53 protein-coding genes and 1 pseudogene (1 of these 54 running past the window's edge) are annotated in these 54,935 nt (G+C 70.8%); 26 read left to right on the forward strand and 28 right to left on the reverse strand.

The genetic code is table 11. The annotated features are described in order from the left end of the window. Positions 1-154, forward strand: a 154-nt coding sequence (locus ACZ7GJ_RS28085) for a hypothetical protein (RefSeq protein ID WP_470755779.1), incomplete at its 5' end; no start/stop codon positions are given. 19 nt (positions 155-173) lie between these two features. On the opposite strand, the gene ACZ7GJ_RS28090 is transcribed toward ACZ7GJ_RS28085, so the two are convergent. Together ACZ7GJ_RS28090 and ACZ7GJ_RS28095 are read right to left on the reverse strand one after the other, a co-directional pair. Then, positions 174-935 carry a hypothetical protein gene (locus ACZ7GJ_RS28090; RefSeq protein ID WP_470755689.1) on the reverse strand — a complete coding sequence of 254 codons (762 nt, stop codon included), beginning with the start codon at positions 933-935 and terminating at the stop codon, positions 174-176. A 583-nt stretch (positions 936-1,518) separates the two neighbouring features. After that, entirely contained in the window at positions 1,519-3,039 is a 1,521-nt protein-coding gene (locus ACZ7GJ_RS28095; protein WP_470755690.1) for a glycosyltransferase family 4 protein, read from the reverse strand. 389 nt (positions 3,040-3,428) lie between these two features. Here ACZ7GJ_RS28095 and ACZ7GJ_RS28100 point away from each other — a divergent pair, with 389 nt between their 5' ends. Further along, positions 3,429-4,781 carry a GNAT family N-acetyltransferase gene (locus tag ACZ7GJ_RS28100; protein ID WP_470755691.1) on the forward strand — a complete coding sequence of 451 codons (1,353 nt, stop codon included), beginning with the start codon at positions 3,429-3,431 and terminating at the stop codon, positions 4,779-4,781. A gap of 61 nt (positions 4,782-4,842) precedes the next feature. Here ACZ7GJ_RS28100 and ACZ7GJ_RS28105 read toward each other — a convergent pair whose 3' ends face one another. The 5 genes and pseudogenes from ACZ7GJ_RS28105 to ACZ7GJ_RS28125 form a co-directional block, all read right to left on the reverse strand. Continuing rightward, the gene (locus ACZ7GJ_RS28105) at positions 4,843-5,967 is read right to left on the reverse strand and encodes an alpha/beta hydrolase (protein ID WP_470755692.1); all 1,125 of its coding nucleotides are present in this window, start codon (positions 5,965-5,967) and stop codon (positions 4,843-4,845) included. A gap of 122 nt (positions 5,968-6,089) precedes the next feature. Next, a pseudogene (gene folK / locus ACZ7GJ_RS28110) lies at positions 6,090-6,530 on the reverse strand (2-amino-4-hydroxy-6-hydroxymethyldihydropteridine diphosphokinase); the annotation flags it as partial. A gap of 738 nt (positions 6,531-7,268) precedes the next feature. Then, positions 7,269-7,412, reverse strand: coding sequence for a hypothetical protein (locus tag ACZ7GJ_RS28115; protein ID WP_470755693.1), 144 nt, complete (start codon positions 7,410-7,412; stop codon positions 7,269-7,271). Positions 7,413-7,577: 165 nt separating this feature from the next. Further along, positions 7,578-8,279, reverse strand: a complete 702-nt coding sequence (locus tag ACZ7GJ_RS28120) for a lytic polysaccharide monooxygenase (protein ID WP_470755694.1) — start codon at positions 8,277-8,279, stop codon at positions 7,578-7,580. Positions 8,280-8,369: 90 nt separating this feature from the next. After that, the gene (locus ACZ7GJ_RS28125; RefSeq protein ID WP_470755695.1) at positions 8,370-9,722 is read right to left on the reverse strand and encodes a fibronectin type III domain-containing protein; all 1,353 of its coding nucleotides are present in this window, start codon (positions 9,720-9,722) and stop codon (positions 8,370-8,372) included. 294 nt (positions 9,723-10,016) lie between these two features. Here ACZ7GJ_RS28125 and ACZ7GJ_RS28130 point away from each other — a divergent pair, with 294 nt between their 5' ends. Then, positions 10,017-11,033: a hypothetical protein gene (locus tag ACZ7GJ_RS28130; RefSeq protein ID WP_470755696.1), complete on the forward strand. Its 1,017-nt coding sequence runs from the start codon at positions 10,017-10,019 to the stop codon at positions 11,031-11,033. A gap of 137 nt (positions 11,034-11,170) precedes the next feature. Next, positions 11,171-12,721 (forward strand): hypothetical protein, encoded by a 1,551-nt coding sequence (locus ACZ7GJ_RS28135; protein ID WP_470755697.1) that lies wholly within the window; start codon positions 11,171-11,173, stop codon positions 12,719-12,721. Here ACZ7GJ_RS28135 and ACZ7GJ_RS28140 read toward each other — a convergent pair. Beyond that, positions 12,718-13,455: a VOC family protein gene (locus tag ACZ7GJ_RS28140; protein ID WP_470755698.1), complete on the reverse strand. Its 738-nt coding sequence runs from the start codon at positions 13,453-13,455 to the stop codon at positions 12,718-12,720. The genes ACZ7GJ_RS28135 and ACZ7GJ_RS28140 overlap by 4 nt on opposite strands. Positions 13,456-13,590: 135 nt before the next feature. Here ACZ7GJ_RS28140 and ACZ7GJ_RS28145 point away from each other — a divergent pair, with 135 nt between their 5' ends. Beyond that, complete coding sequence (locus ACZ7GJ_RS28145; protein ID WP_470755699.1) at positions 13,591-14,202, forward strand: type 1 glutamine amidotransferase family protein; 612 nt, start codon at positions 13,591-13,593, stop codon at positions 14,200-14,202. Positions 14,203-14,338: 136 nt separating this feature from the next. Continuing rightward, entirely contained in the window at positions 14,339-14,872 is a 534-nt protein-coding gene (locus ACZ7GJ_RS28150) for a hypothetical protein (protein WP_470755700.1), read from the forward strand. A 72-nt stretch (positions 14,873-14,944) separates the two neighbouring features. Here ACZ7GJ_RS28150 and ACZ7GJ_RS28155 read toward each other — a convergent pair whose 3' ends face one another. From ACZ7GJ_RS28155 to ACZ7GJ_RS28175, 5 genes are all read right to left on the reverse strand, one after another. Next, positions 14,945-17,461 carry an aldehyde dehydrogenase family protein gene (locus ACZ7GJ_RS28155; protein ID WP_470755701.1) on the reverse strand — a complete coding sequence of 839 codons (2,517 nt, stop codon included), beginning with the start codon at positions 17,459-17,461 and terminating at the stop codon, positions 14,945-14,947. Continuing rightward, positions 17,458-18,609, reverse strand: a complete 1,152-nt coding sequence (locus ACZ7GJ_RS28160) for a LuxE/PaaK family acyltransferase (protein WP_470755780.1) — start codon at positions 18,607-18,609, stop codon at positions 17,458-17,460. The genes ACZ7GJ_RS28155 and ACZ7GJ_RS28160 overlap by 4 nt, the downstream gene beginning before the upstream one ends. A gap of 23 nt (positions 18,610-18,632) precedes the next feature. Next, on the reverse strand, positions 18,633-19,781 hold the full coding sequence (locus ACZ7GJ_RS28165) for a GNAT family N-acetyltransferase (protein ID WP_470755702.1): 1,149 nt from the start codon (positions 19,779-19,781) through the stop codon (positions 18,633-18,635). Continuing rightward, positions 19,778-21,049 (reverse strand): phenylacetate--CoA ligase family protein, encoded by a 1,272-nt coding sequence (locus tag ACZ7GJ_RS28170; protein WP_470755781.1) that lies wholly within the window; start codon positions 21,047-21,049, stop codon positions 19,778-19,780. Before ACZ7GJ_RS28170 ends, ACZ7GJ_RS28165 begins: the two co-directional genes overlap by 4 nt. A gap of 389 nt (positions 21,050-21,438) precedes the next feature. Further along, positions 21,439-22,005, reverse strand: coding sequence for a DUF4291 domain-containing protein (locus tag ACZ7GJ_RS28175; RefSeq protein WP_470755703.1), 567 nt, complete (start codon positions 22,003-22,005; stop codon positions 21,439-21,441). A 190-nt stretch (positions 22,006-22,195) separates the two neighbouring features. Here ACZ7GJ_RS28175 and ACZ7GJ_RS28180 point away from each other — a divergent pair, with 190 nt between their 5' ends. Further along, entirely contained in the window at positions 22,196-22,663 is a 468-nt protein-coding gene (locus tag ACZ7GJ_RS28180) for a contact-dependent growth inhibition system immunity protein (RefSeq protein ID WP_470755704.1), read from the forward strand. Here ACZ7GJ_RS28180 and ACZ7GJ_RS28185 read toward each other — a convergent pair. The 3 genes from ACZ7GJ_RS28185 to ACZ7GJ_RS28195 all read right to left on the reverse strand — a co-directional run bounded on the left by ACZ7GJ_RS28185 (position 22,660) and on the right by ACZ7GJ_RS28195 (position 25,453). After that, positions 22,660-23,313, reverse strand: coding sequence for a hypothetical protein (locus ACZ7GJ_RS28185; RefSeq protein ID WP_470755705.1), 654 nt, complete (start codon positions 23,311-23,313; stop codon positions 22,660-22,662). The two genes, ACZ7GJ_RS28180 and ACZ7GJ_RS28185, sit on opposite strands and share 4 nt — an antisense overlap. After that, entirely contained in the window at positions 23,310-23,936 is a 627-nt protein-coding gene (locus ACZ7GJ_RS28190; protein ID WP_470755706.1) for a hypothetical protein, read from the reverse strand. Before ACZ7GJ_RS28190 ends, ACZ7GJ_RS28185 begins: the two co-directional genes overlap by 4 nt. A 413-nt stretch (positions 23,937-24,349) precedes the next feature. Next, positions 24,350-25,453, reverse strand: a complete 1,104-nt coding sequence (locus ACZ7GJ_RS28195; RefSeq protein ID WP_470755707.1) for a right-handed parallel beta-helix repeat-containing protein — start codon at positions 25,451-25,453, stop codon at positions 24,350-24,352. A 493-nt stretch (positions 25,454-25,946) separates the two neighbouring features. Between ACZ7GJ_RS28195 and ACZ7GJ_RS28200 the strand changes: the two genes are divergently transcribed. From ACZ7GJ_RS28200 to ACZ7GJ_RS28225, 6 genes are read left to right on the forward strand one after another with little or no spacing between them, the layout of a single operon-like run. Then, on the forward strand, positions 25,947-27,008 hold the full coding sequence (locus ACZ7GJ_RS28200) for a 3-oxoacyl-ACP synthase III family protein (protein ID WP_470755708.1): 1,062 nt from the start codon (positions 25,947-25,949) through the stop codon (positions 27,006-27,008). A 3-nt stretch (positions 27,009-27,011) separates the two neighbouring features. Continuing rightward, complete coding sequence (locus ACZ7GJ_RS28205) at positions 27,012-27,869, forward strand: hypothetical protein (protein ID WP_470755709.1); 858 nt, start codon at positions 27,012-27,014, stop codon at positions 27,867-27,869. A gap of 4 nt (positions 27,870-27,873) precedes the next feature. Then, the gene (locus tag ACZ7GJ_RS28210) at positions 27,874-29,838 is read left to right on the forward strand and encodes a fatty acid CoA ligase family protein (RefSeq protein WP_470755710.1); all 1,965 of its coding nucleotides are present in this window, start codon (positions 27,874-27,876) and stop codon (positions 29,836-29,838) included. After that, entirely contained in the window at positions 29,835-30,926 is a 1,092-nt protein-coding gene (locus ACZ7GJ_RS28215) for an NAD-dependent epimerase/dehydratase family protein (protein ID WP_470755711.1), read from the forward strand. Before ACZ7GJ_RS28210 ends, ACZ7GJ_RS28215 begins: the two co-directional genes overlap by 4 nt. Further along, a complete protein-coding gene (locus ACZ7GJ_RS28220; protein WP_470755712.1) occupies positions 30,923-33,988 on the forward strand; it encodes a non-ribosomal peptide synthetase in 3,066 nt (1,021 codons plus the stop codon). Before ACZ7GJ_RS28215 ends, ACZ7GJ_RS28220 begins: the two co-directional genes overlap by 4 nt. Next, complete coding sequence (locus ACZ7GJ_RS28225) at positions 33,985-34,680, forward strand: formyltransferase family protein (protein ID WP_470755713.1); 696 nt, start codon at positions 33,985-33,987, stop codon at positions 34,678-34,680. Before ACZ7GJ_RS28220 ends, ACZ7GJ_RS28225 begins: the two co-directional genes overlap by 4 nt. Before the next feature lie 36 nt (positions 34,681-34,716). Here ACZ7GJ_RS28225 and ACZ7GJ_RS28230 read toward each other — a convergent pair whose 3' ends face one another. Next, on the reverse strand, positions 34,717-35,583 hold the full coding sequence (locus ACZ7GJ_RS28230; RefSeq protein ID WP_470755782.1) for an AraC family transcriptional regulator: 867 nt from the start codon (positions 35,581-35,583) through the stop codon (positions 34,717-34,719). Positions 35,584-35,702: 119 nt separating this feature from the next. On the opposite strand from ACZ7GJ_RS28230, the gene ACZ7GJ_RS28235 reads away from it, so the two are divergent. Beyond that, positions 35,703-36,515: a phytanoyl-CoA dioxygenase family protein gene (locus ACZ7GJ_RS28235; RefSeq protein ID WP_470755714.1), complete on the forward strand. Its 813-nt coding sequence runs from the start codon at positions 35,703-35,705 to the stop codon at positions 36,513-36,515. Positions 36,516-36,606: 91 nt separating this feature from the next. Next, entirely contained in the window at positions 36,607-36,774 is a 168-nt protein-coding gene (locus tag ACZ7GJ_RS28240; RefSeq protein WP_470755715.1) for a hypothetical protein, read from the forward strand. 138 nt (positions 36,775-36,912) lie between these two features. On the opposite strand, the gene ACZ7GJ_RS28245 is transcribed toward ACZ7GJ_RS28240, so the two are convergent. Further along, positions 36,913-37,071 (reverse strand): DUF6126 family protein, encoded by a 159-nt coding sequence (locus tag ACZ7GJ_RS28245; RefSeq protein WP_470755716.1) that lies wholly within the window; start codon positions 37,069-37,071, stop codon positions 36,913-36,915. Positions 37,072-37,295: 224 nt separating this feature from the next. Between ACZ7GJ_RS28245 and ACZ7GJ_RS28250 the strand changes: the two genes are divergently transcribed. The 6 genes from ACZ7GJ_RS28250 (at position 37,296) to ACZ7GJ_RS28275 (ending at position 42,295) form a co-directional block, all read left to right on the forward strand. Continuing rightward, on the forward strand, positions 37,296-38,405 hold the full coding sequence (locus ACZ7GJ_RS28250) for a PP2C family protein-serine/threonine phosphatase (protein ID WP_470755717.1): 1,110 nt from the start codon (positions 37,296-37,298) through the stop codon (positions 38,403-38,405). Between the two features lie 225 nt (positions 38,406-38,630). Beyond that, positions 38,631-38,804 carry a hypothetical protein gene (locus ACZ7GJ_RS28255; protein ID WP_470755718.1) on the forward strand — a complete coding sequence of 58 codons (174 nt, stop codon included), beginning with the start codon at positions 38,631-38,633 and terminating at the stop codon, positions 38,802-38,804. A 75-nt stretch (positions 38,805-38,879) separates the two neighbouring features. Next, positions 38,880-39,416 carry a MauE/DoxX family redox-associated membrane protein gene (locus ACZ7GJ_RS28260; protein WP_470755719.1) on the forward strand — a complete coding sequence of 179 codons (537 nt, stop codon included), beginning with the start codon at positions 38,880-38,882 and terminating at the stop codon, positions 39,414-39,416. 23 nt (positions 39,417-39,439) lie between these two features. Continuing rightward, positions 39,440-39,964 carry a hypothetical protein gene (locus ACZ7GJ_RS28265; protein WP_470755720.1) on the forward strand — a complete coding sequence of 175 codons (525 nt, stop codon included), beginning with the start codon at positions 39,440-39,442 and terminating at the stop codon, positions 39,962-39,964. Between the two features lie 169 nt (positions 39,965-40,133). Beyond that, positions 40,134-41,840, forward strand: a complete 1,707-nt coding sequence (locus ACZ7GJ_RS28270; protein ID WP_470755721.1) for an ABC transporter ATP-binding protein — start codon at positions 40,134-40,136, stop codon at positions 41,838-41,840. Then, positions 41,840-42,295: a S26 family signal peptidase gene (locus tag ACZ7GJ_RS28275; RefSeq protein ID WP_470755722.1), complete on the forward strand. Its 456-nt coding sequence runs from the start codon at positions 41,840-41,842 to the stop codon at positions 42,293-42,295. The genes ACZ7GJ_RS28270 and ACZ7GJ_RS28275 overlap by 1 nt, the downstream gene beginning before the upstream one ends. 22 nt (positions 42,296-42,317) lie before the next feature. Here ACZ7GJ_RS28275 and ACZ7GJ_RS28280 read toward each other — a convergent pair whose 3' ends face one another. Continuing rightward, positions 42,318-42,479, reverse strand: coding sequence for a hypothetical protein (locus ACZ7GJ_RS28280; protein ID WP_470755723.1), 162 nt, complete (start codon positions 42,477-42,479; stop codon positions 42,318-42,320). 540 nt (positions 42,480-43,019) lie between these two features. On the opposite strand from ACZ7GJ_RS28280, the gene ACZ7GJ_RS28285 reads away from it, so the two are divergent. After that, positions 43,020-46,979 (forward strand): polymorphic toxin-type HINT domain-containing protein, encoded by a 3,960-nt coding sequence (locus tag ACZ7GJ_RS28285; protein ID WP_470755724.1) that lies wholly within the window; start codon positions 43,020-43,022, stop codon positions 46,977-46,979. A gap of 15 nt (positions 46,980-46,994) precedes the next feature. Continuing rightward, a complete protein-coding gene (locus tag ACZ7GJ_RS28290) occupies positions 46,995-47,222 on the forward strand; it encodes a hypothetical protein (RefSeq protein ID WP_470755725.1) in 228 nt (75 codons plus the stop codon). A gap of 202 nt (positions 47,223-47,424) precedes the next feature. Here the strand turns inward: ACZ7GJ_RS28290 and ACZ7GJ_RS28295 are convergent, their stop codons facing one another. The 4 genes from ACZ7GJ_RS28295 to ACZ7GJ_RS28310 all read right to left on the reverse strand — a co-directional run bounded on the left by ACZ7GJ_RS28295 (position 47,425) and on the right by ACZ7GJ_RS28310 (position 50,728). Next, positions 47,425-48,021: a hypothetical protein gene (locus tag ACZ7GJ_RS28295; protein WP_470755726.1), complete on the reverse strand. Its 597-nt coding sequence runs from the start codon at positions 48,019-48,021 to the stop codon at positions 47,425-47,427. A gap of 86 nt (positions 48,022-48,107) precedes the next feature. Next, positions 48,108-48,827 carry a peptidoglycan recognition protein family protein gene (locus ACZ7GJ_RS28300; RefSeq protein ID WP_470755727.1) on the reverse strand — a complete coding sequence of 240 codons (720 nt, stop codon included), beginning with the start codon at positions 48,825-48,827 and terminating at the stop codon, positions 48,108-48,110. 377 nt (positions 48,828-49,204) lie between these two features. Continuing rightward, a complete protein-coding gene (locus ACZ7GJ_RS28305) occupies positions 49,205-50,116 on the reverse strand; it encodes a cyclase family protein (RefSeq protein WP_470755728.1) in 912 nt (303 codons plus the stop codon). Positions 50,117-50,179: 63 nt separating this feature from the next. Then, positions 50,180-50,728 (reverse strand): putative immunity protein, encoded by a 549-nt coding sequence (locus tag ACZ7GJ_RS28310; RefSeq protein ID WP_470755729.1) that lies wholly within the window; start codon positions 50,726-50,728, stop codon positions 50,180-50,182. On the opposite strand from ACZ7GJ_RS28310, the gene ACZ7GJ_RS28315 reads away from it, so the two are divergent. Continuing rightward, a complete protein-coding gene (locus ACZ7GJ_RS28315; protein ID WP_470755730.1) occupies positions 50,727-51,278 on the forward strand; it encodes a hypothetical protein in 552 nt (183 codons plus the stop codon). The genes ACZ7GJ_RS28310 and ACZ7GJ_RS28315 overlap by 2 nt on opposite strands. Continuing rightward, complete coding sequence (locus ACZ7GJ_RS28320) at positions 51,269-51,727, forward strand: hypothetical protein (protein WP_470755731.1); 459 nt, start codon at positions 51,269-51,271, stop codon at positions 51,725-51,727. The genes ACZ7GJ_RS28315 and ACZ7GJ_RS28320 overlap by 10 nt, the downstream gene beginning before the upstream one ends. A 74-nt stretch (positions 51,728-51,801) precedes the next feature. Here ACZ7GJ_RS28320 and ACZ7GJ_RS28325 read toward each other — a convergent pair whose 3' ends face one another. The 5 genes from ACZ7GJ_RS28325 to ACZ7GJ_RS28345 all read right to left on the reverse strand — a co-directional run bounded on the left by ACZ7GJ_RS28325 (position 51,802) and on the right by ACZ7GJ_RS28345 (position 54,634). Further along, entirely contained in the window at positions 51,802-52,140 is a 339-nt protein-coding gene (locus tag ACZ7GJ_RS28325) for a winged helix-turn-helix domain-containing protein (protein WP_470755732.1), read from the reverse strand. Further along, positions 52,137-52,553, reverse strand: coding sequence for a hypothetical protein (locus tag ACZ7GJ_RS28330; RefSeq protein ID WP_470755733.1), 417 nt, complete (start codon positions 52,551-52,553; stop codon positions 52,137-52,139). The genes ACZ7GJ_RS28325 and ACZ7GJ_RS28330 overlap by 4 nt, the downstream gene beginning before the upstream one ends. Before the next feature lie 184 nt (positions 52,554-52,737). Next, positions 52,738-53,055, reverse strand: a complete 318-nt coding sequence (locus tag ACZ7GJ_RS28335) for a peptidase inhibitor family I36 protein (RefSeq protein ID WP_470755783.1) — start codon at positions 53,053-53,055, stop codon at positions 52,738-52,740. Continuing rightward, positions 53,052-54,035, reverse strand: a complete 984-nt coding sequence (locus ACZ7GJ_RS28340; RefSeq protein WP_470755734.1) for an NADPH:quinone reductase — start codon at positions 54,033-54,035, stop codon at positions 53,052-53,054. Before ACZ7GJ_RS28340 ends, ACZ7GJ_RS28335 begins: the two co-directional genes overlap by 4 nt. 20 nt (positions 54,036-54,055) lie before the next feature. After that, positions 54,056-54,634 carry a PadR family transcriptional regulator gene (locus ACZ7GJ_RS28345; protein WP_470755735.1) on the reverse strand — a complete coding sequence of 193 codons (579 nt, stop codon included), beginning with the start codon at positions 54,632-54,634 and terminating at the stop codon, positions 54,056-54,058. Positions 54,635-54,758: 124 nt separating this feature from the next. Here ACZ7GJ_RS28345 and ACZ7GJ_RS28350 point away from each other — a divergent pair, with 124 nt between their 5' ends. After that, a protein-coding gene (locus ACZ7GJ_RS28350) for an ester cyclase (RefSeq protein ID WP_470755736.1) crosses the window boundary here: on the forward strand, positions 54,759-54,935 show its 5' end (the start). 216 nt of this gene lie beyond the right edge of the window; only the first 177 of its 393 coding nucleotides appear in the window; the start codon lies at positions 54,759-54,761; its stop codon lies beyond the right edge, outside the window.

The raw sequence follows: 54,935 nt of genomic DNA on the forward strand, positions 1-54,935 counted from the left end.
CCTGCGCCGCCTGATCCAGACGGCCATCGGCGACCGCCTCGCCAAGGAGATCCTCTCCGGCGAGGTCAAGGACGGAGACACCGTACGGGTCGACGCCGCCGACGACCACCTGCTGATGGGAGCGAGGAGGCAAGCGGAGACGCCGCAGGCCTGAGGACCGCGGCGGGCCGGGATCAGACCTCGTACACAGGGGTGTTCCTTGCCCAGCGGGCCGTCGTCGTGCCGACGCCGGTACTCGTACCGGCGTCGGTGGTCGTCGGGGGTACCAGCGCGCTGGGGATGACGTACTCCAGCTCCGCCGAGGCGCCGCCCCCGGCGCCGGCCTGCGGGCTGATGGTGTGCTCCTTGTGCGGCTTGCCGCGGGCCCACAACGCAAGGGCGTTGGGCTTCTTGTCCCATTCGACGCGGATGCGGACCGTCGCGCGGTTCCCGTACTGGAGCGCCCCCTCGCCGTAGGACAGGGTGTCCGTCCGCTCCTGCCCCAGACTACTGGTGCAGGCCCGGGCCCTCTCCCGCTTGTACGCGGCCGTCGCCGTCACGTTGCCGCCCAACTGCTGGAGGCCCATCAGGGTGCCCGCGGTGCCGGTCGCGGAGAAGGTCGGCCCGGTGGTGAGCGTGTTGCTGTCGGCGAGGGAGCCCGTTGCCTTGTGGGCCGTCCCGATGCTGGCGTTCGGCAGGGGGACGGGCCCCGACGGGCGGCCCTCGGGCAGCAGCGAGATCCATACCCGGCAGTCGTAGTTCCAGGTGTGGTTGCTGCCCGTCAGGTGCGCCAGCAGCTTCGCGCTGCGCCCGATGAAACTCGTCCCGAGGGCGATGAGGTGCTGCCCCGAGAGCACCTGCTCCAGCAGGTCGAAGTTCTGCGGGGTCCGCAGGGCCTCGGGAAGCTGGGCGTGGACCTGCGCGAAGAGCTCGGTGTCGACGTGCAGGGTGCGCACCTGGCTGCTGAGGGGGAGGGGTTGCGGCGGGGGCTGGGGTGTCGCGCGTACAGGGGCGCGAAAAGCCCGCCGGTTTTGCCGGGCACGCTCGAATGGGGTGCTGTAAACGGATCCGGGCATCGGTCACCACCGCACGGTCGACGTTTCACACTGGTTGTGAGGAGTGTGGCACGGCAATCCGGCATGCCGGATGGGACGAAAGTCCCGAAGGAGCGGACCCGGGAGGGGGATGGCATTGACACTAGGCCAAGGAAAAGACGAAGACCGCATGAACCGGCCTTCATTCGCTTTTCTTACGGCCCTTTTAAGGGTGAGTTGAAGCGGGGTCGGGGAAAGGGGCGGACCAGCCGTTAGGTGGAGGCATTCGGCCTCCGGCTGCCCCATAATCGGACGATCCGCCCCTGCCCCTTCACGCTCCGTGGGACCCTTCGTGAACCTGAAGAAGTGCGGCACCCTCCTCGGGTCCGCCCTCGTCGTCGCCGGTCTGCTCGGCGACCCTCCGGCCGACGGCATCGACGACGAAGGCCGGCTCAAAGCCCTCGACGCCCACCTCCCCGAGTCCGGCGGGTCCGATCACTCCGGCTCAGGTGGTCGTGACCGTGCCGCGCGCCGGAGTGGAGCGGGAGCGCTGGAGCGCGGGACGACGCCGGGGCCGGGCGGGCTCCTTGACGCTCTGTGAGCGCGTGAGGGGGTTGATCTCGTGCCACGGGGCCTGCTCCCGGGCCGCACCCGGCGCCCAGCCGACCGAGCCGTCGTACCACGGCCCGACCGTCCACTCCGTACGGGTGCCCGCGGGGACCACCGTCCCACCGGGCCCCTGCCTCGTCCTGCGGCCGAAGTACCTCTGGCGGAACGAGCGCCGAGTCGCCGGCGTCGTCTGCATGGCCGCCTGCGCCATGGCGTCTCCCGCGTGCTCCCAGGAGTACTCCGCGAGGTAGCCGTAGAGCGTACGGGCCTCCTCCCACCGGCCGGACAGGTCCTGCCGGAGCCGCTCCAGGGCTCCGGCCCAGGCCTCGGGCACCGACTCGCCCTCGGGGACGCGGACCACGCAGTTCCCGCCGCCCGGAGCCTGGTCGAAGAACCCGGCGGCGCCACTCTCCGCGTTGACCAGTACGGGGATGCCTCGCCCGGCCGCCTCCGTGGCCACCAGTCCGAACCCTTCGTGCAGCGACGGCATGATCACCGCGTCCGCACGCTCACGGTCCTCGACGAGGTCGGCCGGATTCTTGGTGAAGGGCAGCAGCGTCACATTGCCCTCGGCGCCGTACTCCTTCACCTTGGCCACCCACTTCTGGTGCTCCGCGGGCTCCTTGAGCGGATCGGGCCCTCCCCGGACCGTCAGGTGGAAGGTCGCTCCATGGCGCTGCTTCAGGATCCCCATGGTGCGGATCGCGTTGTCGACGCCCTTGATCTCGTCCGTGGCCCGTCCCGGCAGGAGGAGGTCGACCCGCTCCCCGCCGCCGTGCGGCCCCGCGATCAGTTCGCCGATCTCCGTACCGGGTACGAACTCGTGCAGCCCCGGCACGTGCAGCACCTGATCGGACAGGCGCTCGCACTCGGCCGTGAGCAGTGCCCCCACACCCGTGACGAGGTCGGCCCGGTGCATGATCCTGCGCTCGGAAACGGCGTTCCTGGCGCCCTTCTCCCACCGATTCTTGATCTTGTCCAGCCGTACGGGGCTGGTGTGCAGGAAGTGGATCAGCCGGGCGTTCGGGAACCACTGCTCCCGGATCGACTTGGCCGCCGGCCCCGAGAACCGGGAGTGTCCGATGACCAGTTGGAACGGTTCGTCTCCCGGCGCGAGCAGCCCGTACCCGGCCGGATCGTCCTTCACGAGGCTCTCCAGCGCATCGCGCGGCTCGCGGCCCGGGGTGAGGTCCGGGACGTTGACGATGCGCGTGTCGCCGTGTTGCCGACCCATGCTCGCGGCGTCGTACTGGCCGTCCGGGTCGACCGTCAGCAGTGTCACGTCGTGACGCTGGGCAAGCCCCTTGCACAGCTCCATGTTGAACACCGGTACCCCGCCCAGGCCCAGTCCGCTGACGTCGGACAGGACCAGGATCCGCAATCGGGGCTGGTCCGGTTTGGTGGTCTCCACCTGCATGTTCGTCCTCTCCGTTCATGAGGCCGCACGCCCCCTCCCGAGGAGAATGAAGCCCATGGATGTATGTGACTCTCCATCAGCATCACTGGAGGTACGGGTCCAAATCCATGGACCAATGGCCCTAAACGTTATGAACCGGGTCCCAGGTGGCGTTCCGGCCAAAGAAACCGACCGAGACCGTCTCTGCTCCGCGGATACCTCGCGCCGAACTGCCATGGATGAACAGGCAAACCCACCACGCGACCTGATGGATCGACGGCCGCAGACGGTGGCGTGAAGCAGCCCGGCTCCCTGTGAACACCTGGTTCCCGTTGCTACAGATGGGACGACGATCACCGAGAAGCAGAACGAGAACCGGAATCAGAACCAGAACCAGGAAGGTGCCCGAGATGTCGTCGAAGACGTCCGCGTCCACGCCCGTACCTGCCTCCACGCCCGCTTCCACCCGGCCCGTCAACCGCGGCCTCCCGCCCCCCTCGTGGGAGGTGCGCGCCCTGCCGGCCGACCACTGGCCGTCCTTCTACGCCGCGGTGCTCGGCGCGTTCCACGAGACCGAACCGCAAGAGGCCACCGGCCTGTGGCGTTCCCTCGCCGAACCGCAGCGCTGCGTGGTCGTCCAGGACCTCGGCGCCATCATCGGCACGGCCGGAGCGTTCTCCTTCAGGATGACCGTCCCCGGCGGACAGCTCGTGGACACCGCCGGGGTGACCATGGTCAGCGTCCAGCCCACCCACCGACGGCGCGGTGTCCTCAGCACCCTGATGTGCCATCAGCTGGAGTCGCTCCAGCGCCAGGGCCAGCCGCTCGCGGTACTGACCGCTTCCGAGGCGCCGATCTACGGGCGGTTCGGCTACGGGGTCGCGGCCCGGCAGCTCTCGCTGGACATCGCCTCCTGCCGGGTCCGGATCCCCGCCCGGTCCGGCGGCGAGGGTGCCGGCGGCGGCGATGTGGAGCTGACCGTGGAGGACCCGTACAAGGCCCTCGACGTCTGCGAGGGGTTCTACGCGCGTCAGGTCCCGCTGCGCCCGGGCATGCTGACCCGCGCCGACGGCTGGGAGCTGCTGCCGCTGCTCGACCCGCCCGCCTGGCGCCAAGGCGCGGCCCCGCTCGAATGCGTCGTCGCCCGGGTCGACGGCGAGGTCGTCGGCTACGCCCGCTACGCCGTCGCCGTCGACTGGTCCCGCACCAACACGGCCGAAGGCACCGTACGGGTCCGCGACATCGAAGCGCGCGACCCGCACACCTACGCCACGCTGTGGCGCTTCCTGCTGGAGACCGACCTCACCTCCAGGGTGATCGCCCCGAACAGGCCCGTGGACGAGCCGTTCCTGCACCTGGTGTCTGACGTCCGCCACTGCACGCCCACGGTGCTGGACAGCTTGTACGTACGCGTGGTGGACGCCCCCGTCGCGCTGACCGCCCGCGCCTACGCCACTGAGATCGACCTGGTCCTGGAGATCGAGGACGGCCTGGCCCCCTGGAACCAGGGCCGTTGGCGGCTCACCGGGGACGCCACCGGGGCGGTGTGCACCCGTACCTACGACGCTCCCGACCTCACCCTGGACGCCTCCGCGCTCGGCTCGGCGTACCTGGGCGGCGTCAACCTCACCGAACTGTCCGGCGCGGGCCGGGTCCGTGAGCACCGGACCGGCGCGCTCACCGCCGCGACGACCGCCTTCGCCTCGGCCGCCGCCCCCTGGCTCCCGTACGCCTTCTGCCGCTCGTTGCTTCCGCGGCTGTGACCCCGGGGCCCGTCCTCCCCCCGGAGGACGGGCCCGCCGAGGCTTCCTTCCCGCAGCTCCGCTACTGCGGCTTCGGGCCCTTCATCAGCTTGCTGAGCTGCTCCAGGGGGCCTTCCTTCATGCCCCGGACGTAGTCCCAGCCGTTGTGGTCGCCGCCCTGGATCTCGTGGATCGAGACCTTGATCGGGCCCTTGCCGAACTGCTGCTGGAACTTCTCCATCCGCTCGCGGCCGCCCTCCTTGGTGCCGTACTGGAAGAGGACGTTCACCTCGGGGCCCTTGTCGTTGATCAGCTTCGGGGCGAGCTTCTCGGGGTTGTTCGCGTCCATTTCCGCCTGGTGGCTCTTCCAGAGAGGGGAGTCCGGGACGATCTCGCCGCCGTTGGCGAGGACGGCCCGGAAGCGGTCCGGCTTCTGCAGGAGCTGCTTGAGGCCGACGAAGGCGCCGGAGGAGTTGCCCATGAAGGCCCAGCCGTCACGGGACTTGTAGGTGCGGAAGTTGGCCCGGGCGAGGTCGGGTACGTCCTCGCCGATCCAGGTGCCCATCTTGGCCTGGCCCGGGATGTCGGAGCCGTCGTAGTAGAACTTGTTGTCCGGGTTGAGGATCGGCATGACCAGGATGAACGGGAGGCTCTTGCCGGCCGAGGAGCCCTCGGCGATGGCCTTCTGCAGGCCCAGCTGCGGCATGGTCGCCCAGTAGTTGTCGGCGTTCCCGTTGCCCCCGGGCAGCGCGATCATGACCGGGAAGGCGCTCTTCGCGTACTCTGGGCGGTCGTACTCCTTGGGAGTCCACACCCAGACGCTGCCCTCGAAGCCGGACTTCGCGCCCTTCACCCGGGCCTTGGATATGCGGGTGCCGTCGTCCAGCTTGACCGTCTGCTTGAAGTCGGCGAACGGTCCGGCGGGGAGCGACACGTCGGGGTCCGCGCTCGGAGACGGGGCCCGCTTCCCGCCGCCGGGTGCCGTGTCCTTGTCCTTGCCCGCGTCCACCGCGGCGGGGGGCTTCGCGTAGCTGACGGACTCGCCGTTCCCGTCGAACCAGTCCGTCTTCCAGAAGACCAATCCGGCGCCGGCTCCGGCGAGCAGGGCCACGGCCACCGCGGAGCCGATCCACACCTTCTTGCGGGATCGCTTGGGCGGCTGCGGCTGCGGCTGCGGCTGCGGCTGCGGCTGCGGGTACTCGTGCACGAACGTCGCTCCGAACAGTTGCGGCTGCCCTCAAGGGGCAGAACGGTTGGGTCCTCGCTCCCTCTGATGCGTTTCGCGACCTTTAAGGTTGCAAAAACATGCAAAAAGATGTCGTTTCTGTTTCAAATTCCCGGCAGGTTCAGCATCAGATCGGGGCGGCGGCGCACCCCGGAGGTGTCGGCCGCGGCCAGCAGGTCAGCGACCGGGCCGGCTCCCGCGAGGACCGCGGCAGGTTCGAGGCAGTGCCAGGGAGCCAGGACGCGGGCGCGCACGCGGGCCTGCGGATGCGGGAGTGTCAGGTCCGGGTCGTCGCACACCAGGGCGGCGTACCCCACGAGATCTGCGTCGATGGTGTCCGGCCCGACCCGGTCCTCGCGACGCCGCTGGAAGGCCTCCTCGACGGCCTGGCAGCGGTCGAGCAGGGTGGTCGGCGCCAGCACGGTGCGCACCAGCGCGACCGCGCTGAGCACGGCGGAAGCCGGTCCGCTCCCGCCGCACCGCGCCTCGTAGACGGGGGAGACGGCCTCGACGACGAGCCCCGGGGTGTCGCCGAAAGCGTCGACGGCCCCCTGGAGCGGTCATGCCCCAGCGTTGGCCACTCGCCGTCCTCGTCGGCGCCAGGCCGCTAGAGGGGGTGGCGCGGCCAATGTCACCTGGGAAAATCACGACACCACGAAGTGCTTAACCGGTTGCCTGCGACACTTTGGAACGGGAATAGAGTCAACACAAAGTACAGAAATCGGCAATATTGACATCACGCGAGAATGGCTGATTCATTCACTGGTGAATAACCGTGTCGAGGAGTATGGTTCAAGTCGCCGAGGGCGATTCTCAAACTCTCCCCGCCGTGAGTAATTCAACCCAGAAGGTGAGGAAATGCCACAACTGCACGCGAGGGTGGCGGCAAGCTATGTTGCCTGCGCAGTTCTTCTCTTAGCAAGTTTGACAGTTGGGGGTACTGCCAGTGCCGCTCCATCAGACCGCCTGAGTAGATGCCATCCGATGAGTGATGCCCCATCGTATCCTCCGTTCACATGGAAGCGTGTGGGAGGGTTCGTAACCTGCGGTGAGTGCATCGAGTACGTTGATCGAAGAGTGCCCGCGGGGGAGGGCGCCGGCAGAATCTGGTGCCATTTTGAGGGCCCCAGTGGAAAATGGGTTACCTGGGTTCCGATAGGTTGATCTCTCGCAGAGTTGATTTATGGGCGCATGACCCTTGGCCAATGGGACCGGACCGAGAGGGCGCGCCTGTGGCTATCACTGCGGGAAGCCATTGGGTGACGTCCATGGACTGATTCTGGCTACGCCGTCTGCTCTCGGAGGGTGGAGGTGTCGCACCGTACGCAGCGCAGCGCCATGCGGGACCGGCCGATGCCGTCGGAGCGCAGGAAGTACAGGCGGCCCGACACGGCGAGGACCCGGGTGCTGCTCGTGGTGGTGTCCATGGGCAGCACCGTACGCCGGAGCCCGGATCTCGATTCGGTTGCCGAGACACGCGCCGAGGGCGATGACGGCCGACTCGCTCCGCACGTAGTACATCGATGACTCCGGGTCGTGGTCGAGGTGGGTGTCCGCCCGATCGTGGCCATGCGGAACGGCCTCTGGACGGCTCACTTGAAGGTGACGTCCGAGCAGGAGTAGAAGGCCTCCTCGCTCTGGAAGGATCCGTCGGGCTTCTTCAGGCCGTGCCAGATCGTGTAGATCATGTGCTTGCCCTTCTTCTCCGGCAGCTGCGCCGTGAAGTTGAACATCTTGCTCCCGAGGAACCCCGGGGCCGCGGCGACGGCCGCGGTGTTGTCGGCGCTGAGGAAGGGGGTGTCCTCCAGGTCCGACCACTTCAGCGGCTTCGTCGGGTCGTAGCCGTCCTTGGTCGCGTACATCTCCATGCGGTACGGGTTGTGCAGCGCGCTGATGTCGTAGCGCAGGGTGTACTCCTGACCGCTCGGCAGCGTCGTCGAGGGGAAGTCGGCGCGCGGCAGGTCCAGGCCCGCGAACTGCGCGTTGTTCGCGCTGCACAGCTTGCCGTCGGGGATGACGGCGCGGTGTTGCGGGGAGGACGTGGGGGTGCTGTGGTCCATGGCGCGGCCCTGGACGATGGACTTCCAGTCGCCGAGCTGGCCGGTGCTGATGTCCTTCGCGGCCTGGCAGGCCGGGTTCTTCGGGTTCCAGCCGTCCTTGGCGCAGACGACGGCGCGCCCGGCGGGGTCGCCGGTGGCGCCGTGTGCGGCGGCCGGGCCGGCGGCGAGGGTGGTCAGGGCCAGCGGGACGGCCCCGAAAGCGGCGGTGAGGACCGCGAGGCGGCGGGTGGTCATGGCGGGATGCTCCTTGGCGGTGCAGGGGCTGGAGGGGGATGGGGGATGGGGGATGGGGGATGAGGCCCGGACGGACGGCCGGATGGACCGTCAGTGGCCGGTGGTGACGGTCTTCTCCTCGGAGAACGCGCTCCACTTGCCGTCGCCGAGCTTCGCCCGGATCTTCACCTTGAAGGTCTTGCCCGCCTTGTCCCCGACCAGGACCTCACGGGTGGCCGTACCGGACGGGATCGGCATCACCGGGTCGCCGGTGCCCCACATGAACGTCTGGGCGGGCTTGCCGTCCAGGTACACCTGGTACGTGCCGATCTGGCCCTGCCCCGTCGGCACGGACCACTTCAGGTTCAGGTAGTGCTGCGTGGCGTTGCCGTTGCGCTTGCTGCTCGCGGACGCCGTCAGGTTCCCCGGTGCGTGGCCGCCCCCGCCGCCCCCGTCGGGCGCCTTGTCGGTCCGTACGGCGGCCTCGTCGGTCGGCGCGGACTCCTTGCCCGCGGAATTCACCGCCGTCACCCGGAACTTGTACGCCGTGTCCGGGCTCAGGCCGCCCACCGTGGCCGTCGTGGCGCCGGCGTCCACGTCCTGCACCTTGGCGCCGTCGCGGTAGATCCGGTACCCGGTGACCCCGGCCGGGTCCCCGTCCCCGTCCTTGCCGGCCTGCCAGGTCAGGGAGGCCTGGTAGGGGCCGGAAGCCTTGCCGTCGAGCTTCTTCGGGATGGTCGGGGCGGGACGGCCGGGGTCCGGGGCCTTCTTCGTCCTCAGCTGGACCTCCTTGCTGAAGGCGGAGGTCTTGCCGGACTCGGTGACCGCGCGGACCTTGAACCTGTACGCCGTGTCCGGCGTCAGCCCCTCCACGTTCGTCATGGAGATGTCGCCCCCGACGGTCTTGACGGGCTTGCCGTCCCGGAAGACCTCGTACGTGGCGATCTTCGAGCCGAAACCTGTCGACGGCTTCCACATGACGTGGACCGTCTGGTGGTCGATGACGTACGAGCCGGTCTCCTCCGGCGCCGTCGGCGGCTCGGGATCCTGCGACCCGCCCGAGCCGTTCACCTTGCAGCCGGTGATCTGCGGAACGGCCTTGCCGCCCGGGTTGATCCCGACGTTCACCAGGCGCTCGCCCTTGGCGGGGACGGCGCCCCGGTCCTCGATCGGGGTGACCGTGACGCGCTTGCCGTTCTGGACGAGCTTGAACGCCCAGGGGTTGTCGATCGTGGCCTGGCCCTCCGAGACATCGAACTCCAGCTTCCAGTCCTTGGCCGTGCTCTTGCCCTGGTTGCTGAGCGCGAGCCGCCCCGATGCCCACCACTTGCCGGCGCCTTCGGCCACCCCGCAGGTGGTGCTCAGGTCGTTGTCGGTACCGGCGTTCGCGGCGATGGGGATCGCCAGCGCCGCAAGTCCGAGGGAGACGGCGGTGCACGTGAGGACCATTCGCTTACGGGGCATCGGAGATCAGAACCTCTGGTCGGGAGCATGTTCGGCCTGCGGCCACAAGATCGACACTAGGTTCCGATGCGCAGCAAAAATGACCAGATGACCCGTATTTCGGGTTCCTTATAGTCCTGTTAAGGGTCGGATATGACGCCCTTAGAGTCGGCCTCGGACCGCGAGGGCCGGGCGGTGATCAACATCGCGGTCGGCCGAAAGGGTGAGTCGGCCCGAGGGGTGCTTGCGCAAAAGTGGAGTGGAGGCCTCCGACTTCGCCTCCCCATCCACCCCACCCCGCAAACGAGGTGACCCATGTTCAGTTTCACGCACAAGCGCAACGTCGTGGACCCCGGTGTCGAGTTGACCTACCGGGGCAAGCAGAGCCAGGCCAAAGCACGCGGCAAGGCGCGACAAGTCGACGACCAGGTGCGCGAGTACCTGAAGAAGGGCGGGGGAGGACCGTTCGCCGGGAACGGCCTCGGCGGCAAACTGGCCGACTTCTGCACCGCGTACGGGATCACCGGCGAGGGCCGCAAGGACCTGGCCCGCCAGCTCCTGGAGCGCGCGCTGCGCGACCAGAGCGACATGCGCCGGGCCGACCAGCAGCGCATCGCCGGATGGGAGAAGGAGGCCAAGGCGCACGCCCAGCGCGTCCTGGACCAGGCGCCCGCCTGGTTCTACGGGAGCGAGCTGGGATGCGCGTACATCGCCCAGCTCTTCCGCCTCTGCAACCGTGCCCCCGAACAGGACCTCGCGGACGCGCCGTCCGTCGAACGACTGGTCAAGGAGCTGAAGAAGACGCTCCAGGGGCAGGGGCGCGACGCCGAGGTCGACGCGATGATGCCGGTCTTCGCGCAGATCCTGGGCATGCCGAAGGAGAAGGCGGCCGCCTACTTCCGGGCCGAGTTCAAGGCCCCGGGCGGGCGGCTGGACGGTACGTACTACCGCGCCGAGGTGCTGTCACGCCTCGACTGCGAGGAGGGGGACGTGCTGCGCACCCAGGCCCCGACCTCTATCTCCGGCAGGCGGGAGAAGGCGGAGGACTTCTTCGACCACCGCAAGAAGTACCGCGGCGCCTCAGGCGTCGACGTCCTGTACGTCTTCGACGCCCCGCAGGCCAAGCGGCTGCGCACGGCCCTGGACGTATCGAGCACCGGCGAGGGCGAGGCGGTCGTCCCGGACCGCGCGTTCTTCCAGGTGACCAAGGTGCTCCGGCAGGGCTCCCGGGTGGAGGTCCACCTGGCCCCGGTCCGCTCGGAGCAGGCGAGCAAGGCCCCGTGGACCTGGCTGGGCCACGACGCCGGCCTGCGCCTGCCGGCCCGGCGCTGAGCGGACAGCCGCGGTGTGGAACCCGCGGTGTGGAACCCGCGGGGACCAAGGGCCCTTGATCCACTCGGACCGCGCTGCCACGCTCGGAATCTCATTCCAGGGATCCGGAACCGGATCCGTACCGGAAAGAGGCGGACGTGCCACTGACCCCCGCAGCCACGGCCAAGATGCCGGCCCGAAGGAACGCGCAGCCCCCTGGCCGCGAGAGCGCCGAAGGCCCGGCAGGCGGGCAGGTGAAGCACGAGCCGTCCCCGGTCGAGTGCGCGCAGCTGGCGCACTGGGCCGGCGGCGGGGCCGGTGGTGAGGGCGCGACGGCCGGCCACGGCGAGGCACTGCGCATGCTCGGCTCCGTCGGGAACAACTGGGTGGCGGCGAAGGGCGCGTACGTCGGGAAGGACGGCGCCCCCATGCTCACCCTCACCGGCTTCCGACGCCCCTACGTCAACGAACTGCTGGGGGCGCTCCTGCGGAACCATCCCGGCGCCTTCCTCGCTGCGCCGGGCAGTGACAACGAGACGTCCGACTACGACGTCGCCGTGCTCGGCGGCGAGGGGACCTGGGCGGTCCTGCGGGAGTTCAACACCATCATGCGCGAGGTGTGGGGGACCGAGTCCGGCATCACCTTCGATACCAACGTCTACGTCGACCTGGCCGTGCCGCCCACCACCCGGCTGCCGTCGAGCGCCGATTCGTGGCAGATGAAGGGCGGCCGGCCCAATACGGATCCGGAGTGGGTCCGGGTCCAGGAGACGGCCTCGCTCGCGAAGATACGCCGCTTCATGTCCGCGGGGGACTGGCAGCGCTTCACCCGCGGGATCAGGGATGCCGTCATGGCCGCATCCGGCGGTGACCGACGGGTGGCCGCCCGATTCGAGCAGACCCGCCGCACGGACTCCCTCTTCGGCGCCGCCGACGGCCTCTACCGTGCATACGTACGCGACCTCGCCCGCCTGCTCCGAGCCCGCGGCCACGGTACGGACCGCCCCGCGATGGACGACGAGCGCCTCGTCACGTACCTGGAGCACCACGACGAGAACGCCGTCATGGAAGCCAGGAACGTCCTGTACGCCGTTCACATGCGCGGCGCGCAGAACCTGGCCCGCTCCTACGCCCGCCGCGCCCCGTCCGCCGCGGGCGATCCCGCACCCCGTTCCAAGCCGAACGTCGCGGACCTCAACGCGCGGGCCCAGATCTACGCCATGGAGGCGTACCACTCCGCCGGCGCGGTCTTCGACGTGGTCCACCGCCAGCAGGCGGGCAAGGTCACCGCGGAGGAGCTGTCCGAACCAGACTACGGTCAGTCGTTCAACGAGCAGGTGGGCGACGCGCTCAAGGACCTGACCCACTACGGGAGCGACCCGGGCAAGGCCTTCTACCAGAGCTCGAAGTACGTCCACCGGATGACCCTCGCGGCCGACAAGATCCTGGAACACGGCGGTGGTTCACTGCCCCCGGAGGCGGAAGAACTGCTCGGCGCGCTGCGGCAGCTGAGTGCCAAGACCGGGGTCCTCCAGCGCATCCGCAACGGCGCCGACAAGGAGTTCGCGTCCCTGACGGAGGACCAGAGGTCGGCCCGCGCCCGTACGCAGACGCGGGACCTGCTGGGCACCGATTCCCTGGACGAGTTCCGCCGCCGACTCCTCGACCTGGCCCGCGCGGTCCTCGTCATGCGCTACTCCCGCCCCTAGCGCGGGGTGAGGACGCAGAACTCGTTGCCCTCGGGGTCGGCCAGGACCGCCCACGGGACGTCGCCCTGGCCGAGGTCGACGTCCGTTGCGCCGAGGGCCCGCAGCCGGGCCACTTCCGCCGCGTGGTCGTCTCCGGGGTACGGGCGGAGGTCGAGATGGATGCGGTTCTTCACGGTCTTCGCGTCGGGCGTGCGGATGAATTCGAGATACGGGCCGACGCCCTTGGCGGAGCGCAGCACCGCCTGATCGTCGGTCACCTCGTGCACGGTCCAGTCCATCGCCTCGCCCCAGAACCGGGCCATGACGCGCGGGTCCGCGCAGTCCACCACCACTGCGGCCATCGGCCCGGTGTCCCGGTAGACCTCCCGGGGCTCCAGCACACAGAACTCGTTGCCCTCCGGGTCGGCCAGTACCGTCCAGGGCACATCGCCCTGGCCCACGTCGGCGGGCGTCGCACCGAGGGCCTGGAGGCGTTCGACCAGCTCTGCCTGGTGGGCCGCAGAGGTGGTGGCAAGGTCGACGTGCACGCGGTTCTTCACCGTTTTGGGTTCCGGGATGCGAACGACATCGATGTAGATGGCGGCGGGGTCGGGATAGACAAGGCCCTCGGGTTCGATGTTGGTCACGCCGGGTCCCTCGCTGGAAAGGCCCCAGCCGAGCACCTCCGCCCAGAACCCGCCGACCGCGGAGTCGTCCCGAGCATCCATGGCAACTTGAACAAGCCGTGTCGTCATGCCGCCGACCCTAGCCACACCGCCCTGCCACGCCAAACGTTTTGAGGTAGGCCACCGGTTTCGGATTGGTCTTGGTGGTCGAACAGTACGGCGGGGGAGACTCGGAAGATCCATTGCGTACTTCGAGGAGGAACTGTGACGCAGGTGGCCGTGGTTACGTTCGACGGGTTCAACGAGCTCGACAGTTTCATCGCGTCCGCGCTGATCAACCGGTGCCGCAAGGACGGCCTGGAAGCCTTCATCACGACGCCGACGCCCGTGGTCACCTCCATGAGCGGCGTAGAGGTGTCCGGGCAGCGTCCGATGGAGTTCCTGGCCGAGGCCGATGTCGTGCTGATCGGCAGTGGGGTGAAGACACGAGAGGTGATCGCCGACGACCGGCTGATCTCCAGTCTGTCCCTCGACCCCTCGCGGCAGTTGATCGGCGCGCAGTGCTCCGGCGCCCTGGTGCTCGCGAGGCTCGGGTTGCTGGGCAACATGCCGGCCTGCACGGACAGGATGAGCCGGCCCTTCGTCGAGGCCATGGACGTGACCGTGCTGGACGCGCCCTTCCACGCCGAGGGGAACATCGCCACCGCGGGCGGCTGCCTGGCCTCCCAGTACCTCGCCACCTGGGTGATCACCCGAACACTCGGCGAGCAGGCCGCGCGCGACGTCCTCGACTACGTGGCTCCGGTCGGCGAGAACCAGCAGACCGTCGAGCGCGGCCTGCGTGCCATCCGTGCGGGGGCGGCCGCGCTGCGCTGACGTGTGGACGGGGTACGGGTGCGGCTTTGCGACACCGGCAATCGTCCGAGTTGCGTCTGGCCCCGGACCGAAGGGCGGTAGAAGCCTGAACGCGCACCCGTCCGCACCCGTCCGCCCCGACGACAACGGAGCAGTCATGCGCAAACGCACCCGGCGTATCGCCAGAGGGGCCGTCCTCGCCCTGGCATCCCTGGCGGCTCTGGTGGTGTCACCGCCGGCCCACGCCGACGTGAGGAGCCTCCACAACGGCTTCGAGAGCGCCGACATGGGCACCTGGGACCGACTCGCCGGCGGCGACGGCCAAGCCGGCTTCGAGATCGGCACCGGCACCTCCCGATACGGCTACGGCAACGGCTGGCTGTCAGCCACCCAGGGCTGGGCCCGCGAGGGAACCTGGGCATCGTTCGGCCGCGGCTACCGTCATTGCACGGCCCGGATCTACGTCAAGCCCGTCCAGGACCTCCAGTTCGAACTCAGGGTCTGGACACCCCAGGGCCGACAGCTCATCAGCACCGCGCCCTGGCTCACCGCGAACGGCACCTACCAGCTCGTCCAGGTCCAATGGACGGCCGAGGAGGACAGCAACAACTTCGTCGAGGCCGTCCTCGGCGCGAACGCAAGCCCGAGGGCCGTGCGGCTCGACGACCTGAACGTGGTCTGCGTCAACTGACCGTCCCCCAACGGGACTACGTGCGTGGGCTGCTCGGACCGGGGACGTCCGAGCAGCCCACCGCTCACCGCTTCACTGCCGCAGGTCCACCACCGTCCGCAGCTTGCCGCTCGTCGGGGTGCGCTCCAGGAGGTCGCCGGCCACGCTCTCCACGACCAGGTCCAGCAGCCGCTCCTCGACCGCCGACCGCAGCTCCGGGTAGCCGTCCAGGAAGGCCGCGCGGGCCTCCTCGGGCGAAACCGACCCGTCCATCCTGACGGTCAGCCCCTCGCGCGCCGCGCCGCCGGTCAGCACCACCTGGAGCTCCCCGCGGTGGCCCAGCCGCTCCGAGGCGATGGCCACGAAGCGGCGGTGGTTGAGGAGATACGTCGCCACCCGCATCACGTCGCCGAGCCGCCCGAGCAGCTCGAAGCGCGGCGAACGGCTCCCGCAGGCGCACCGGCCCGGCAGCTCCCGGCCGAGGTCGCCGATGACGTACCGGTCGAGGCTCTGCCCGCGCCGCGCCCGCGTGGTGAAGACCAGCCGACCCGTCTCGCCCGCGGCCACCGGGCGGTCCTCGCCGACGTCGAGGATCTCCAGGGTGTGCAGGTCGGCGTGCAGGTGGTGGACGCTCCCCGAGCTCCGCTCGCACTGGTACCCGAGCGGCCCCAGGTCGGTGCTGCCGTAGGTGAGGGAGCGGATGAACTCGATGCCGAAGGCCTCGGCCAGGTGTTCGCGCTGCCCCTCGCTGAAGTGCTCGCCGCCGTAGAAGATCTTCCGGATGCCGCCGTACGAGCGCAGCAGCTCCTCTTCCTCGTTCAGGAGCTGCCACAGGTAGGAGGGCATGCCGAACAGCGTGTCCACTCCGTGGGCCACCAGCATCTCGGCCGTGGCCCGGTGGTCCGTCCCGGCGGCGATCGGCAGCTGCACGCCGCCCAGCCGCTCCAGGATGGAGAAGAAGCTGATGAAGCTTCCGTACATGCCGCCGCAGAAGAGGAGGTTGGCGGTCCGGTCGCGCGCCGGGTCGTAGCCGGCGGCCAGCAGGCCGCGGGCGGCGGCGTGCATCTGCGTGTCGTAGTCCTCGTAGCTGAAGAGGGACAGGGCAGGGGCCCCGGTGCTGCCGCCGCTGCGGAAGTACAGCTCCGCGTCGCGCGGTGCGACCTGCGCGTTGAGCTCCTGGACGGTGTCCTTGTCCCGCAGCGGGCCGGTGGGCGGCGGGAACTCCACCGGTCGGGCCAGGTCGTCGAGGCAGGCCGTGGTGGCGAAGCGCTCCGCGTCGGTCCGCACCGCGACCCGGCGGCTGTAGCGCTGGAGGGCGTACACCCCGTCGTGCGGCTCGCCCGAGTAGCCGGCCGTCATGGCGCCGACCGGCGCGATACGGGTGGCACCCGCGGCCAGGACCGTACGGGACAGTTCCGCGATGTCCGGGCGGCTGCCCGCGATGCCGGCTGTCTGGAGGTAGCGCCGCATGGGTCGCAGTGTGGCGATCACCTGCTTGCGGGGCAGCGGTTTGACCCACACGCTGCGGTGCAGGGGAGAGGCCGTCAGCGCCGGGCGTACGTCGGCCAGAACGCGCCAGGAGCGGTCGGCGGCGGCGCGTACCCGGGTCAGTCCGAGGTGCTCCTCCAGGCGCGCGACCAGCTCCGTGGTGGTGATCTCGGCGTCCTCGGCGGTGCTCGGCCGCTCCCCGGACGGCGGCGGGGGCATCGTGGCCAGCACGGAGGCGAAGCGGTCCGCGAAGGCGAACACCTCCTCGGCGTCCTCGGTGTCGAGGTACACCACCTGCGGGCTGGAGCAGGCCTGCTGCTCGTACAGGCAGACGTCCGCCGCCAGTGCGCCGAGCGTCTGCGGATCGTCCCAGGCGTCCCGCGTGAGGTAGGCGAAGGAGATCTTGTGCCCCCACTCCACCAGGCGGCAGCCGGCGGGCACATGGGCGGCGACCCCTTCGACGGCGGCCTCGCCGCCCCATACGGCGACGGCGTCCGCCGACGCGCACATCAGACGCAGCCACTCCTGGCGGGAAGAGGGGAAGCGCAGGACGACCGTGCGCTCGGCGATGGCCCCCGTCGCGTCGAAGGCGGCCAGCGCGGCGAGCAGGTGCTGGGCGAGGAGGGTGTCGCCGCTGCTCGTCTTGAGGATGTTGACGTTGCCGGCGAGCAGGCCCTCGACCAGGCTGAGCGGGGCGACGGCCGCGCCGTTGCCGGGCGCTATGTGGGCGACGAGGCCGACCGGGGCCCACGCCTCGTAGACGGTCTCCTTGGCGTCGGGGCGGTTCAGCCGCTGCGGCGCGGTCGAGCCGAGCTCGCGGCGCACCTTGCGGGTGAGCTCGCCGCGGCCGAGGAGTTCGGCGAGTTCGGCGAGCACCGTGGAGTCGTCGCCGACGGGGACGTGCTCGGCCAGAGCCGCGCGGACGGGGTGCGCCGGATCGCGCAGGGCCGTGGCCAGCGCATCGCAGGCGGCCAGGACCGTCTCGGTCTCCAGCGGTACGGCCAGGGCCGCCTCGACGATCGAGGGCAGGTCGGCCAGACGGCGCTGCGCCTCCTCGTCGTCGATGAAGACGCCCTGCCAGTAGTGGTGGTGTGCTGCGGGGTTCGAGGTCGTCGAAGTCACGACATGCCCTTCATGAGTTCGGCGGCGGCCACGGCGCAACTGCGGTTGCGGCTCACTCCGGCCCGGCCGTGGACGGTGAACCAGTCGGTCTCCAGCCCGCAGCCGCAGGCGCTGCCCGGCCGCACGGTGGCGAGGTCGCCCATCACGACGCTCTGCGCCGGTACGGAGGTGATGTACGGCGAGACCAGGTGCAGATAGCCGGCCTCCCCGTACGGAAGGGGCTCCAGCGTCCGCGTGGAACGGGCGGTGACCCTGGACCAGACCGGGGCGTGCAGGCTGTGGTGGTCGCACTCGACGTACGGGACGCAGTGCTCGACGGAGCCGAAGGTGTCGCGGATCCGCTCGGCGGGGATGCCCAACTGCTCGTGGATGCGCCCGTACAGCTCGTCCTTGCCGATCCGGCGGTCCGCGTTGCCCTTCCAGCCGCCGCCGAGGACGACCAGGGAGTCCTCGGGCAGGCTCAGGGCCGGCATCCCGAGGGCGCGCATCCGCTCCAGGGTGAACCACAGGAAGGCGGGGAAGCCCAGGATCCGTACGGGGGCGTCGTCCCGCTCGAAACGCTGGAGTGCGGAGATGCACCCGAACGGGTCGAACTCGTGCCCGCCCTTGCCGGTGTTGCGCAGTGCGTACGCCACCTCGCGGGCGGGGGCGAAGTCGCAGAGGTAGTTGTCGGTGAAGGAGGTGCCGAGGTTGAGGTCGCGGGCGGGCTCGTAGCTGGACAGGAGGTAGTTGACCTCCTGCGCAGGGGTGATCCAGCCGTTCCGGTCGAAGATCCGGGCGACCATGCGCTGGGCGGAGCGGATGGTCCACCAGTCGAAGAACATCTGCGACTTCTGGCCGGTCGTACCGGACGAGGTCAGGTGCAAGTGCACGTCCTCCCGCGGGACGGAGAGGATCTCGTGGCGCTTGAAGAGGTTGGCGTGGACGAGGGGCGCGCGATACGGCTCGGCGGGCCCCGCGGCCTCGTACAGGCTCCGGAAGAACGGGGACCGCTCGGTGTGCCAGGCGTTGACCTCCGCCATGGCGGCGGCGAACAGCGCGTCCTCGGCGGGGCCGACGGCGTACGGGTCGGTGAGGTCGCACAGCTCCTGGACCCGGGGCAGGAGCGCGGGGTCGGGGACGGTGACGGGGGCGAGATGGGGGTTCACGGGGGTCACGGAATTCTCGGAGGTCACGGGGCCACCTCTGGTAGGGGCTGGACGGGCAGGTATCGCGAGGACCACGCAGACACGTAGGCGTCGAGGTACGGCTGGAGGGGCGCGTCGACGACCATGCCGCGGAAGTCGATCTGCTCGGCGGTGCGGGACATGACGACGTAGTCGTGGAACCGGTCGTCGCCCTCTCGGCGCATCGCCGGGTAGAGCGCGCTCGGCAGGAAGCCCTGGGCGAGGAACGCGGAGAGCGCGGCGCGGTGCGCCAAGGGCACCAGGGCCTCCACGTAGCCGGCGCCCGCGCGGGTGAGGGCGTGCGTCAGCGCTTCCAGGTGCGCGGCCGCGGCCGCGCCCGGATAGCCGGCGAGCAGGGCGCAGTAGCCGCCGCTGCGATTGAGGCAGGCGTACACCTCGAAGCTGCCGTCGTGGGCGGCCAGCAGTGTGTTGGGGGTGTGCAGCGGATAGAACCACTGCGCGGCATCGGGGAAGTGCTCGTCGAAGCGGCGCCGCACGAAGGCCGGCGCCTCGATCAGCTCCAGCCGTACGCCGCCTGCGGGCCCGGCCGGTGGCGGCGAGCCCGGGACCACGCGTGTCTCGGCGTAGCTGAGCCCCAGACCGCGCTCGACGGTGCGCAGGAGCGGCGCCAGTGGTGCGGGCACCTCGGGGACCGGGACCCGCCGCTCCAGCACTCCGGGGGAGTGACGCGCGTAGAGTGCGAGGCTCTCGCGGGAGCCGAGGGCAACGGCGTTGGCCAGCAGGCCCATCGGCCGGAAGCCGCAGCGCGCGACGACGCGCTGGGGCCCGGCGCTGACGGTCCGTACGGTGGCGTAGACGGAGTCGAGGCGGCCGGTGCCCAGGGTCCGCTCGCACAGCCGCTCGGTGAGCCGGGCGGCCAGGCCGCTGCCGCGGTGGTCGGGGTGGACGGCGAGTCCCTCCAGGCGGCCCAGGCGGCTGCCGGGCTCACCGTGGACGGCGGCCGAGCCGACGAGGTCGTTGCTCCCCGGGCAGCGCGCGACGAGCCAGATGGTGTGCGGGTCCCGGATGAGCCGGGCCATCTCCTCCGGGTCGGTGCCCAGCGCGACGGGGTAGTGCGGCCCGTACACGGCGTAGTAGAGCTGACGCAGATCGGCGATGTCGGCGCAGGTGGCCCGCTCGATGACTGCGTTCATGAGGTCGGCCGCTCGTCGAGGACGCGGATGAGCTTGCCGGAGCGGGAGTTGACGGCGAGGTCGCGGTGGCGCACCCACTCCACGGAGAGGGGGTGCACGAAGCGCTTCGCCACGCTGTCGGGGTAGTGCGGGCGGGCCGCGTACAGCCCGTGGGTGACCGCCTCGGCGAGGGCGCTCAGGCGGACGGGGTCGCCGGCTCCCGGGGCGGTGGCCAGGCGCAGGACCAGGCCGTCCCGCCCCTCCCAGCGGCGTACGACGAGTTGCGAGCCCACGATCAGGCCCTGCGCGTCCGCCGCGGCGAGTACGGCCTGCACGTCCTGGTGGTACAGCGCGACGGGGCCGAAGCGCACGCCCTCCTCGGACCGGCCGAGGATGCGGAACTGACCTGCCTCGGGGTCCGTCCACTCGGCGCGGTCGCCGGCGGGGTAGCGGATGATCGGCATCAGGGTGCGGAAGAGGCTGGTCACCACGACGCGTCCGGGCCGGCCCGGCTCCGAGATCGGCTCCCCGGTGCACTCGTCGAGGATCTCGACGACGGAGTGCGGGGTGAAGACGCGGTGCGTGCGCGGGTCCGGCCCGGGTACGGGGCACCCGAGCAGGCCCGCGTCGACGCTGGCGTAGCCGAGCGAGCGGACCTCGGCGTTGGGGAAGGCGGCGGCCAGCAGCCTGCGCTGGTCGGGGAAGAGCGCCTCGCCGCCGAAGAACAGCAGTTCTACGGCAGGCAGTTGCTCCCCGGTGGAGGCCAACTGCTCGGCGAGCCGGCACAGGGTGGTGGGCGTGCCCGCCACGACGTCCGCGGCGAAGTCGCGCAGCGCCGGGATCGTCGAGTCCAGCGGAGCGGAACCGCCGATGGGCAGCCGCACGTTGTCGATGGGGGCATGGGCGAGCGAGTCGAGGACGAAGAGGAAGCTCGCGTACAGCTCTCCGGCGTAGAACAGGTCCGCCACCCGGTGGCCGGGCCGCAGCCCCGCCTCGACCAGCCCCGCGCCGAAGGCGGTGACGAACTCCCGCCACTCGTCGCGGGTGTAGAACGAGAACTTCGGAGCACCGGTGGTGCCGCCGGTCTTGAACACGACGGCCTCGGTGAGCGGGGCGGTCAGCACGCGGTTCGCGTGCAGGGTGTTGGCGGCCCAGAACTCGTCCTGGTCCACGACGGGGAGGTCCAGGAGGCAGTCCACGTCGGGCTTCAGGGAGGCGTAGAGGTCCGCGTAGAACGCTGAGTGATCACGGGCATGACGTATGAGTTCGGATATCTGGTGAATGACTATTCGGCCTTGCTGAAGAAAATGCTTGAATTCTGAATGAGGGTCGAAGTGCGGCCCCTCCTGCACATGCGATCGGGCGGAGGAGCTCACGGACAGAACCTACGCAACGATGACGGTGACACCTCAAGAGCGGGTGGCCAGAAAAGGCCGCGAAGCAACTCTTCACGGCATGCTCGGGGTGCGCTTTTTCCAGGCGGGCCAGGTTGTTTCGGGGCCGACGATCCGCGGGGTCCGCAGTTGTCGAATGTCCGGATGTGATGTCCCGTCATGCCCGCCCGGTAAACCGGCGTGGTTCGGCGGGCCCCGGAGGCGCTTCCCGGCGCTGGGGCGTGCTCCGAAATGCTGGTAGGGGCCGGTTCGCGGTGTGGCTGGTTTTTCGTGGCGGTCGGCGGTCACACACCTGAGGAAAGTCGGTTTTCCAGCGGCCGGGGCAGTGGGTAGGCACGCTCTGTTGGGAAGAATCGCTGGGCTTTCGCGGCATGCCCAGTCTGTATCAGGGAAGCAGCCTTGCGGACCTGCGGGGTGAGGTCGGTGAGGCTGACAATCCAGTCGTCGGCGAACGTGCGAATCAGATGGCGGCCGATGCCGACTTGGATGCTGTAGTGGTTGAGCGCTGCCCCGCGCGGTGAGCGCTCCGGGTCCCATTGGACGTGCACGGCCGCCTGAGCCACGGCCGCTGGGTCTGCGGTCGTGAGCACGGCCTGGGACAGGGCCTCCTCCCAGCTCTCGCGCGTCATCCGCACCGCGAGAACGCGCTCCTGACCTGGTTTGCGGGCCCAGTTGCTCCGGTGCATCAGCCACATGAACGACGGCTTGATCCACGTCATCCTGTGGAATGAGAAGGGTGCAACGAAGCGGCCTGCCTGCAGTGCCGCGTCGGCGATGGCAGGCGCGTACGCCTGGTAGACCACGACCGTGCGAGCGTCGTAATCGGCACGAATCCGATACTGGGAGGCCATGCGCCGCACCCTGCCATCCACCCCAGGAGCCTCGCGAGCCGTTTTCCTCGCACTGGCCGCCCAACCGGTGACGAAAGCACTGGTCACAGCCACTTGTTGACAGCCGCGACGAGGACGGTTGCTTCGTCTTCGTCGCGGAGCGAAGCCCGAGATCGGCGAGAAGGGTTAGGCATCATGGGAGGATCGTCCGGTGTCTCGAATCATGAACCGTGACCGCTCCCTCGAGGAGCTTGAGTGCGATCGCTGGTCAGCCCAACCGGGCGGCGAAACCCGGCTTATGGCGACCGCTCGCGGCCTTCGGCGCAAGCCGATCGGAGAACTGACGGTCGAAGAGATGCGGTTGCTGATCAGGCAGGACATTGGCCTGTCCTATCTCCTGCCGTTGGCGGTGGAGCTCTTGCGGGGTAACCCGATGGCAGAAGGCGACATGTACGAGGGCGATCTGCTGGCTGCCGTGGTCACCAGGGGCCCCGAAGCCTGGAACGAGTCCCCCGGACTCACGCGGGAGGTTCGCCTGATCGTCTCGGAGCTGGCCGATCTGTCGCCTGCTCTCAAACGCGGTCGATGGGTTCCTGGCCTTGTAGGTTCGATCAGTGCCCACAATGCGTCGTCCACGATCCACGGCCGAGTGTTCGCTGTGCCGCGGCCAACTGGCTAGCGCCCAGGCCAATGTGGGTTTGGCGTGCCGTCATCGGTCATGTGCGCCCGCTGCCAGATTCCGGTCCAGCTGAACGGGATCTCCGGCACGAACCGGTGCCGCTGACCGCACGGGCACGGCGTCAGCACCCATGCGCACCCACGGCACAGCTCGGCCCAGCCGTGCCCGGTCGAGCTCAGCACCAGCGGTCCTTCGTCCCCGCAAGCCGGGCAGCCGGGCAGGTCGGCACCGTCCAGAGTCGCGTTCTGCCGCCGGATGTACTCGGGCAGTCGCAGCGGCGGATGGCGGAATGGGTCTTGATACCAGACGCGGTCCGGGGCGTCCCACCTGCGCAGCAGCCACCACGGTCGCGGCTCTGGTACGCCCCGCAGCCCAGCCCGCTTCTCCGCTCGGCGTTGCGCGGCGTACTCCTCCACCCTCGCGAGCCACAGCACCCGCGCCTCATGCAGTTCCTCCACCGCCCGCACCAGCGCGTCCGGGTCCGCCTCCAGCCGCCGGGGGATCGCAGCGCTGAGCGTGAGGTGGTGATAGGTCGCCCGGAAGCCGTACGGCGCGAAAAGGGTGATGCAGGTCCGCAGCGCGTTGTGTCGGCGGCGGAGGGGAAGGCGGCCGTCGTGCACCTGCGCTCGGTGGGTCAGGAAGCTGGTCATGGTGTGGGATCCAGGTCCAGTGCCCGTGCCAGGGCGGCAGTCACTGCGGCAGCGTGTGCCGGCAGGTGTTGTTCAGCCCAGCTTCCGGCAAGGCTGAGGAAGTCCTGCAGATCCTGCTGGGCGCCGGCGACGAGCCTGCGTACCTGGTCCACCGACAGCTCGATCACCGGGCTGCCGTCCGTCCCGTGGGCGTCGAGCGTGAACCGGACCATGTCGCCGGCGCGTTCGGCCGCCGAGGACGGATCGTGGCCGAAGTAGGCGCAGCCGGTGCCGTCGAGCACCTCCAGCCATTCCCGCCAGGTCTCCAGGCCGTTGCAGCAGCCCGGGTCCACGAAGACGGTGTCGGTGGCGTTGTCGGTCACCCGGAAGCCGCCGGCGGCGAACAGGTCGGGCATGGTGAGCAGCCCGTGCAGGAATGTGCCGAGTGGGTCGGTGGGGCGCGGCCCGTGCTCCTCCTCCGGCTCGAAGTCGTTGCAGTCGGCAATTCGCATGACGGCCGTGCCGACCTCCGCCGGAGTGAGCTCCCCGTTCAGCACGAGGTAGCCGTATGGCTCGTGCTCGCCCACCGGCCAGAGCGCGAAGTCGTCGGCGGCGAAAATCTCCAGAACGGGTTGCATCACCATCACATGGGGATGATGCCGGACCCACTGTTACGTCGCCACGGGGTTTCACCTGCGGCATCGGGCTCGGAGCCGGCCCGCTACCCGGGCAGTTGCGCGGCGCGCTCCGCGCAGGCGCGGCGGTGTCGACGTAGCGCATGACGGTCTGCTCGGTGATGCCGAACCGGCGCATCAGCCGGACCGGGTCGGCGCATTCTGCCGCCGCATTGACGAAGTGGTTCTGGCGCAGACCGCTCAGCATCAGCCCGCGGGGGAGGACTCCGCTACGACGAGCCGGCCGAGCAGCCTCCCTGTTCTGGTCGAGCAGACCCAGACTCCACATCCGACTCCGCACACGTCGGTGCTGGCAAGATCGACTGCTGCGCGACGCCCGGCCCGCGCGCCGTATCGCGGCGTACGGGCCGGCGGCGCCGGGCTCAGGGCTCGGTGGTCACCGTCGCGGTGAAGCCGCAGCACTCGAACTTCTGGATCCGCTCTCCGGTGACGTCCTCGATCCGTACCCGGTTCAGCCGTGCGGTGGTGTCGACGGCCGAGGCGACGACCGCGACGCCGCCCCCGCCGCCCCGGATGCTGTCCTTGTACGCGGTGAACTCCCCGTCCTGGAGGGCCATCCCGAAGTACTCGTTGTCGATGAGGGTGTTGTGGCTGGTCTCCATCGAGCCGAACCCGTAGATGCCGAGCTGGTTGCCGACGAGGTGGTTCTTGGTGACCACGACCCCCGTGTTGGCTAGGATGCCGGCGTGCTGGAACTCGGTGAAGAAGTCCGGGCCGCAACCCGCGTCGGGCTCGCGGCAGGCGTTGTCGCTCACCGTGTTCTGCTCGGCCCTGCCGGTCGCCTCGACGAACTCGATCCCGTCCGTGGAGATGGTCTTCTGGCCGGTGACGACGTTGCGGAGCAGCGTGGCCTCCGAGCCCGCGTTGAGCACGACGACGCCGGAGCCCTGGTAGTCCGTGATCCTGGAGTCCCGGATGGTCGCCGATCCCGTACCGGCGGGCAGGTCGCCGATGAGGATGGAGTTGGCACTGCGGAAGCACGGGGCCATGGGGGTGTCCTTGATGTGGGACACCTCCGCGTGGCTCAGCTCCAGGTGTGCTCCGCCCAGGACCCGGATGCCGGCTCCGAGTGCTCCCTCGTCGCAGGTGCCGGACCCCGGCCCGCTCACCGCGAGGCGCGAGATCCTCACGGAGGCCGCGTTCTCCAGGGTGACGATCGAGTTGAGGCCGTCGGAGCCCGTCACCAGGTGTTCGGGCGCCAGGATGGTCGTCTTCCCGGCCCCCGCCCCCGTGATGGTGAGGTTCTTGCGGATCGTCACCTGCTCCCGGTAGACGCCGGGGCGCAGGGTGATGCGGTCCCCCGAGCGTGCGGCGTCGACCGCTGACTGGACCGTCGGGTAGGCGGCCGAGGGAACCACCAGCTCGGGCGGCGGCGACGCGACGGACGGGGGCGCGGCGGAGCCGATGGCCACCGAAGCGAGCAGCGTGCCGATCGCCACCGCGCACCGTGTGCGTAGGGGGTTCATTGCGTTCTCCTCCCGAAGGAACGGCCGGCCGCGCGTGGCCGCTCGGCGCCGTGGGTCACGTGGCGGCACGGCGGGAACAGCCGATTCGCACGGGGCCACCCGAGCACAGGGCGGGCGGCACGGTCGGGGGCCGTGCCGCAGGGGTGGGCCGTCCGGAGCAGCGGGACCACACGGCCGGTCACATCGCGGGCTGCGACCGGTCAAGGCGGACCGAGTGGTTCCGGACAGCTTTTGGGCACCGTGTGTGACGTTCCGGCCGAAGAACGGAGTGCAGGGGGGTGCCACAGGGCGCCACGGGGTTCCGCGGGCCAGGAGGGACGGCCCTTCCCGGCGGTCCGGCTCCCCGAGTGCTGGCGAAATGCCATCCATCGACCGATTGGCCGGTACTCGACCCATCTGCACGCTTGAAGACGCTTTGGTGAACCCGCGTGCAATCTCTACGCTACGGTAACTTCGCTGCCTGTTACGGGGATACCCATGGAGAACCAGAAGTATGAGCACGCTGAATCGCTTCAGCCGGTTAGAGGCCCTCGGGGCCCACATACCGCAGACCGTGATGACCACCCGGGAATTGACCGAGGGGATATCCGCCGTCCATGACGTGGATCTCCAGCGGATCACCGGAGTCGCGGAGCGCCGGGTGTACGACCCCGATCCGCAGGCCGGCGAGAACTCCTTCTCGATGGCCCTCTCCGCCGCTCGGGACTGCCTCGACAGCTCCCGCTACGAAGCAGCCGATCTGGACGTCGTCATCTCGGCTTCGATCACACGCTTCAAGGACGGGGGCCGCTTCTATTTCGAACCGTCCTTCGCCGCGATGCTCGCCCGCGAGCTGGGCGCGCGCTCGGCCATCCACTTCGACGTGTCCAACGCTTGCGCCGGCATGATGACCGGCGTGTACCTGCTCGACCGCCTCATCCGTTCCGGCGCGGTACGCAACGGCCTGGTCGTCAGCGGTGAGCAGGCGACCGGTGTCGCCGAGACGGCGGCCCGCGAGGTCACCGATTCCTACGACCCGCAGTTCGCCTCGCTCTCCGTCGGCGACTCGGCGGCAGCGGTCGTCCTGGACGCCTCCGCCGACGAAGCGGACCGGATCCACTACGTGGAACTGATGACCTGCTCGGATTACTCGCACCTCTGCATGGGAATGCCGAGCGACCGCACGCAGGGGATAGCCCTCTACACGGACAACAAGAAGATGCACAACCGCGACCGGCTCAAATTGTGGCCGCGATTCCATGCGGACCTCCTGGCCAAGGAGGGCCGGGAATTCGCCGACGAGGAATTCGACTACGTCATCCAGCACCAGGTAGGAACCCGTTTCATCGACTACGTGAACCAGACCGCCGAGGCCGAGTTCGAGGCCCCCATGCCCACTTCCCTCGCGGTCGTGGAGAAGTACGGCAACACCGCCACCACCTCCCACCTCCTGACGCTGCGTGAGCACCTGCGGGCCGGCACCGCCCGCCCCGGCTCCCGGTTCCTCATGGTCCCCGCCGCCTCCGGCGTGGTGACCGGCGCCCTGTCGGCCACGATCACGAACATGGGGGTCTGAGCCATGGGAACGGTCATCGCCGCAGCCCACACCGCCACGCACCAGGGCGCCGGACCGGCCTCCGCCGTCGAACTCGCGAGCCGGGCCGCCCGCGCCTGCCTCGCGCAGGCACAGGTCTCCCCGTTGTCCGTCGGCGTCCTCATCAACGTCGGCGTCTACCGGGAGTCCAACACCTTCGAGCCCGCCCTCGCGGCGCTGGTCCAGAAGGAGGTCGGCATCAACCTGGACTACATCGCCGACCCCGCCCCCGCCGCGGGTTTCTCCTTCGACCTCATGAACGGTGCCTGCGGAGTCCTCAACGCCGTCCAGCTCGCCCAGAGCCTCCTCGACACCGGCAGCGCCGAACGCGTCCTGATCACCGCCGCCGACGTGCACCCGGGCGGCGACGCCCGCCGCGATCCGCACTACCCGTACGCGGACCTCGCCGGCGCGCTCCTCCTCCAGCGCAGCGCCGACCCAGACGCCGGGTTCGGCCCCGTGACGGTGTACCCGGGCGACGGGCCCACCGACACCGAGGGGTACCTCGACACCGCGGTCATGGGCAGCGACGGCCGCTCCCGGATCACGGTCCGGCGCACCGAAGGTCACGGGGCGCGGCGAAGCCTCCTCGCCGCCGCCTGCACCACCCGCTACGCCCGCCAGCACGGCATCGACCTGGACCGTACCCTCGTGGTCGGCCCGCACGCGGGGGAGGAGGCGAACGCCGGCCCCGCCGGCGAAGCCCACACCGCGGCGCCCATCCTCGGCTACCTCCGGGCACTTGCCGCCCCGCGCCCCAAGGACTGCGACCGGATCCTCCTGGTCGCCGCGGGCGCGGGCCCCAGCGCCGCCTGCACCGGCTACCGGCCCGAAGGCTGGTGACGCGATGAGCACCGTTCCCCACTCCGGAACCGCCGCGGGTCTGGCCGACTGCCTGGAGCGCAACGCGGCCGCCTTCCCGCACAAGCCGGCCGTCATCCACCCCGACGGCCGCCACCGCGACGGCCGCGGCCTGCGCTACCGCGAAGTGACGTACGGGCAGTTACAGGAAACCGTCGAGCAACTCGCCCACGGACTGGCCCGGGCAGGAATCACCCGCGGCACCAAGACCGTACTGATGGCACCGCCCGGCCCGGAACTCTTCGCCCTCGCCTTCGCGCTCTTCCGCCTCGGCGCCGTCCCCGTCGTCGTCGACCCCGGCATGGGCGTACGGCGGATGCTCCACTGCTACCGAGCCGTCGGCGCCGAGGCGTTCATCGGCCCGCCGCTCGCCCACCTCGTACGGGTCCTGGGCCGGCGCACCTTCAGCCGCGTACGCATCCCCGTCACCCTGGGCCGCCACCGGCTCTGGGGCGGCCGCACCCTCGCCGCGCTGCGGACCCTCGACGGCCCGCGAACCCCCGCGGCCGAGGTCGGCGGTGACGACCTCCTGATGATCGGGTTCACCACCGGAAGCACCGGCCCCGCCAAGGGAGTCGAGTACACCCACCGCATGGCCCTCTCCATCGCCCGCCAGATCGAGGCCGCGCACGGGCGCACCCGCGATGACACCTCACTGGTGACACTGCCCTTCTACGGCCTCCTCGACCTGGTCTACGGCTCCACCACCGTCCTCGCGCCCCTCGCGCCTGCCAAGGTCGCCCAGGCCGATCCCGCCCTGCTCGTGGATGCGCTGGAACGATTCGCCGCGACCACCGTGTTCGCCTCGCCCGCCCTGCTGCGGAACCTCGCCGACCACCTCACCACCGTGGGCCGCACCCTGCCGGACCTGCGCTGCGTCGTCTCCGGCGGCGCGCCCGTCCCCGACTCCGTCGTCGCCGCCCTGCGCACGGTCCTCGACGAGAAGGCGTCCGTCCACGTCACGTACGGGGCCACCGAGGTCCTGCCGATCACTTCGATAGAATCTGAGGAGATCCTCGGCGAGACCTCCGCCGGCAGCGCGAGCGGCGCCGGCACCTGTGTCGGCCGCCCCGTCCCCGGCACCCGCGTCCGTATCGTCCCCGTCACCGACGGCCCGCGCGCCCGCCTCTACCCAGGCACCGCCCTGCCCGCCGGCAGCGTCGGCGAGATACTCGTCGAAGGCGAATCGGTCAGCCCCGGCTACCACGACGCGCCGCACTCCGACGCCCTGCACAAGGTGTACGAAGCCCAGCCCGGGGGCGCCGCCGCGCTCGCCTGGCACCGCACCGGCGACCTCGGCCACCTCGACGACCGCGGCCGGCTCTGGTTCTGCGGGCGCACCTCCCAACGGGTGCGCACCGCCGGCCGCGACCTGTACACCGTGCGCTGCGAAGGAGTCTTCAACGCCCATCCGCTGGTGCGCCGCAGCGCCCTGGTCGGCATCGGCCCGGCCGGCGCGCAGCGCCCCGTCGTCTGCGTGGAGACCGACGTCGCGCCCGGCAGCGCCGCCTGGCGGGACCTCGTCGCCGAACTGCGCGCCCGGGCCGCCGCCCACGCCCCGACCAGGGGGCTGGAGGAGTTCCTGCACCACCCGGCGTTCCCCGTCGATGTCCGCCACAACGCCAAGATCGGCCGCGAGCAGCTGGCCCGCTGGGCCGAACGGCGCCTCGCCCCGCCCCCGCCCCTTCTCTCCCGAGCCCGTGCGACTCGCCTCGTACCGCTCGCCGGGTGGGCGTACCTCCTCGGAGGCGCGATCTGGGCGGCCGTCGCGGACATCCCCGACGTACCGCTGCTGCGCTGGCTGTGGTGGGCGGACGCCTTCCTCAGCATCCCGGTGCACGCCGCGCAGATCCCCCTCGCGCTGCCACGGGGCAAGGCCGCCGGCCGCAGCCGCGCGGCCAGCGCCGCACTGACCATGCTCTACGGCGCGACCTGGTGGCGGGCACTGTGAACATCCTGATCACCGGGGCCACCGGCTTCCTCGGCGGCCACCTCGTCGACGCCTGCCTGCGCGGCGGCCACCGCGTCCGCGCTCTGGTCCGGCCGGGCAGCGACACCGCCCGGCTGGCCACCCTGGGTCCCGGACTCGACCTCGTACCCGGCGACCTCGCGGACACCGCCTCGCTGGCCCGCGCCGCCATCGGCTGCGACACCGTCCTGCACAGCGCCGCCCGCGTCGTCGACCACGGCAGCCGCGCACAGTTCCAGGAGGTCAACGTCGCCGGTACGCAGCGGCTGCTGGCGACGGCACGGTCGGCGGGCGCCACCCGCTTCGTGTTCATCAGCAGCCCGAGCGCCCTGATGCACCTGCGCGAGGGCGACCGGCTCGGCATCGACGAGAGCACCCCCTACCCCACCCGCTTCTTCAACCACTACTGCGCGACCAAAGCAGCCGCGGAACAGTACGTGCTGTCCGCGAGCACACCGGACTTCACCACCTGCGCACTGCGCCCGCGCGGCATCTGGGGCCCGCGCGACAACGCCGGCTTCCTGCCCCGCATGATCGCCTCGATGCGGGCGGGCCGACTGCCCGACCTGTCCGGCGGCAAACAGGTACGGGTCTCGCTGTGCCACGTGGACAACGCCGTCGACGCGTGCCTGCGCGCGATGTCCGCCCCCGCCGAACGCATCAGCGGGAAGGCGTACTTCGTGGCCGACCGCGAGGAGACCGACCTGTGGGCCTTCCTCGCCCGCGTCGGCGCCCTCCTCGGCTGCGCCCCGCCGCACCCGCGCGTTCCCGTCCTCGCCGCCAGGGTCCTCGCCGAGGCCGTCGAGACGGCGTGGCGCCTGCGCCCCTCAGCCGGTACGGGACCGCCGCTGAGCCGTTACATGACCGCGCTCCTCACCCGCTCCACCACGTACGACACCGGCGCCGCCCGCCGCGACCTCGGCTACGACCCGCCCCGCACCCAAGCGGACGGCGTACAGGAGCTGCTCCGCTGGATTCACGCCATCGGCGGCATCGAGGCCTGGGCGCGTCCCACGGGCCCGAAGCCGAGCGCGTCCACTCGTACCGACCAAGGGGACACCCCGCGATGACGCACCTTCAGACCACCCCCGTCTACCGGCGGCCGGTGTCGGCCACCGAACACCTCTACCTCGCCGCCGGGCACGCGCGCGGTGCCATGGCCCTGCGCATCGTCGTCGAAGGGGACACCGCCCCTCAGCCCGCGGCCCTACGGGCGGCCGTCGCCCGGGCCGCCGAGGCATGCCCCGGATCGCGGCTGGTGCGACGCGGCCCCGTGTGGACGGCCGAGGGCCCGCTGCCCACCGTCCGGTACGCGGCACCGGCGGCCACCGGCATCGACGTGTCGGACCTCGCCACGGCGGCGCTCCTGACCGGCCCCTCGCGGCGCGGCGACGCGCCGGGGTGCGAGGTCCTGGTGATCCCCGGCACGGCCGCCGGGGCGGGCGCCACCCTCGTGTTCAGCGCCTCGCACGCCGTGATGGACGGTCACGGCGCTCTGACCTGGGTACGGGAGGTCTTCCGCGCCCTGCGCACGGAGCCCGGCCGTCCCGCACTCGCCCCGGACACCGACCGCGGCCTGCTGCGCCGACTGGGCGGCGGTGCCCGGCGCCCGGCACTCGTACCCGACCGGCCGTCTCCGCTGGGCCGGTCCACCGCGGGCCCCGAGCGGACCCTGTGGCTGCGCCGGACCCTGCCCGGCCACCACCCGGCGCTCACGGCCCGACTGGCCCAGGCCCTCACCGACAGTGCCGCTGCGGGCAGTGCCGCCACCGGCAGTGCGGCCACCGGCAGTGCGGCCCACGGCACCCGCGTCATGGTCCCGGTCGACCTGCGCCGCCACCGCCCCGGCATCGCCTCGACCGGCAACCTGACCCTGCCGCTCTTTCTGGACCTGAGCGCCGGGCAGGAGTGGCCGAGGGCGCAGGCCAGCCTGTTGCAGGGCCTGGCCGAGAGCCGCGAGCTCGCCTCGGGTTTCGAGTCGGCCCTCCTCCCGCTGCCGCCCGCCGCCTGTCGTCTGCTGCTGCGAGCCGCCCAGGCCGGCGCGGTGCGGGCCGACCGCCATCTCGCCTCCGCCGTCGTCTCCCACCTGGGACGTCTGGACCCGGCCGACTTCTCGGGCGGGGGCTTCACCGTGACGACCCTCTACGCGCTGCCCGTTCACGCACCCCTGGTCCCCGTCTCGGTGGTCACCGCCGAGACGGACACCGCCACGGAGGTGACGATGGGCGTACGCGGCGGCCCCGGCCTCGGCGAGCGCGCCGCCCGTCTCCTGGACGGAGCCCTGGCCCGCCTGACGGGCACCGCGGCCGCCGCACCCGAGCCGATGCCCGCCGCCGCGCCCGAACCCGAGCCCGCCCCCGGCGCCACCGTCGTGGACCTCCTCCGGGAGCAGGCCGCCCGTACCCCCGGCGCACCCGCGCTCGACGGCCCGGACGGCGTGGTCACGTACGCCGAACTCGACCGCCGCTCCGACGCGGTGGCCGCCGAGCTGCTGCGCCGCGGCATCGGCCGCGAAGACCTCGTCGGACTGATCGTGGACCGCACCCCGGACGGGATCTGCGCCCTGTGGGGCATCCTCAAGGCGGGCGCCGTCTACGTACCCCTGGACCCGGCCCACCCCGCCGCGCGGACCGCGGAGATCCTCCGGGAGTGCGGCGCCAGGCTGTGCCTGACCCAGCATCACCTCATCGAGGCCCTCACCACACTCGTCCCCTGCCCGCTGCTCGCGGCCGAGGACCTCGTCACCGGTGCGCCCGGGCCGATGCCTCCCGGCCCCGCGCCCGAGGACCTGGCGTACGTCATCCACACCTCGGGCTCCACCGGACGCCCCAAGGGCGTGCAGATCGAGCACCGCAGCCTCGTGTGCTTCGCGCAGTGGATGGGGCCGGCCTGCCGCGTGGACGCCCGAAGCCGCTTCGGCTTCGTGTCCTCCTACGGCTTCGACATCTCCTGCTTCCCCCTCTTCCTGCCCCTCCTGGCCGGCGGCACCGTGGTCCTCGCGCCCGACGCGCCCTCGCGCGCCACCCTGCGCCGCCTCGTCGCCGAGCACCGCGCCGACACCCTCGCGCTCACCCCCTCCCACCTGGCCCTGCTGCCCGACAGGGGAGCCGTACGCACCCTGCTGCTCGGCGGGGAGCCGCTCACCCCGGCCGCCGTACGCACGGCCCGTACGGCCTTCGGCCCCGACTGCCGCATCATCAACGGCTACGGCCCCACCGAGGCGACCGTCGTCTGCCTGGCCCACGTCGTGGACGACGCGGCGACGCCGGGCGCGACCGTCCCCATCGGCACCCCCGGCCCCTACGCCCGCGTCGACCTCGTCACCGAGGACGGCGAACGCATCGGCACCGGACCCCGGAACACCGGCCGGACGGGGGAGATCGTCGTCAGCGGCCCCCAGGTGGCCCGCGGCTACCTCGGCCCGCCCGACGGCGGACCGTCCCCCTTCACCGTGCACGCGGACGGCACGCGCAGCTACCGCACGGGCGACCTCGGCCGACGACTGCCCGGCGGAGCGGTCGAGTTCGCCGGACGCATCGACGGCCAGCTCAAGATCGCCGGACACCGCATCGAACCCGCGGAGATCATCGCCGCGCTCGAAGCACAGCCCCAGGTGAGCCGCGCCGTCGTGGCCGCCCGCAGCCGCCCGCACACCACCACGCCGGTCCTGTGCGCGTACGTCGTCCCGCGCGCGGACACCCCGGACCTGCCCGGCACCCTGCGCGCCGCGCTCACCGCCCTGCTGCCCGCCGCCCTGGTCCCGTCCCACATCGTCACCGTGGACACCATCCCCAGCACGGTGGGCGGCAAGGTCGACCTCGCCGGGCTGCCCGACCCGTTCGCCCCGGCCCAAGGGGCGGCGGCGCCGTCCACCCTGCGGGCCGAGGTGGCCCGCCACTGGGCCGCGATCCTCGGCGTGGACGCGGCCGGACTTTCACCGGACTCCGACTTCCAGGCCCTGGGCGGGGACTCCCTGGCCCTGGTCGAGATGCTCACCGCCGTCTCCTCGGACCTGCTCACCCCCGGCCAGGCGGGCCGTTTCCTGGGGGCACTCGACTGCCTGGTGCGCAATGTGACGCTGGATCAGGTCTGCACCCACGTCACGGCCGCCCGGACGGAGGCACCCGCATGATCTTCGTCGGAGACGGCGCCCTGCTGCGCCGGGCCGTCACCCACGCCGTCCAACTGGGCCACCCCGTCGACCTCGTCTGCTGCAACGATCCGCAGGACGCCGCAGGTGCCCGGCACCTGACCGCACCGGACATCAACGCCCACGCCGCCACACTCGCGGCGTCCTGCACCGACGGCATCGTCTGGTCCGTCAACAACCGGCAGATCTTCCGCACACCGCTGCTCTCCCAGGGCCTGCGCATCCTCAACATCCACAACGGCCTGCTGCCGCGTCACCGAGGACTGCCCTCCGTGGCCGTCCTCTTCGCCCTCCTGCACGGTGAACGCGAGTACGGAGCCACCCTCCACGAGGTCGACGCGGGCATCGACACCGGCCGGGTCCTGGCCGAGCACCGCTTCCCGATCGCCCCCGACGCCCGCCACTTCCAGGTCATGCTGCACGGAGTCCGGGCCTGCCAGACCCTGTTCGAGGAGACCCTCCCGGTGATCGCCTCGGGCGCAGCCCTGCCGTCCGCGCCGGCCCCCGCGGGGCCGTCGGCGTACTACGGGCTCCGCGCCCTGGCCCGGCTCGGGGACCATCACGGCCACCCGGCCTTCGCCCGCGCCACGGACCTCGGCCCCTTCGCCGCGCACGCCCCGGAGCTGGCCGAGGCGATCCACCGCGCCACGGGGCGGGAAACCTCCTCCGCGTAGGCGAGATGGCGCAGAGGCCAGGAAGGGAATCCGGAATCAATCGGCCTCACGTTCCACCGGCAGCCACAGCTCGGCATCCGCCTGGCTGCCGTCCGCCGACATGCGCATACGAAGGATCTCCGGCCCGGGGCAGCTCCGGTACGGGTTCGATGGGAACCACTCGGTGAACACATCTCGCCACAGCGCCTGGATCGCCTCCGGCGCCGGCCCCGAGGTGGTGAAGACCGCCCAGGTCCCGGCCGGCACGGGCAGCGTGGTCATCCCCTCCGGTGCGGACGCCGAGGTGACGACCCCGTGGTAGTAGTCGAGGTCGGTGCCCTCCGCCCGGCTGGGATCGAGGTCGTCGCAGACCGCGAGAATGCCGTGAGGCTCCTGGTCGGACAGCTTCTCCAGCAGTTCCTTTGTCTGCTCGCCGATCCCGCGGACGAAATCGATGATCGCCTGGTTCGGCCCCGAGTGCACGAGCGGCACTCTGGCCTTCGCCCCGACGACGTTGAACTCCGGCTTGTGTACGACGCGGTAGCGCATGCTGCTGCTCCCGTCGACGACGAGTCGGAAGGTCATGCGGGGCTGGGAGCTGAGGGCCGCGCCGGTGCGCCGCGCCTCGCCGGGCCCGACGCCGTGCACCGCGCGGAACGCCCGCGCGAATGCCTCGCCCGAGCCGTATCCGTACCGCACCGCGATCTCCAGCAGCGTCCGCTCACCGGCCAGTACCTGCGCGCCCGCGACGGTCAGCCGTCGGCGCCTGATGTACTCCGACAGCGGCATCCCCGCGAGCGCCGAGAACATCCGGCGCAGGTGGTACTCCGAGGTGGCCGCGAGCCGCGCCAGTTCACCTACGTCGACGGAGCTGTCGAGCTGCCGCTCGATGTGCTCCATGGCCTGATTGAGCCGCTCCAGCACCCTTGCCTCCAAGATCCCGATCACCGATTCAACCAGGTGAGGCCTTGCCCGCCGCACCCGATAAAGACGGTGCGGCAACTGTCGGGTGTCCGGGATGCGCGGCGCCGCACGATGGAGGCATGGACGACACGACTTTGATCTCCCGCTTCCTCCGCGACGGCTTCGTCAAGCTGGAGGGCGCCGTCGCGCCGCGCGTGGCCGCGAGCTGTGCGCGGCTGCTGTGGCGGGAGACGGGCTGCGACCCGGACGACCCGGAAACGTGGACGCGCCCCGTGCACTGGGTCGGCGGGATGGCACAGGGACCGTTCGCCGCCGCACCCAACTCCCCAGCCCTGCACCGGGCATACGACTTGCTGGTCGGTTCCGGGCGCTGGGAGCAGCGCTACTCGCTCGGCACCTTTCCGCTGCGCTTCCCGCACGAGGAGGAGCCCGACGACGCGGGCTGGCACATCGAGGGCAGCTATGCGGTGGAGGGCGAGGCCTGGCCCTTCACCAACCTCCGCTCACGCGGCCGGTCCCTGCTGATGCTGTTTCTGTTCAGCGAGGTCGGAGAAGAGGACGCCCCGACTCGGATCCGGGTCGGATCCCACCTCGACGTGCCGAAGGTGCTGGAGCCGTACGGGGAGGAGGGCGCGAGCGGCCTGGCCATCGCGCCGGACCTCGTAGCGGCATCAGCCCACCGGCCGCTCGCCCTCGCCACCGGTTCCCCGGGGGACGTGTTCCTGTGCCACCCGTTCCTGGTGCACGCGGCACAGCCGCACCACGGGGCGCGCCCGCGCTTCATGGCCCAGCCGCCGCTGATGCCGGCCGCGCCGTACGAACTGGAGCGGGCCGACGGCGCGTACTCTCCCGTGGAGACCGCGATCCGCCGCGGCCTGGGCCAGGCCACCACCTCCGCTCCCGACGGGGAGGACGCGCGCCCCGCCAACTAGCGCGCTCAGCGGCAGCCCGCCCGAGAAGCGCATTGCTGTCGCGGTCGCTGCGGCGACCCTCGCCGCCCCTGTCCTGGGTGCGACTTCGGCCGTGGCAGCCACCCGGGCCACGCCTCCTCCGGCCACCTCCGAAGTGGCGTCGCCCCCGTCGCCCCCGCCTGCCGCCGCGTTCGGGCTGGGATGCACGGACAAGGCCATGCACTGCGTGGTCGACGACCTGAGCGCCGAGGTCGCAGAACTGCGTGCCCGACTCGGCTGACCCCGACCTCCGTGACGGCCCACGGGTCCCACCGGAGGGCCGTCACGGCTGCCCGGCAGCCAGGGCTGCACGGTCGGCTGCGGTCCCTGCCGTGGAAGGAGGTCATCGCACGGTGCTACGACCGCACGGGTGGCGATCTCACTTCTGGGCGTGTTCGCCCAGGTAGAACAGCAGCCAGACGAACCCGGCGAACACGTGCGTGCCGAAGATGTAGAAGAAGGCCCGCATCGCGACGCCCTTCTCCTTCCACTTCTCCTGGTCCGCCGCCGCGTCCGGCTCGGGCGGGTTGTCCGTCATGATGCGCTTTCCCTCCTGCTCGATGACGCGTCGGCCACTGAATCCAGAACTGCCGAATTGCAGAATTCTGCAAGTCTAGCGCCTGTAAGCCCCGCCGGGGGGCACCCCCAGGGTCCCGGGAGGCCGCAACGACTTCCGCGAGGCAGGCTGTCCGTATGAGGTCACATCCTCTGAGGCGACACCTTCGCTCACCCGTTCGATCGGGAGCGCCCTCCGGATCCGGAGTGGGTGATCACCACGCGATCCTGTTCACGCTGGCGAAGTGCGCGCCCTTCGCGATCGCGCTGGGCGTGCTGGGCATCGAGCTCTCACCCGCGCACCACCTGGTCACCGGCCCCGTCCTCACCACGACACCGGCCCTGGCCGCGCTGACGATGGGCCCGGTCGGCACGCTGTCCGCGGCAGCCCTCGCCGCGAGTGTGAACGCGACCTCCGCGACCTACAACCAGTCGTGGGGGACCCAGACCCAGCTGATCATCGGCAACTTCCTGGGGATCCTCGTGGTGTCCGTGGCCAGTGTCATCCTGAGTAACGCGGTGCGCACACGCAGGCAGAGCGAGCTCGACCAGGTCCGCCGGATCGCGGTGGCCGCCCAGGAGGTCGTCCTGCGGCCCGTCCCCGAGTTCCTCGGCCCCGTACGGGCCGCCAGCGTGTGCCTCGCCGCCGGGACAGGGGCCCAGATCGGCGGCGATCTGTACGAGGCCGTGCAGACGCGCTACGGCGTCCGGCTGATCGTGGGGGACGTCCGGGGGAAGGGGCTGTCGGCCATCCGCGCGGTCGCCGTGGCACTGGGCGCGTTCCGCGAGGCCGTCCACTACGAGGACGAACTGCAGGAGGTCATGGACCACTGCGCGGCCGCACTGCGGCGAGAGGCCGCTGTACCGGGTACGTACTCCCAGGCGGAACTTCCCGAAGTGCTCCTGGAGGGATTCACCACCGCGCTCGTGGCCCAGGTGCCGGCGGAACCGGTGGTGCAGCTGGTCAACCGAGGTCATCCCCCTCCGCTGGTTCTCCACGAGGGCACGGTCCGGGCCCTGATGCCGACCACGCCGATGCCGCCGCTCGGTCTCGAAGACCTCGTCACAGGGCCTCCCGCGGGGCCCGACGAGTATCCGTTCCTCCCTGGCGAACGGCTGCTGCTCTACACCGACGGTGTCATCGAAGCCCGCAACCGCGACAACGAGTTCCTCCTGCTGCCGGAAACCATGCAGCAGATACCCGCAGACACCTCCCCGGGGGAGTTCCTGGACGCACTGCACCAGGCGCTGATCCGCCACACCGAAGGTCATCTGGCGGACGACGTGGCGATGATCCTCATCGACCGGCGGGCCTGAGGACTATCGCAGACGTGCGCGGCGGCGGCTCTCGCGGTGGGCGTCGAAAGCGGGAAGGCCGCCAGACCCCGCAGCGGGGGTGATCGTCCGAGGACGTTGTTGCTGGTCGGTTGGTGCCCTGTTATCGGCCCCTCCCATGATCAGTCCCGTCAGCCCCGATGGGGGCTGAAGCCCCGCAGGGACGCTCTGCGGGAGTCGCAACTCATGGAATGTGAGACGGAAAAGATGACGAAGACGATCCTGTCCGCAGGTCTCAAGCTCGCCGAGGCCCTGCTTCCCAGCACGACCGCATCCGCCGGCTGCGCCGCGACGTGCTGGGAGGAGCGCGAATGCGCCGGGGGCGGGTGCGGGTCCTACACCTGCTGCTACCTGAACAACTGCCACGTCAGCTGCGGCTGATCAGCCCCAGGGGCGGGAACGCCGCGTCGGGCCGGATTCCGGGCCGACGCGGCGCCCGCCCGGGAGATCCACCCCATGACGTACTTCATCATGTTCAGCAGGTCCTTCTTCTTCCTGGTGTTCGCGGCCTCCGCCGTCCTGAAGATGCGGGACTTCCGCACGTTCGAGCGGCACTTGGTCGCGACGCTTCCTCGGCTGGGGGGCGAGGTTCCCTTTGTGGCCCAGGGTGTCGTGGCCCTGGAAGTGGCGGGAGCCCTGTCTGCGCTTCTGCCCGACTCGATGGTGCCGTACGGCTTTTCTTTGATCCTGGTCGTCTGTGCAGGATTCACCGCATACGTAGCGCAACTCGTGCGCAGAGGCGCGGGAGACTCCTGCGGTTGCATGGGCGAGTCCGACGTGCCTGCCTCGCCGCTCCACGTCCTGCGCAACTGCGCGCTCGTCATCATCGCTTCGCTCGCTACGGCGGGTTCATGGATCACCGCCCCCGGACTGCCGGAGTCCACGGTGCACCAGATGATCGCTGTCGCACCGGCCATCGGGGCGGCCGCCCTCGTCATCCTCTTCGACGACCTCGTCGCCCTGTTCACGAACTCAACGAAGGAATCGCATTGAACTCCGCCATGTCCGTGATTGCGTTGGCTTTCTCCACACTCGCCTTCCTGCTGTCCCTGATGGTCGCCCGACGTACCAAGCAGATCCTGGAGTCCACGGAGAGCCGGCCGGCTTTCGTGACGCCGATCGGAAAGCGCTTCCCGGACGTCGCGCCCCTTCTCGGCTCCCGCGGCGAACTCGCACCTCTCGGTGGCGAAACGAACGAGCCGGTGGCCCTCGGCCTCTTCTCGGCCGGATGCGCCGGTTGCGCGGAGCAACTCCCCGAGTTCAAGGACCTGCTGACCCGGCATCACGTCCAGCGGGAGCGGGTCGTCGCGATCCTCGTCGGCGAGGGAAGCGTGGCCGACGAGTTCGAGCGCTCCCTCGAAGAGGTCTGCATCGTGGTCCGGCAGGAATTGGAGGGGCCGGTACTCGAGCCGCTGGGCATCAGGAACTTTCCCGCCTTCGGCGTCGTGGCCGAGACGGGGAGGATCCGTTCCTGGGGCAGTGGCGCGCTGGCACTGGACAAGGCCATGCCCGAGTTCGCGCGACGGCCGGAAGATGTCTAGCCGAGTCGGCCCTCCGCTCCTCGCACCGGGAACCACTGGGCGTCCCCGCGGGGGCCGGAAGGCTACGCGCATCGCGAGGATCGTCTTCCAGTGCGGCGGCGGACACCCGTACGTCCTACTGCTGGCGAGTCTTGCGGGAGGGGCCTTCCCCCCTGTGATGGCTTGGGGGGTGAAGCTGCTGATCGAGTCGCTGACCGACACCTCACCAGCCTCCTCCCGGGACGTCCTGGCCGTGGGGCTGATCGCCACGTCGGGAGCCGGAGCGCTCTTCTTCCCCCACGTCGCCTCCTACGCCCAGGCCCATCTGGACCGTGCCGTCGAGCGGCACATGCAGACGGAGATCTTCGGACGCCTCAGCGGCATCACCCGGCTGTCGGCGTTCGAGGACCCGGCCTTCCTCAACCGCGTCAACCTCGCCCATCGCACGGCGCATTCGGTGCCCACCCAGGTCGTGGGGGGACTGTTCGGCTCCCTCCAGTCCGTGACCGCCATCGCGGGGTTCGGCGCGGCTCTGTTCGTCGTGGAGCCGGTCATCCTCCTCTTCGTCCTCGGCGCGGCCGCCCTGGTCGTCGTCACCGGACTCGCGACGTCTCGTCTCTCGGCTCAGGCGATGCAGCAGACCATGACGGCCGCCCGTCGGCAGGCCTTCTACACGACGATGCTGACGTCCGCGGCGACCGTGAAGGACGTGATGACGCTGGGGCTCGGCGGATTCTGGCTGCGCCGGCTCGATGGCGAACTGCGCAATTCCCACGACGCCCTCGCCGCAGTCGACCGCAAGTCCCTCACCCGGCAGGTCCCCGTCCTGATCGTCAATGCGGCGGTGGTTGCGGGCGCGATGTCGTGGGTGGCCTCGGAGGTCGTCGCGGCGCACCTGTCGGTCGGGGATGTGACCGTGGTGCTGTCCGCCATTGCGGGCCTCACCGCGAACTTCGCCGCCACGGCGAAGACGGCGGGCAACGCGGTAAAGGGGTTCGTCCTGTTCGACGATTACCTCGCCGTCGTGGACCTTCCCGACAAGGCGTCGTCGGGTCCGGCGGCCCTCCCCGCACCGCTGTCGGAACGGATCAGCGTCTCGGACCTGTGGTTCCGCTACTCACAGGCGTCGGACTGGGTTCTCAAGGGCATCTCGCTCGACCTCACTCCGGGAACCACGACCGCCCTCGTCGGGGTCAACGGGTCGGGGAAGAGCACGTTGGTCAAGCTTCTGAGCGGTCTCTACGCGCCCACCCGCGGGGTGATCCTCTGGGACGGCGTCGACATCGACAGGTTCGATCCGCACGGCTACCGGAACCACATTGCCGCCGTCTTCCAGGACTTCGCCGCCTACGACCTCTCCGCAGCCGACAACATCGGCATCGGTGACCACTCCTCCCGATGCGACCGGGACCGGATCCGCCGGGCAGCGGAACGCGCCGGTGTGCACGAGTTCATCGCTGCACTGCCGCAGTCCTACGACACCTTCCTGAGCCGGGCGTTCCTGTCGAACCCCACGGGGGACGAGGCGCCGCCGGTCTCCTTGTCCGGCGGTCAGTGGCAGCGACTGGCGGTGGCGCGCGCCTTCATGCGGAACGACCGCAGCCTCGTCGTCATGGACGAGCCGGGTTCCGGTCTCGACGCCGGGGCCGAAGCCGAAATGACGGAACGCCTGCGGCGGTTCGCCCCTCAGGCGGCCAAGGTGATCGTGTCCCACCGCATGAATTGCGTCCGGACCGCCGACCACATCGTCGTCCTCAAAGACGGCCGGGTGGTGGAGGCGGGCGGCCACGACGCGCTGATGGCACAGGACGGTGAGTACCGTCGTCTCTTCGACGCCCAGGCGAGCGGGTACGTGGATGCCGCCGGCCCGTCCACCCCCGCAGGAGGGCGTTCGTGATGGCGAGCTGGGTCGTCCTGTGCGTGGTGGCTGCCGTGGGCCTGGGGTCGGCTGTGTTCGTCCGGTCGCTCGTCACCTTGGTGGACGTGAACGGATCGAGCATGTCGCCGGATTACGAACACGGCGATCGTGTTCTGATGGTCCGCCGGGGAGCGTTGACACGGCTTCGTCGGGGCCGGGACGTCGTGATCGACCGCGCGTTGGTGGACGCCCCTGCCGAGGCCGATCCGGGCCAGGGACTGTTCCTCAAACGGATCGTCGCCACGCCCGGGGACCGCGTGCCGGCCCCGTTCGACACGCTGCCTGCCTTCCGCGCAGCGGGGAGGGTGCCGAGCGCGTGCTACCTGATCCTGGGGCGGCACCCCGCGAGCGTCGACTCGAAGCAATGGGGGTACGTGCGAGCGGACGCCGTGCGCGGTGTCGTGATCGGTCGGATCGGGGGCAGAGGAAGATGAAGGCGGAAGGCCGCCTCCGCACCTACGGCATCGCCTGAAGCCAGGAGCAGGGTGCCCAGGGCGTGGAGCCCTCTCGGCAGGTGCACTCCGCGGCGAACTCGCCGACGAGATCGGCGTCGGGGGCGGGGTTCTGCAGCAGGTGGGCGCTGACCAGGATGTCGAGGAGGTCCAGGGTCTGCTCCATCGGTTGGCCGAGAAGGGTGGCGGCCGCTGCTCCCGAGACGGGAGCGGTCCACAGTCCCCAGGCGGCGAAACTGTTGTGCGACCGGGGTCGAGCATCCTGCGGAAGACCTCTTGGGTGGAGGGGAAGGACCGACGCCGAGTCCATCGGCCAGGGTGCGGCGCAGGACATGATGGGACCTCATGGAAACGGCTGAACTCAGCCAACGGCCGACCGCGCCACAAGGCCAATGCCGCGCGACTCGCCGCGCCGGGCCCCGCTGCCCCTGCAAGCTGTGGCTTGCCGGACCCACCAGCGCCCCCGGTTGGCTCCGTGGGTTTTCGGTCCGTAGGGCGGCTGCGAATCACCGGAAGTAAGCCGTAGATGAATCCAAGTCAACCTTAGTTGATTTTTCGGAACTCCGCGCATACGGTCACGCCAGGCCGGGCCACAGCCATGCCCGGAGGCTCTGACCAAGTTGGGGGAACCTGCCGAATGAATCGGCGAACATTCTTCGATCGGGTGCAACACCCGAGAAGCGGCGGCCGTATCGGCGCCGCGCGCATGACGAGCGTGCGCATCGTCGCGGGCGGCCTGCTGCCCGCCGCGCTCGCGGCCGGCCTGCTCGGCGCGTCACCCGCCGGCGCCGCTGAGGATCCGGAGTACGCGGACCCCTTCGGCCGGATGCGGGCGGTCTCCTACTGGCGGACCGGTGAAGCCGGTATCAAGGAGGCGGCCGAGCGGGCGCTCCTCGGTACGGACGAGGACATCCAGAAGTTCCTGGACGCCGCACCGGCCATCGAGTACGACGACAACTACGTCCGGGCCAGCCGCCTGTTCAACGTCGGCGGTCCGGCGGTCCGGGCAGCGGCCAAGCAGGCGCTCAAGGGCACGCCCGCACAGTTGAACACCTTCCTCAACGATGGCTGGAAGGCACCTCTCAACGAGGACCGCCAGGTTGAGGTCTCGCAGATCATCAACATGGGCGGCACCGGGGTCAAGGACGCGGGCAAGACCGCGCTCAAGGGCACTCCGGAGGACATCGCCAAGTTCCTCGACGAGGGTCAGTACACCGCGCGCGAGTCGGACAACGAGGTCGCGGTCTCCAAGCTGGCCGGCAGCGGTGGTCCGAACGTCAAGGCGGCCGCCAGGCTCGCGCTGCGCGGTACCCCGGACGACATGGTCGAGTTCCTGGAGATCGGGCAGTTCACCGCTCGTAACCGGGACCAGGAGTACGCCACCGTCGCGCAGCTGACGGAGGACGCGAAGCAGGCCGGTATCCAGGCCGAGGACGCGACGAAGGCGGCCGAGGAAGCCTCGGCCAAGGCCATCGCCGCCGCCGCGCAGGCGAAGGAGGCCGCGCAGAAGGCGGCCTACGAGGCCAACCTCGCCAAGAACGACGCCAACCGGGCCGCGGTGAAGGCCAAGCAGGCCGCCGACGCGGCACGCGCAGCAGCTGCGGCTGCCCAGCAGGCCATCAGCTCGGCGAACGCGGCGAGCCGCGCGGCCCGGGTCGCCGCGCTGGCCGCCGCCCAGACCGCGAGCGCGGCTGCCGCCGCGGCGAACGCGGCGAACAACGCGTACAACGCGGCCATCGCCGCGGGCAACGACGCGACCCAGGCCGGGAATGCCCGGGACCTCGCCAACGTCGCCCGAATAGCGGCCAAGCTGGTCGACACCTCCGCGCAGGCCGCGGAGATGGCAGGCCTGGCTTCGCAGGCCGCCGGGCGCGCGGCCAGCGCCTCGCAGAGCGCGGGTGACAACGCCAACGCCGCGGCGGACGCCGCCGAAGAGGCGAACAACTACGCGGACGCGGCCGGCAACTCCTCCGCCGAGGCCCGTCAGGCCGCGGCCGAGGCCCGCCGTCACGCCAACGCCGCCAACCGTGCCGCCGACCAGGCGTCCGCGCTGGCCCAGCGCTCCGCGAACGCGGCCTTCGAGGCACGCGACGCGGCCCGTTCCGCAGCCCGGCACGCCCGCGCGGCCGCGGACGCGGCCGACGAGGCAGCCGCCCACGCGGGCGAGGCCGCGAACGCCGCGGCCGAGGCGAAGAAGCACGCGGACGCGGCCAAGGTCGCGGCCGAGGCCGCCGACGCCGCCGTGGTGACGGCCAAGAAGGTCCGTGACATCGCCCGCGAGACCGAGGCCGCCGACCTGGCCACCAGGACCGAGGCCGCCATCGAGCAGGCCAAGTCCCGCAAGGCGCTGATCGACGGCTACGTTTCCAAGTCCGCCTCCCAGCAGCTGCAGGGCATCAACCTGGAGGCCACCGCCTCCGCCCTGGCCTCCGAGGCGGCCAAGCCGGACGTGGACGTCAAGGCCACCGCGGCCAAGGGACGCGCCCTGGCCCTGAACGCGCTCAAGCTGCGCGGCCCCTGGAGCCAGGAGACCGCGATCGACGCACTGGGAGGCACGGACGAGGGCGTCCTGACCTACCTGCGCACCCGCTGGAAGCAGGCCGGGCAGGACGAGATCCGCGAGCGGGTCCTCCAGCTCAGCGCCAAGAGCCCGTACCCGTCCGTGCGTACCGGCGCCGCGACCGCGCTGAACGGCACGCCCGAGCAGGTGAACGGCTTCTACACGACCGGCCAGTTCACGGCCGGCGCCGACGACCTCGCCGTCGAGGTCTCGAAGTACAACAACACCGGCGGCCCGGGGGTCAAGGACGCTTCCAAGGCGGCCCTCGCCGACGGCAGCGGCAAGGCGCTCGCCACCTTCCTCGCCATCGGGCAGTACTCGGCGCGCAACAGCGACGAGCAGGTCATCGCCTCCAAGCTCGTCAACACCGGTGGCCCCGAGGTCAAATCGGCTGCCAAGATCGCGCTCGCCGGCCCGGCCGACCAGCTCCACGAGTTCGTCACCGTCGGCCAGTTCATGGCGGACCGCAAGGACAAGCTCACGGACCACCACAAGAACCAGGTGGACCGCCTGATCGCCGAGGCCTCCGGCATCGCCGCGAAGGCCAATGAGAACCGCTGGCGCGCGGCCGAGGCCGCCGCCAAGGCCGCCGTGGCCAAGAACGAGGCGGACATCGCAGCGGCCGAGGCGCAGAAGTCCAAGGACGCCGCCGCCCAGTACGCCGCCGACGCCAACAAGTCCGCGACCGCCGCAGAGGCCAGCGCCACCGCGGCCAAGAACTCCGCGGCCACCGCCCGCAACGCGGCAGCCGCCGCCAGCCGGGACGCCGACGCCGCCGAGGAGTCGGCCTTCCAGGCCGAGTTCTCCGCGGCCTACGCACGCGAGTCCGCGGCCCGCGCCAACGAGTCCGCGACCCAGGCCCGTGAATCGGCCATCGCCGCGGGCAAGAGCAAGGACGAGGCCAACGCCTTCGCCTCGCAGGCCTGGACCACGGTCAAGAAGAAGTACGAGGCCGAACAGGCCGAAGCGCGCCGGGTTGCGGAAGAGGAGCGCAAGAAGCAGGTCGAGGCGCAGAAGAAGTCGAAGAAGCCCAAGTGCATCGTCCCGTTCAACCGGGACAGCCTGCCCCCGTGCATGCTGGGTGCCGATCCGGATCAGGTCGTCTTCGCGAGCCCCGACGCCGATCTGGCCAAGCTCGTCCTCAAGGGTGCCTGGGAGCTCTCCGGCGGCGCCGACATCCAGCGCTGCATCGAGGAGCCCTCCTGGGGCGGCTGCGCCATGGCCGTCGCCGGCGTCACCCCCTGGGGCAAGGCCATGAAGGTCCTCAAGTGGGGCGAGAAGGGCGTCGAGGCGATAGCCGACGCCCGCAAGGCCGACAAGTTCATCACGTGCCCGATCCCGCCCGCGCCGAACAGCTTCCCGGCGGGCACGCGGGTCCTCATGGGTGACGGCACCTACCGTCCCATCGAGCAGATCGCCGTCGGCGACTCGGTCCTGGCCACCGACCCCGTGTCGAACGTCACCGGACCGCGGCGCGTCGAGGCGACCATCTACACCCCCGACGACCGCGACTTCACCGACGTCACCCTCGCCGCGGCCCAGGGCGGTGGCACGGTCACCTCCACCGACCACCACCCCTTCTGGTCCGACAGCGACAGGACGTGGAAGGACGCGGCCGACCTCAGCGTCAACGAGACCCTGCGGACCGCTGACGGAACCCCCGCACAGATCGCCGGGATCCACCGCTGGAAGTCGCTCCAGCCCGCGTACAACCTCACCGTCAACGACCTCCACACCTACTATGTGGCGGCCGGCAGCACTCCCGTCCTGGTCCACAACACCAACCCCCAGGACTGCGCCAAGCGAGTCTCCGAGCTCGTCAAGGCGGAGTTCGCCAAGGTGGACGAGGTCGCCACCGAGCTGGGTTTCGAGGGCAAGCGGAACGCGTTCGGCAAGCTCGTCTGGGGCCGGGGTGACGACAGCCTCGACATGATGAAGGGCGAGAGGGGCGCCAAGCAGCTCCAGGCCATGCGGGACCTGGGTATGACCAGGGAGCACGCCCGTAGGGTCTATGACGCGTACGCCAAGGTCATTGATCTCAAGCCGGGCAACCCCAGCGCGGGTCAGCGGGCCACGCTGGCCAAGTGGTACATGGACAACCTGTAGACCGAAAAGGCTCCTATGAAGTTCAGACTGACGGCGAAGCCGACGGAACCGATCACCGTCGTCTTCGAACCCGTGGCGGAAGAGTTCACGATCGCGGCCGGTGACCACATCATCGTCGAGTGGACGGGTGGTGGCCTGGGCGAGATCGCCCTCGAGCCCGACTACCTGGCCATCCACAGCCCGATGGGTGGGGACATGCGGGCCTGGGACTCGGAAGGCGTCGAGATCCCGATCTTCTTCTGATCCGAGGATCTGACGATCCGACCACGAGTTGCCAGAGGCCCCGGGACCAAGTGTCCCGGGGCCTCTGTGCGATGTCCCCGTACGGCCTCACTCGTGCGGGTGGCGTTCCCGGGCGCGGCGGGGGAGGGCCGGCCATGGCGGAGGGGAAGTCCTCCTCCGCGCCCAGCGTGTGGAGCCGGGACGCCGACCGCCCCTTCGGCGGCTACCCGGCGGGCTGCTCCTGCGGGGTGCGCCTGGCCCCGGCCAGTGCGGTGCTGAAGGCCAGGAGGAGCACAGCTGATACGGCCGACTTCCAAGGCGAGCTCTCGCCCTCCGCCTCCGGCGACAGGCGCCGCCGGGGGTCGTAGGCGACGCGGATCTCCGCGCCCTTGGAGGCGAGGGGCCGGTCGTCCTTGAGTTCGTCGGGATAGCCCCCTGGGCAGTCCAGTGCGAGGACATAGGTGGTCTTGTCCGTGCCGCCTTCGCCGAAGGAAGGCTGCACCTTGGTACGGACCTCGCGCACGGTACAGGTGGCTGCCGCGCTGCGCGCCGAGGACTGCTCGACGGCAGCGACGGTCAGCAGCAGCCCCATGGCCAGGAAGAGCGCGCCGAACAGGCCGCCCCCGCCGCCGCCGGCGGCGAGCGCGAAGTACGCCGCCGACGCACCCACGACCAGGACCGCGCCGACCACCACCGCGACCGTGGCCGACGGCGCGGACGTGCCCGTGAAGCACCAGTGGGCCCACCCGTAGACGGCCGCCGCGGCGACAACGGGCACCACCGGGGCGAACCCCCACACCCGCGGCTCCACCTCTGACATGCACACCACCCCTCACCGGGAGACGGCCGAGGCGGCCGGGCGGTTCCGCGCCGGGGCCCGTCAGAGCCGCCCGTCAGAGCCGCCGGTCAGAGTTTCCGGTCGGGGCCGCTGGTGACGGCTGAGGCCGCCCTGCGGATGATCTCGGTACGCTGCGCCGCGCGCAGGGAGCCGGGGCAGGCGTGGTTGCCCCACGGCACCCCGCCCATCTCGTGGGTGCTCAGTCCCGGCTGGTCGGGCCGGTCGCTGATGGTGAGCGGCCAGCCGTGCGCCTCGCTGCCCCAGGTGTAGATCCGCGCCACCGCGTCCAACTGGGCCTCGGTCAGCGGCCGGGTCTTGAATCCGGAGGTCTCGACGGACGACCAGGCGCCGTTGCCCTCCCGCTGGCTCCAGGCGCGGTCGTGGACGGAGACGTACTGCTCCGTCAGCCCGTCCTGCCCCACCCAGAAGTGCGCCGAGGCCTTCACCTCGGGGACGCTGAAGTGCTCGTGGAGGGAACCTTCTCCTTCCTGGACGTGCAGGACCAGTCCGCTCTGCCCGTCACGAGCGCCGGCTTCGAAGTTGACGGCCAGGGGCATGCGGACCGCCCCGGGCATCCACCCCGGGCCGGGTGGCCGGCCCGCCGACGCCCCGGTGCCGTGCGCCCCGTCGCCCTTCCCCGATGCCTGCCGGATGCCGCCCGGCCCGGAACGGCCCGCGGGATCGGTGGCCAGGAACGATCCCGCGGCCAGCGCTGTCAACAGCCCGCCGCCGGCAGCGAGCAGGTGCCGACGGCTGGTTCCGCGGGGAGCTGCGTGCCTGTGCTTCATTGACGACGAGACCAGCTTCCTGAAGGCGTCCCCCCTGACAGGCCGAGTCTTCAGCGCGATCTTGATGGGACCACGACGACGGTATGACCGTTTCGTGACGGCGGGTGCGGCCGGTACGCCGCCAAGTGCACTGCCCCGCAGGTCAGGCCGGGGTCAGGCGGCCGGGCCGATCGTGATGTGCTGGGACGGGGCGGTGTTGTCGGAGGCGGCGGAGCCGGGAGCGGCCGTAGCGGTGCAGGACAGGAGTACGCTCGCACGCAGGACGAAGCCGCCCGCCGGGACGGAAGCCGGCCGACGGTGCCGGCGGCGGAGTACTGGAGCCGCAACTGCCAGGGGACGCGGTCCTCGTGGGTCCCGCCTGGCTCGGGTGGGCGGGCCTACCCGATCGTCGCGAAGGCGCGGACGGGAAACGTACCCATCCCCTCGACCATCGGCGGCGCGGCCGTGAACCGGAAGCCCTCAATGGGCAGTTGGTCCAGAGCGTTCAGGTGCTCGACCACGGGGATGCCCGCGCCGAGCAGGGTGGTGTGGACGGGGCGGGCCCCGTCGTCGGTGTCGTCGATGTTCAGCGAGTCGATGCCGACCAGTGCCGCCCCCTGCTCCACCAGCCAACGTGCAGCCGCCTCGGTCAAGTAGGGGTGCCCGCTCCCGTACGCCTCGGTGCCGAAGTGCCTGGACCAGCCGGTCTCGATGAGTACGGCTCGGCCCGCGAGGTCGAAGGGCGCGAACAGTGCCGCGTCGATCGCGCGGGACGCGGCGCCGGTCACCCGGACGAGCAGGCCGGGCAGGTCGGCCAGCCTGTCCAGGCCGATCCCCGACAGGTCGGCGCCGCCCCGGTGGCGGTGTGCCGGGGTGTCGACGTAGGTACCGGTGTTGGCGATCATGTCGATGCGGCCGATCTGGAACTCCGTTCCCGGACCGTAGCTCGCGTGCGAGGCGTCCCAGCCCATGTGGTCGCCGATGTGCGGCGCGGGCAGCCCGGGGTAGGTGACCAGGCCGTCGCGAATGATATGGCTGAGCTCCACCAGCCTGCGGCGCCCGCCGGGTGCCTCGGCCGGGCCCGCCGGGTTCTTGTGCGCTTCCGGGATCACCCGCAGGTTCGCGACGTCCGCGGTCTCGACCATGGTCAGCCCGAGTTGCCGGATGAACAGCTTCGCTACGGCGTCACTGTCGGCCTGTTCCGACGGTACGTCGACGCGGAACCCCTCGGAGCTCAGGCCGCCACCGTTGGAGAACGTGATGTTGATGTCGAAGACGGCACGCCACTGCTGCCGCGAGGATTCACTCATCCGCCGATCATTGGCGAGAACTCCGCCACGCGCCACCAAGTACCGGCCTTTGGACGCCGAACGTCACTCGGCGGAGAGGGGCGGACGAAGGGCGGCGTCCAGCATGCGGAGCAACTCACCCACCCGTCCACCACCGTTCGGCGCTGCCGGGAAGCGCGTGAGCACGTCGATGACGACCGGTGTCGCACAACGCGCCGTGTGCACGAGGTGTTCGGCGCCGACGCTGCGATCGTCGTCGGCGACGAGTTCGGCCGCCCTGGCCGCGTAGGCGCCGGCTCCGAGGATGTGCTTGACCTGCGTGGCCTTGTGCAGCGGATGCAGGTAGGCGGAGCCCGCCGCGGACATCGCCGCCCACGCCGCCTCGCGCGCAGCCGCACTGTCCGCGCTCTTGGCCGCTTTGAGGGCCGCCGAGGCCGTGTCGCGCAGCGCCTTCCCGCGCTCGCCGCCCCGGGCGAACTCCCACGCGGCGCCGACAGCGTCCCGGGGCCGCGAGTCGCCCGGCTGATCGGCCTCGAAGATTTCGAGCACCGTCTCGGCGCACCCCGCGGCGAACGCGGCGACCTCACGAAGGTCCTGCTTGCTCAGAACGATCTCGGCCGCGTCCCCTGTCATGGATCCATCTTCCACGATTGCGCTGGTCGGCCGCCATCCGGCAGCCGGAGGAGGTAGGTGCGGCCCAGTCACCGCGCAGGCCGGCACGGAGCACTCGGCCGAGCTCACGTACGACTTCGGTGGCACCGCGTACGCCCCGCCCGGCCTGGGCGGGAAGCGTACGGAGCCGAAGGCGTCCGTGACCTACCCCCGCCGGCTGGACGGCGGCAAGCACCCCCTGGTGATGGTGCTGCACGGCTGGGGCGACACCTGCGCCGTCGGCGACAAGCCCGCCTGCGGCCCTGCCGACGAACACCTGGAGATGTGGCGCGAACTGTCCACCGGTGCGGGCCCGTTGCGGGAGCTCAAGCAGTTCGCCGACCACGTGGACCTGAACCGGGTCGGTACGCCCGGGCACTCGCGCGGCGGCGGTGGTGTCCTCACCCAGGCACTGGACAGCCACAAGAGCCCGTCCGGCGTGGAGGTCCGCGCCACGATGGAGTTCGGTGAACGCGTACTGCACGATGGGCTCCCCGACCCGAGCCGCTGGGAGGCAGAGCCATGGAGATGATCTTCCGGAAACTTCCGGACCGCCGCCACGACCTCGAGGTACGGGGGCGCCGTGGCCCGGACGTCCGGCTGGCGGACCAGCCCACCGGCCCGACCATGCCCCACGACCTCGTACACGCGGCGGTCGAGAGCGCGCTCGGGATCACGGACGGCTTCTGGGGCGCCACCGCGGAGGGCGCCACCTTCGAAGGGTTCGAGCCGGTCGAGCCGACCCGCCACCGCCGGTCGGGGCTGAAGGTCCTGCGCCGCAAGGGCGAGGCGGTGATGCGGGCCGAACTCGCCGTGAACTGGGCCTACCGCGTCTGGTCGGGACTGAGTACCGAAGGCCGCGGGCTGGGCCGCAGTCCCCTCGACGACCGGCAGATCGCGCTGGCCTCGGCCGCGCTCGACCGGGCGGCGGAGCGCTGGTTGCGGGTGGCGGAGGGCGAAGCGCTGCACTGGCACTGGTGACGCGCGCCGCAACGGGCCGCGCTCGCGCAGGGCATCGGGATCAGGGCCGTGGCAGGGGCTCCGCCCAGGTCACCTCACTGGAGCGGTCCCGCGATGGCCGTCAGCGCGGCGAGGTGGCGCTGGTAGGCGGCTGCTCCGTCCCCGGTCAGGCGCAGCCAGGTCCGCGGCCGCCGGCCGACCTGCCCCTTCTCCACCGTCACCCAGCCCGCTTCCTCCAGGCGCGAGACCTGTTTCGACAGAGCGGAGTCGGTGATCTCCACGAGGTCCCGCACGTAGGCGAACTCGGCCTTCTCCACGGCGGCGAGGGCCGCCACGATCGACAGGCGTACGGCCGAGGCCAGAAGGGGAGCGAGTGCGTGGCGCGGATGGGGGCCCTGTCCTGTTCCCGCGCCCACCGCGGCTTCCGGCGTCATACGGTGCGCCCCTCCCGCCGGGCTGCCGCAGCGGCCGGAAGCGCGCACGCGAGGGCGGCCACGGCCGCGAAGGCGATGCTGCCCGCGAAGACGGCGAAGCCGAGCGCGAGGGACAGGACGTACAGGGCCGTCCAGGCGCCGATCACTCGCAGGTGCCGACCGCCGAAGCCGTGCGGAACCACCGGCTGCCGCGTGGCGAACAGGGACAGCCCCACGACCACGAGGGCGTTCGCGAAGGTGCTGACCAGCGCGCCCGTCGGGCCGCGCCACAGCAGCACGGCAGGCACCAGGACGAGCTGCCAGGCGGCGAACAGCCACAAGTAGCCCACGTACCAGCCGCTTCGACCCCGCGCGGCCGCCTCGATCCGCGCGATCCCCTTCAACGCCGCGGCCGCATCGACCTGTTCACCCATGTCCCACCCCTCCCGTTGGTGCCGGGGCATCTCATGGCCACCCCGGCATCTACTTGCCACAGTAGCAAGTACTTGCCGAGATGGAGCACTTGAGTCGCGCTGTTCGAACGTGCCGCCCGGCCGAACGTGACGGAGGGCCCCGGCGATCACCATGCCGGGGCCCTCCGTCGTTCACCTCACGCGCCTACCGCCGCCGGCTGTGCCGCCGGTCCGCACGGCTGCTGCCTAGCAGGGGCTCAGGTAGTAGACCCATCCCCACGGCGCGTTGCGGTCCTCGCTGTAGCCGCCCGTGTGAGGTCCAGCCGAGCCTGCGGTCGACGTCGTAGAACTTCGCGCGCAGTGCGGACCGCTGGTTGTTGATCCACGATCCGGTGCCGCCCCAGGGGATCTCGGTCATGCTGTTGCAGCTGAGGAGACGGATCTCCGTGCCCGTGAAATCGGGGCCCGAGTAGGCGCACACGTAGGTGTAGGGGCAGGGGGCGGGGCTCCGGGTCTGCGCTATTGGGGGATGGTGACCAGGATGCGGCCGTGGCCACCGCCGGCGTCGATGTGATCGTGGGCCTTGGCGATGTCCTCGAGCGCGTAGCGCTCGCGGACATCGATGCTGAGGGCACCGACGGCGACTGCGGAGGTGAGGTCGCGGGCGGCCTGACGCTTGGCCTCGGCGGGGAAGTCGTCGCTGCCGAGCAGGCGCAGGGTGACGTTGTTGAACAGCAGGGGCCAGAAGGGGATCTCGGTGCGGTCCGCGCGGGCGGCGTAGGCGGCGATGACGGCGTTGTTGGCGGCGACGGCGTTGTCGAGGTCGGCGTTGTCGGACAGGGCGACCTCGATGATCCGGTCGACCCCCTGAGGCGCGTACGAGCGGATGGCCGTGGCGGGGTCGCCGGTGTCCAGGGCGACGGCGTGGGAGACGACGGCCGGGTCGACGCGGTCTAGGTCCGCGGTCCGCCTGACGGTGGCGATCACGGTGGCGCCGGCCCAGTGGGCGAGCTGGGCGGCCAGAGAGCCGACGCCGCCGAGAACTCCGTGGACCAGGACCAGTTGGCCGTCGACCGGGCCGTCGGCGAAGACGGTGCGGTGGGCGGTGATACCGGGGATTCCGAGGCTCGCCCCCAGCTCGTCGCCGAGGTGGTCGGGTAGCGGGACGGCCAGATCCGCAGGGACGACGGTGTACTGGGCCGCGGTGCCGAAGGGTCGGTAGGACTGGGCCCCGTACACCCAGACCCGTTGCCCGACGCGGCACGCGTCGACTCCGGCGCCCACGGCGTCGATGACTCCGGCGGCGTCACTGTGCGGGATCACCCGTGGGTAGGGCATGGACGAGCCGAGCCAGCCGCGCCGCTTCTTGGTGTCGCCGGGGTTGACTCCCGAGACGGTGACGCGGACGCGGACCTCGCCGGGGCCGGGGATGGGATCAGGGAGCTCGCCGACGTGCAGGACGTCGGCGGCAGGTCCCTGGGCGTCGTACCAGGAAGCAAGCATGGAGGTACCTCCGTGGGTGATCAGCTCGCGGGAGCAGCGGGCGCATGCGGATCGCTGTCCGTGACAGTGGTGTCGAATACGGCCGGCTTCTCGCCGAGAGCCTCGCGCAGCCAGGTTCGTTCGGCGCGGCTGGTGGCGCGGGCGGTGAGCAGCATGCCGCGCCGGTAGGGGTCGGTGATCTCCTCGGCGCGCAGGGGCCGGTCGTTGTCGTAGAAGAAACTCGCCGGTTCTTCCAGGAACTCCAGCCGCCTGCGCAGCACCGCGTGCTGTTCGGCCACGTCTGGCAGGTGGGAGAGGAATGCCAGGACGATGTAGAACCGGGTGAAGTCGGTGATCTCGTGGTCGGCGGGCTCGCGCAGACGCTGAAGCATGTCGGCCCGCCCAGCCGGGGTCAGGCTGAGCACGTACCGTGCCGCCCCCGCGGCCGGGTCGGCGCGCCGCTCGATCAAGCCCGCCTTGGTCAGACGATTGATCGCCGGGTACAGGCTGCCGTCGCTGACCGGCCGCGTGTAGCCCGTCAGCTGTGAGATGCGGCGGCGCAGCTCGTGCCCGGGCAGGGGGGCCTCGGCCAGGAAGCCGAGTATCGCGAGTTCCAGCATGAGTCCATCCTTGCACGAGTGCATCGAAACGATGTGAACATCGATTCGATGTTAGGCTTCAGGTATCCACCCACCGTCTTCGGAGAGGCACAGTGCGATGCCGGCGCAGTCCAGCGAGTCAGTGATGAACCGCTTCGTCGAGTTCATCAACACGGGCGACGAGGGTCTCGCTCGCGAGGTCATTTCTCCGGACGCGGTGTTCCACGCGCCGAGTCACCCGGAACCGCTGCGGGGGCCTGATGGGTACATGGAGGTCCTCGGGATGATGCGCAGCGCCTTCCCGGACGTCCAGTGGACGCTG

It is taken from the genome of Streptomyces sp. NPDC037242, assembly GCF_055604165.1.

What these genes read in the sequence shown, in the direction of transcription:
- ACZ7GJ_RS28095 (WP_470755690.1), bottom strand. Translation starts at nt 3,039, where the DNA reads ATGCAGGTGGAGACCACCAAACCGGACCAGCCCCGATTGCGGATCCTG.
- ACZ7GJ_RS28100 (WP_470755691.1), top strand. Translation starts at nt 3,429, where the DNA reads ATGTCGTCGAAGACGTCCGCGTCCACGCCCGTACCTGCCTCCACGCCC.
- ACZ7GJ_RS28115 (WP_470755693.1), bottom strand. Translation starts at nt 7,412, where the DNA reads ATGGACACCACCACGAGCAGCACCCGGGTCCTCGCCGTGTCGGGCCGC.
- ACZ7GJ_RS28120 (WP_470755694.1), bottom strand. Translation starts at nt 8,279, where the DNA reads ATGACCACCCGCCGCCTCGCGGTCCTCACCGCCGCTTTCGGGGCCGTC.
- ACZ7GJ_RS28125 (WP_470755695.1), bottom strand. Translation starts at nt 9,722, where the DNA reads ATGCCCCGTAAGCGAATGGTCCTCACGTGCACCGCCGTCTCCCTCGGA.
- ACZ7GJ_RS28130 (WP_470755696.1), top strand. Translation starts at nt 10,017, where the DNA reads ATGTTCAGTTTCACGCACAAGCGCAACGTCGTGGACCCCGGTGTCGAG.
- ACZ7GJ_RS28140 (WP_470755698.1), bottom strand. Translation starts at nt 13,455, where the DNA reads ATGACGACACGGCTTGTTCAAGTTGCCATGGATGCTCGGGACGACTCC.
- ACZ7GJ_RS28150 (WP_470755700.1), top strand. Translation starts at nt 14,339, where the DNA reads ATGCGCAAACGCACCCGGCGTATCGCCAGAGGGGCCGTCCTCGCCCTG.
- ACZ7GJ_RS28165 (WP_470755702.1), bottom strand. Translation starts at nt 19,781, where the DNA reads ATGAACGCAGTCATCGAGCGGGCCACCTGCGCCGACATCGCCGATCTG.
- ACZ7GJ_RS28175 (WP_470755703.1), bottom strand. Translation starts at nt 22,005, where the DNA reads ATGGCCTCCCAGTATCGGATTCGTGCCGATTACGACGCTCGCACGGTC.
- ACZ7GJ_RS28185 (WP_470755705.1), bottom strand. Translation starts at nt 23,313, where the DNA reads ATGACCAGCTTCCTGACCCACCGAGCGCAGGTGCACGACGGCCGCCTT.
- ACZ7GJ_RS28190 (WP_470755706.1), bottom strand. Translation starts at nt 23,936, where the DNA reads ATGGTGATGCAACCCGTTCTGGAGATTTTCGCCGCCGACGACTTCGCG.
- ACZ7GJ_RS28195 (WP_470755707.1), bottom strand. Translation starts at nt 25,453, where the DNA reads ATGAACCCCCTACGCACACGGTGCGCGGTGGCGATCGGCACGCTGCTC.
- ACZ7GJ_RS28200 (WP_470755708.1), top strand. Translation starts at nt 25,947, where the DNA reads ATGAGCACGCTGAATCGCTTCAGCCGGTTAGAGGCCCTCGGGGCCCAC.
- ACZ7GJ_RS28205 (WP_470755709.1), top strand. Translation starts at nt 27,012, where the DNA reads ATGGGAACGGTCATCGCCGCAGCCCACACCGCCACGCACCAGGGCGCC.
- ACZ7GJ_RS28210 (WP_470755710.1), top strand. Translation starts at nt 27,874, where the DNA reads ATGAGCACCGTTCCCCACTCCGGAACCGCCGCGGGTCTGGCCGACTGC.
- ACZ7GJ_RS28220 (WP_470755712.1), top strand. Translation starts at nt 30,923, where the DNA reads ATGACGCACCTTCAGACCACCCCCGTCTACCGGCGGCCGGTGTCGGCC.
- ACZ7GJ_RS28225 (WP_470755713.1), top strand. Translation starts at nt 33,985, where the DNA reads ATGATCTTCGTCGGAGACGGCGCCCTGCTGCGCCGGGCCGTCACCCAC.
- ACZ7GJ_RS28235 (WP_470755714.1), top strand. Translation starts at nt 35,703, where the DNA reads ATGGACGACACGACTTTGATCTCCCGCTTCCTCCGCGACGGCTTCGTC.
- ACZ7GJ_RS28245 (WP_470755716.1), bottom strand. Translation starts at nt 37,071, where the DNA reads ATGACGGACAACCCGCCCGAGCCGGACGCGGCGGCGGACCAGGAGAAG.
- ACZ7GJ_RS28255 (WP_470755718.1), top strand. Translation starts at nt 38,631, where the DNA reads ATGACGAAGACGATCCTGTCCGCAGGTCTCAAGCTCGCCGAGGCCCTG.
- ACZ7GJ_RS28260 (WP_470755719.1), top strand. Translation starts at nt 38,880, where the DNA reads ATGACGTACTTCATCATGTTCAGCAGGTCCTTCTTCTTCCTGGTGTTC.
- ACZ7GJ_RS28275 (WP_470755722.1), top strand. Translation starts at nt 41,840, where the DNA reads ATGGCGAGCTGGGTCGTCCTGTGCGTGGTGGCTGCCGTGGGCCTGGGG.
- ACZ7GJ_RS28280 (WP_470755723.1), bottom strand. Translation starts at nt 42,479, where the DNA reads ATGGAGCAGACCCTGGACCTCCTCGACATCCTGGTCAGCGCCCACCTG.
- ACZ7GJ_RS28285 (WP_470755724.1), top strand. Translation starts at nt 43,020, where the DNA reads ATGACGAGCGTGCGCATCGTCGCGGGCGGCCTGCTGCCCGCCGCGCTC.
- ACZ7GJ_RS28290 (WP_470755725.1), top strand. Translation starts at nt 46,995, where the DNA reads ATGAAGTTCAGACTGACGGCGAAGCCGACGGAACCGATCACCGTCGTC.
- ACZ7GJ_RS28295 (WP_470755726.1), bottom strand. Translation starts at nt 48,021, where the DNA reads ATGTCAGAGGTGGAGCCGCGGGTGTGGGGGTTCGCCCCGGTGGTGCCC.
- ACZ7GJ_RS28300 (WP_470755727.1), bottom strand. Translation starts at nt 48,827, where the DNA reads ATGAAGCACAGGCACGCAGCTCCCCGCGGAACCAGCCGTCGGCACCTG.
- ACZ7GJ_RS28305 (WP_470755728.1), bottom strand. Translation starts at nt 50,116, where the DNA reads ATGAGTGAATCCTCGCGGCAGCAGTGGCGTGCCGTCTTCGACATCAAC.
- ACZ7GJ_RS28315 (WP_470755730.1), top strand. Translation starts at nt 50,727, where the DNA reads ATGGATCCATCTTCCACGATTGCGCTGGTCGGCCGCCATCCGGCAGCC.
- ACZ7GJ_RS28310 (WP_470755729.1), bottom strand. Translation starts at nt 50,728, where the DNA reads ATGACAGGGGACGCGGCCGAGATCGTTCTGAGCAAGCAGGACCTTCGT.
- ACZ7GJ_RS28320 (WP_470755731.1), top strand. Translation starts at nt 51,269, where the DNA reads ATGGAGATGATCTTCCGGAAACTTCCGGACCGCCGCCACGACCTCGAG.
- ACZ7GJ_RS28325 (WP_470755732.1), bottom strand. Translation starts at nt 52,140, where the DNA reads ATGACGCCGGAAGCCGCGGTGGGCGCGGGAACAGGACAGGGCCCCCAT.
- ACZ7GJ_RS28330 (WP_470755733.1), bottom strand. Translation starts at nt 52,553, where the DNA reads ATGGGTGAACAGGTCGATGCGGCCGCGGCGTTGAAGGGGATCGCGCGG.
- ACZ7GJ_RS28340 (WP_470755734.1), bottom strand. Translation starts at nt 54,035, where the DNA reads ATGCTTGCTTCCTGGTACGACGCCCAGGGACCTGCCGCCGACGTCCTG.
- ACZ7GJ_RS28345 (WP_470755735.1), bottom strand. Translation starts at nt 54,634, where the DNA reads ATGCTGGAACTCGCGATACTCGGCTTCCTGGCCGAGGCCCCCCTGCCC.